The organism is Embleya sp. NPDC056575, assembly GCF_042793325.1.
Taxonomy (GTDB): Bacteria; Actinomycetota; Actinomycetes; order Streptomycetales; family Streptomycetaceae; genus Embleya.
In genome coordinates this window covers 57,672-99,245 of sequence record NZ_JBHTVA010000041.1, presented here as the reverse complement: position 1 = coordinate 99,245, position 41,574 = coordinate 57,672, and the positions used below count along the sequence as shown (strand labels likewise).

General features: G+C 68.6%; 32 protein-coding genes and 1 pseudogene (1 of these 33 cut by a window edge). 22 read left to right on the top strand and 11 right to left on the bottom strand.

Going from position 1 to position 41,574, the window contains the following annotated elements:
• Positions 1 to 327: 327 nt before the first annotated feature.
• Positions 328 to 535 (top strand): annotated as a pseudogene (locus ACFRCG_RS29560) (DUF1330 domain-containing protein); the annotation flags it as partial.
• Positions 536 to 596: 61 nt separating this feature from the next.
• Here ACFRCG_RS29560 and ACFRCG_RS29555 read toward each other — a convergent pair.
• Complete coding sequence (locus tag ACFRCG_RS29555; RefSeq protein WP_380037007.1) at positions 597 to 1,610, bottom strand: saccharopine dehydrogenase; 1,014 nt, start codon at positions 1,608 to 1,610, stop codon at positions 597 to 599.
• An 85-nt stretch (positions 1,611 to 1,695) separates the two neighbouring features.
• Between ACFRCG_RS29555 and ACFRCG_RS29550 the strand changes: the two genes are divergently transcribed.
• Entirely contained in the window at positions 1,696 to 2,280 is a 585-nt protein-coding gene (locus tag ACFRCG_RS29550) for a TetR/AcrR family transcriptional regulator (protein WP_380037005.1), read from the top strand.
• Positions 2,281 to 2,520: 240 nt separating this feature from the next.
• Here the strand turns inward: ACFRCG_RS29550 and ACFRCG_RS29545 are convergent, their stop codons facing one another.
• Entirely contained in the window at positions 2,521 to 3,084 is a 564-nt protein-coding gene (locus tag ACFRCG_RS29545) for a hypothetical protein (protein ID WP_380037003.1), read from the bottom strand.
• Between the two features lie 449 nt (positions 3,085 to 3,533).
• On the opposite strand from ACFRCG_RS29545, the gene ACFRCG_RS29540 reads away from it, so the two are divergent.
• From ACFRCG_RS29540 to ACFRCG_RS29530, 3 genes are all read left to right on the top strand, one after another.
• Positions 3,534 to 4,430, top strand: a complete 897-nt coding sequence (locus ACFRCG_RS29540) for a hypothetical protein (protein WP_380037001.1) — start codon at positions 3,534 to 3,536, stop codon at positions 4,428 to 4,430.
• A 302-nt stretch (positions 4,431 to 4,732) separates the two neighbouring features.
• Positions 4,733 to 5,374 carry a hypothetical protein gene (locus ACFRCG_RS29535; RefSeq protein ID WP_380036999.1) on the top strand — a complete coding sequence of 214 codons (642 nt, stop codon included), beginning with the start codon at positions 4,733 to 4,735 and terminating at the stop codon, positions 5,372 to 5,374.
• Positions 5,375 to 5,501: 127 nt separating this feature from the next.
• A complete protein-coding gene (locus tag ACFRCG_RS29530) occupies positions 5,502 to 6,584 on the top strand; it encodes a protein kinase family protein (RefSeq protein ID WP_380036997.1) in 1,083 nt (360 codons plus the stop codon).
• A 911-nt stretch (positions 6,585 to 7,495) separates the two neighbouring features.
• Here the strand turns inward: ACFRCG_RS29530 and ACFRCG_RS29525 are convergent.
• From ACFRCG_RS29525 to ACFRCG_RS29515, 3 genes are all read right to left on the bottom strand, one after another.
• Positions 7,496 to 8,014: a hypothetical protein gene (locus ACFRCG_RS29525; protein WP_380036995.1), complete on the bottom strand. Its 519-nt coding sequence runs from the start codon at positions 8,012 to 8,014 to the stop codon at positions 7,496 to 7,498.
• 2,071 nt (positions 8,015 to 10,085) lie between these two features.
• Positions 10,086 to 10,229: a hypothetical protein gene (locus ACFRCG_RS29520; protein ID WP_380036993.1), complete on the bottom strand. Its 144-nt coding sequence runs from the start codon at positions 10,227 to 10,229 to the stop codon at positions 10,086 to 10,088.
• A gap of 223 nt (positions 10,230 to 10,452) precedes the next feature.
• Complete coding sequence (locus tag ACFRCG_RS29515) at positions 10,453 to 12,552, bottom strand: PQQ-binding-like beta-propeller repeat protein (protein WP_380036991.1); 2,100 nt, start codon at positions 12,550 to 12,552, stop codon at positions 10,453 to 10,455.
• 1,326 nt (positions 12,553 to 13,878) lie between these two features.
• On the opposite strand from ACFRCG_RS29515, the gene ACFRCG_RS29510 reads away from it, so the two are divergent.
• The 4 genes from ACFRCG_RS29510 to ACFRCG_RS29495 all read left to right on the top strand — a co-directional run bounded on the left by ACFRCG_RS29510 (position 13,879) and on the right by ACFRCG_RS29495 (position 19,907).
• Positions 13,879 to 15,276 carry an aspartate aminotransferase family protein gene (locus tag ACFRCG_RS29510; RefSeq protein WP_380036989.1) on the top strand — a complete coding sequence of 466 codons (1,398 nt, stop codon included), beginning with the start codon at positions 13,879 to 13,881 and terminating at the stop codon, positions 15,274 to 15,276.
• Positions 15,277 to 15,429: 153 nt separating this feature from the next.
• The gene (locus ACFRCG_RS29505; RefSeq protein WP_380036987.1) at positions 15,430 to 16,656 is read left to right on the top strand and encodes a M24 family metallopeptidase; all 1,227 of its coding nucleotides are present in this window, start codon (positions 15,430 to 15,432) and stop codon (positions 16,654 to 16,656) included.
• Between the two features lie 546 nt (positions 16,657 to 17,202).
• Positions 17,203 to 18,414, top strand: coding sequence for a M24 family metallopeptidase (locus ACFRCG_RS29500; protein WP_380036985.1), 1,212 nt, complete (start codon positions 17,203 to 17,205; stop codon positions 18,412 to 18,414).
• A gap of 26 nt (positions 18,415 to 18,440) precedes the next feature.
• A complete protein-coding gene (locus tag ACFRCG_RS29495) occupies positions 18,441 to 19,907 on the top strand; it encodes an APC family permease (RefSeq protein WP_380036983.1) in 1,467 nt (488 codons plus the stop codon).
• A 60-nt stretch (positions 19,908 to 19,967) separates the two neighbouring features.
• Here ACFRCG_RS29495 and ACFRCG_RS29490 read toward each other — a convergent pair whose 3' ends face one another.
• Positions 19,968 to 21,557, bottom strand: a complete 1,590-nt coding sequence (locus ACFRCG_RS29490; protein ID WP_380036981.1) for an ABC transporter substrate-binding protein — start codon at positions 21,555 to 21,557, stop codon at positions 19,968 to 19,970.
• 316 nt (positions 21,558 to 21,873) lie between these two features.
• Between ACFRCG_RS29490 and ACFRCG_RS29485 the strand changes: the two genes are divergently transcribed.
• From ACFRCG_RS29485 to ACFRCG_RS29445, 9 genes are all read left to right on the top strand, one after another.
• Complete coding sequence (locus tag ACFRCG_RS29485; protein ID WP_380036979.1) at positions 21,874 to 22,578, top strand: SDR family NAD(P)-dependent oxidoreductase; 705 nt, start codon at positions 21,874 to 21,876, stop codon at positions 22,576 to 22,578.
• Positions 22,579 to 22,591: 13 nt separating this feature from the next.
• Positions 22,592 to 23,644 (top strand): Gfo/Idh/MocA family protein, encoded by a 1,053-nt coding sequence (locus tag ACFRCG_RS29480; protein ID WP_380036977.1) that lies wholly within the window; start codon positions 22,592 to 22,594, stop codon positions 23,642 to 23,644.
• On the top strand, positions 23,641 to 25,713 hold the full coding sequence (locus ACFRCG_RS29475) for a hydantoinase/oxoprolinase family protein (RefSeq protein ID WP_380036975.1): 2,073 nt from the start codon (positions 23,641 to 23,643) through the stop codon (positions 25,711 to 25,713). The genes ACFRCG_RS29480 and ACFRCG_RS29475 overlap by 4 nt, the downstream gene beginning before the upstream one ends.
• Complete coding sequence (locus ACFRCG_RS29470; RefSeq protein ID WP_380036973.1) at positions 25,700 to 27,433, top strand: hydantoinase B/oxoprolinase family protein; 1,734 nt, start codon at positions 25,700 to 25,702, stop codon at positions 27,431 to 27,433. The genes ACFRCG_RS29475 and ACFRCG_RS29470 overlap by 14 nt, the downstream gene beginning before the upstream one ends.
• Entirely contained in the window at positions 27,426 to 28,412 is a 987-nt protein-coding gene (locus ACFRCG_RS29465) for a C-terminal binding protein (RefSeq protein ID WP_380036971.1), read from the top strand. The genes ACFRCG_RS29470 and ACFRCG_RS29465 overlap by 8 nt, the downstream gene beginning before the upstream one ends.
• Positions 28,405 to 29,343, top strand: coding sequence for a hypothetical protein (locus ACFRCG_RS29460; protein WP_380036969.1), 939 nt, complete (start codon positions 28,405 to 28,407; stop codon positions 29,341 to 29,343). The genes ACFRCG_RS29465 and ACFRCG_RS29460 overlap by 8 nt, the downstream gene beginning before the upstream one ends.
• A gap of 70 nt (positions 29,344 to 29,413) precedes the next feature.
• Entirely contained in the window at positions 29,414 to 30,949 is a 1,536-nt protein-coding gene (locus ACFRCG_RS29455) for a PucR family transcriptional regulator (protein ID WP_380036967.1), read from the top strand.
• A gap of 41 nt (positions 30,950 to 30,990) precedes the next feature.
• Entirely contained in the window at positions 30,991 to 32,484 is a 1,494-nt protein-coding gene (locus tag ACFRCG_RS29450) for an aldehyde dehydrogenase (RefSeq protein ID WP_380036965.1), read from the top strand.
• The gene (locus ACFRCG_RS29445; RefSeq protein ID WP_380036963.1) at positions 32,477 to 33,967 is read left to right on the top strand and encodes an aldehyde dehydrogenase (NADP(+)); all 1,491 of its coding nucleotides are present in this window, start codon (positions 32,477 to 32,479) and stop codon (positions 33,965 to 33,967) included. The genes ACFRCG_RS29450 and ACFRCG_RS29445 overlap by 8 nt, the downstream gene beginning before the upstream one ends.
• Before the next feature lie 625 nt (positions 33,968 to 34,592).
• On the opposite strand, the gene ACFRCG_RS29440 is transcribed toward ACFRCG_RS29445, so the two are convergent.
• Together ACFRCG_RS29440 and ACFRCG_RS29435 are read right to left on the bottom strand one after the other, a co-directional pair.
• Positions 34,593 to 34,799: a hypothetical protein gene (locus tag ACFRCG_RS29440; RefSeq protein WP_380036961.1), complete on the bottom strand. Its 207-nt coding sequence runs from the start codon at positions 34,797 to 34,799 to the stop codon at positions 34,593 to 34,595.
• A 61-nt stretch (positions 34,800 to 34,860) separates the two neighbouring features.
• Positions 34,861 to 35,595 carry a hypothetical protein gene (locus ACFRCG_RS29435; protein WP_380036959.1) on the bottom strand — a complete coding sequence of 245 codons (735 nt, stop codon included), beginning with the start codon at positions 35,593 to 35,595 and terminating at the stop codon, positions 34,861 to 34,863.
• A gap of 508 nt (positions 35,596 to 36,103) precedes the next feature.
• On the opposite strand from ACFRCG_RS29435, the gene ACFRCG_RS29430 reads away from it, so the two are divergent.
• Complete coding sequence (locus ACFRCG_RS29430) at positions 36,104 to 36,871, top strand: TylF/MycF family methyltransferase (RefSeq protein ID WP_380036957.1); 768 nt, start codon at positions 36,104 to 36,106, stop codon at positions 36,869 to 36,871.
• 543 nt (positions 36,872 to 37,414) lie between these two features.
• Positions 37,415 to 38,008, top strand: a complete 594-nt coding sequence (locus tag ACFRCG_RS29425) for a DNA-binding response regulator (protein ID WP_380036955.1) — start codon at positions 37,415 to 37,417, stop codon at positions 38,006 to 38,008.
• A 121-nt stretch (positions 38,009 to 38,129) separates the two neighbouring features.
• Here ACFRCG_RS29425 and ACFRCG_RS29420 read toward each other — a convergent pair whose 3' ends face one another.
• From ACFRCG_RS29420 to ACFRCG_RS29410, 3 genes are all read right to left on the bottom strand, one after another.
• Positions 38,130 to 38,978, bottom strand: a complete 849-nt coding sequence (locus ACFRCG_RS29420) for a BTAD domain-containing putative transcriptional regulator (protein WP_380036953.1) — start codon at positions 38,976 to 38,978, stop codon at positions 38,130 to 38,132.
• Between the two features lie 189 nt (positions 38,979 to 39,167).
• A complete protein-coding gene (locus ACFRCG_RS29415) occupies positions 39,168 to 39,728 on the bottom strand; it encodes a hypothetical protein (protein WP_380036951.1) in 561 nt (186 codons plus the stop codon).
• 160 nt (positions 39,729 to 39,888) lie between these two features.
• A complete protein-coding gene (locus ACFRCG_RS29410; RefSeq protein ID WP_380036949.1) occupies positions 39,889 to 40,668 on the bottom strand; it encodes a cyclase family protein in 780 nt (259 codons plus the stop codon).
• 172 nt (positions 40,669 to 40,840) lie between these two features.
• On the opposite strand from ACFRCG_RS29410, the gene ACFRCG_RS29405 reads away from it, so the two are divergent.
• Positions 40,841 to 41,278, top strand: a complete 438-nt coding sequence (locus ACFRCG_RS29405; protein ID WP_380036947.1) for a nuclear transport factor 2 family protein — start codon at positions 40,841 to 40,843, stop codon at positions 41,276 to 41,278.
• A 77-nt stretch (positions 41,279 to 41,355) separates the two neighbouring features.
• A protein-coding gene (locus ACFRCG_RS29400; RefSeq protein ID WP_380036945.1) for an SDR family NAD(P)-dependent oxidoreductase crosses the window boundary here: on the top strand, positions 41,356 to 41,574 show its start. 513 nt of this gene lie beyond the right edge of the window; the window shows 219 of its 732 coding nt (coding positions 1-219); the start codon lies at positions 41,356 to 41,358; the stop codon falls past the right edge of the window.

The window sequence follows — 41,574 nt, the reverse complement described above, 5'->3', positions numbered from 1 at the left end:
GCCGGGCCCCGGCCGCCGCCGCGTTCGACGGTTTTCGATCGGCGTATCGACAAGGCCGGCCACATTGCCGCGCTGGGCCTCGACGCTGCGTGCTCGCGGTGCCGCAGCGCGGGCACAGGCGGTGGGGGCCGGTGGCGGACATGTGCGACAGGTCGTCGAAGCGGTGGACGGAGCGTGGGTCATGTGTGGCCCTGTCGGATGTGCGGGGTGCGTGCGATGCTTGGCCACCACTCCTCGCGTTCCCGCCTCCATTGCCATGCCTGGGCTCGTCGTTCGACCCTGAGCCTGGCTCTATAACGTGCGTCGATTCGAGGTCGGACGAGTCCGGCCGTCCGGGCCGGGGGCGGGCGCACCCTGTCCGTCGGCGCTCGGGTGGTCGCCCACGAGGCCGGGAATCACGCAACGCGCCGTTCCGATCGAGTTCGACAGCCGTGAACAGGCCGTCGCGGCATACGAGAGCGAGACATACCGGGTGGCACCGCCGGCCCTCCCCGACGGCTACGAGCGCGACTTCCGCATCATCGAAGGCATCGAAGGCATCGACTGTCCGGCGAGACCGGCCATCGCCGAGCATCCGTCACCGCGGTGGCAGGCGTTCATTCGTCGCCGGGCGCGTCGACGAACTCGGCGCCGATTTCTTCCAGACGCTCGGCCGCGTAGGACGCGTCGACCAGCGCCTCGGGGGTGTGGACGCCCGGCGGTACGGCTTCGCCGCGCAGCCCGAGCAGTCGCTCGACACCGAGGGCGATGCCCAGTGCGGTCAGCGGTCGTTGCCCTTCCGGATGGACGAGGTAGCGGTGCAGGCCGCGCGGTTGCCCTCCCGGGCCGGTTCCCTCGACGTCGATCCGGATCTCGACGGAGGCGGGGCCGCCGCGTCGCCGACGCGCGGACTCGCCGATGGCGAGGTCGAAGCGGACGTTCGGCGCTCCCGTCGCCAGGGCGAGACTCGGCACGTCGAGGATGGCAATGCTCCGGCCGGGCACGAGGATCCCGTCGGTACCCGGTACATCCGTCCGTGCATCGGGTTCGGCGACCCACGTGAACACGCCGTCACGGCGTACCAGTCCGGCCGAGGTGGCGATGGACCAACGCTCCAGATCCGCCAGCCCCGCGGGGCCGCCGCTGTCCGACTCGTCCAGGACGGCACCGATCCGGATCGTGTCGATCCGTTCGAACTCCCTGGTGGCGTACAGCGTCGCCAGAACACCGATTCCCGCGCAGAAGTGACTCGCTACCAAAACCGGTGCATCGCCCGGCCGTTGGGCGCTCGCGACGATCTCCGGTGCGATGTCCACCAGGCCGCTGGAGATGCTCAGGTAGGGCAACCCGCGCTCCTGCGCGAACCGCAGCCCCTGCAATCGGTTGTCCCACAGCGCGGCGACGACCGCCAGACATCCTCCGTCGGTCGGCAGGCCCAGATCCCCGCGCCGCAGGTCGACGGTCACGGCCGTGGCCGCGCCGAGTTCGTCGGCGACCCGCCGCGCGCGGCCGAGGTCGCGGCCCGCGATCGACAGGGGCAGTTCCGGGTGCCATCGGCGCAGCACGGCGGCGGCGCCCGCGCCCGCCTGCCCCGAACCGCCCAGGATCAGAACCGAGTCGGACCGTCCCATGGTGAGTCTCCTTCGCAGCAGCTAACCTACATTTTGTAACCTACGTTTTGTAGCATAGCCTGGAAGGAGACGGCAAGGGAGGACCATGGCGACCACACCGACCCGCCTGTCCAAGCAGGCCAGGCGGGAACAGTTGCTCGACACCGCTGCGGCGATCGTGCGCACCCGGGGCGCCGACGGGCTCACGCTGGTCACCCTCGCCGAGGCCGCGGGCGTCAGCAGGCCGATCGTGTACGACCACTTCGGCACCCGCCCCGGCCTGCTGCTCGCGCTCCACCGGCGCCTCGACGAACGCCACCGGGCCTCGGTCACCCGGGCACTGCGGGACGCAGCGCCCGTCGCCGAGGAGGTCGCCCGCGTCATCGGCGCCGCGTACTTCGCCTGCGCCACCGACATGCCGGAACTCAACGCCGTCTCCGCGGCGTTGAAGGCCTATCCGGACATGGAGACGGGCGGACAGGACACGGCCGACAACTACACGGACCTGATGGCCGCCGCGCTGCGGCCGTACACACACCTCGAGCCCGACGCCCTCCGGCTGTGCTGTGCCGGCGTATTGGGCGCGGCCGAGGCGCTCGCCACCGAACTGAACCGCGGACGGGCCTCGGCGGAAGAAGTGGTAGACACGCTGACCGGCCTGATCATGGGCGGACTCGAGGCCGGGTCGTGAGTTGTGACTTCGTAGTGGTGGTTGGTGTGTGACCCGGGGTGTTGCGGGTTGGTTGGGAATGCTTCGTGGCCGTCCGTGTGGGCTCGGTGGGGTCTGGCCTGGGGGTTTCGCAGGTTGGTTTGAGCATGCCCGGGTGTGCGGCAACGAAAGTGCCGCTCCGGTCCTTGGCTGGGGTGGGGATGGTTCGGTGGCCGAGGAATCCGAGTGCCGGCCGTACCCAGAGCAGGGCGCTGTCGCGCGCTATGTGTTCCGGTCTCGCGTGGTGGGTTGTGGGGCGAAGGTCCACGCGCGGTGGTGTGTGCGCAGGAGGGGGAGGTGGCCGTTCCAGGCGGTGTCGGGCAGCGGCGTGGGCCCGTGGATCGTGATGTTCCCGGTGGTGTCGATGTCGAAGCCCCAGGCGAAGCCGACGAGCGGGACGACGTGGCGTTGGATGGTCTCGGCGATCGGGGTCCAGGCCAGGAAGGTGTGGGCGAGCCAGGACATCGGCGCGCGGTCGAGTCTGGCGGGGGAGTCGAACAGGGTCGGGGCCGGGCCGAAGTAGCAGTAGGGCGACCGGGAATCGGGGAAGAGTACGAACGGGTCCATTCCGAACACCGCGCCGCCCGACGCGTCGTCGCTGGAGCACACGAGCTGGACCCAGCCGAACATGGCACCGTAGCCGCGACCGGGGTGGGTGACGCGGGCGGTCAGACAGGGGAAGCCCAGGGCCTCGGCGGTCTGTCCGACCGCGGCGGGATCCTCGACCCGCTCGACGGTCGCCTCCACCGAACCGGCACGCCCCTCGCGCACGAACGACAGGATCACGCCCCCAACCTGCCAGGACCCGCCGGGCGCCCACAAGGCCGGACGGGTGTGGACGAGCCGCGGCCGGTCCCGGGCGACGCCGACCGCAGAGCCTTCCGCAGAGGGCCCCGCGGAAGGGAACCGCTCGGAGTCGACCGGGTTCAGCGGGCGTCCTTGTCGGTTGTCGGTGTCCGGCGTGCGGAGGAGGCGATCGAGCGGCCGGGCGTCGTCGTGGGTCCCGCTGTGGGGAGTCGAGTTGGTGATCCCGATGTAGACCGGCCCGCGGGTGCGTGTCTCCTCCGGTCCGTCCTGGGCGAATTGCCGGCGCAGGCGTTTGCGGGCCCGGCCCGAGGTTCACATCCGTCTCACCCCGCCGACGAACGCCACGCCCTCGCCGCCGCCCTGCGCTGGGCCTGGACCGGAACCACCCCCGCCACCACCCGCGACGTCGGGCCCGATGAACGACCGGCATGGATGAGGGCGTGCCGACGACAGCTCGCCTGCGCGACGTACTGAGCCGTGCTGGGCGCGTCGTGATCGCCGAGGGGTCGCCTGACGAGGTGGACTCCGTCAGTGTGGCGCGGACCGTGGTGACCGGTGCCGAGATCGCGGACTTGGCCCGGCTGCCGGCCATTGTGGACGGCGGCACCGGCGACCGGTGCCGTGGCCGGCCGACGGTCATGGTTCACGACGGCGAGGGCGAGCCGATCGCCTGCTGGACGCCGCACCACCAGTCCGGTCTTCGAGGGCTCGGTGACTGCGATGCCGATCTGCGGGATGGCCCGGCGCTCACCGAGTGGCTCGCGGAGCGAGGTCTGACCGGATCTCGTAAGGTCCAGGCGATGCTTGCCGCGCAACGGGCTGCGGAAGCGCAGCGGCGGCAGCGCCGGCTCCAGGCCGCGCCCGCCGGGCTGCGCGACGCTGCCAGGGACGTCTCCGAGCCGCCGGGGCGAGACTCGGCGGCCTGGTCAGGTCGCCTTCGGGACGCCGAGGCCCGCCTCGGCGCGCTCGTCCGAGTCGCCTATCCCGACAGGATCGAGCGGATCCTCGTGCTGCCGGCATGGGCGGGGGTGCCTGCCAGGGAGTCCGCCGGCGGCCTGACGTGGTACGACAGGGTGGTCGAGCAGCTGCTGCCGGCCGAGGACCCCGACCTCATCCTGGCCGCGCTCACCGCCCGCTCGCCGAGTCCGGCCCAACTCGACGGCACGGCCGAACTCTTCGCGTCTCACGAATGGACCGAAGCCCACGGCACGCGCCTGCCCGAGCCACTGCGGTCGATGCTGCTCGGACACATTCGAGCGGACGGCACCGACGCTATGAGGTTCCGGATGTGCCACGGCTACTACGGTGCCGAGCCATCTGCCTGACGGGACGCAACGAGCGCAACGCGCCTGGAGGCACGGTGTTCGACGACGCAGAGCTACTTGTCGCTTGGTGACAGCTTCGGGAGTTCAGGTCCTCGACGTCACCCCGGCCCGCCGTCGGCAGCGATCCCACCCGACCGGCAACGCGCCTTCGGCATCTCGCCGTTGCGGCGCCTGGAAACCGCCACCGCGCGCATCCGCCGCTCGGAGGCGGAGAACCGGGAACTCCGCATGGCGCCGGCTCCGGGCGAACGCGGGGCCGCCGAAGTGCCCGGACAGCCGCTGCCTCCTGGCATCATGCCCTCATGAACGTCTGGGCTCACGACGGCCTCCTCTATGAGGTGGATTCGGGCTACAGCCTGCCGGACGACGCCTGGCGGTACGAGTTGGCAGGCATCTCCGGCGCGCCCGGGACAGGACCGTACCTCGTCGTGATCATTCCCGACGCCACGCCGGACGACGGTCCCTTCACCCCGAAGCAGGCCGAGCACGTCCGGACGGTGATCCACGATGGACGGACCCCATGGCCGGTCCTCCTCCGCTTCGTGGATCTGATCGAGGGCTCCGGCGACGTTACCCACGGGCACGAGGCAACCTCGGACATCGGCACCCTGACCTCGTCCACCAACGAATGGCAGTTCGCCGACCGGCGATTCGAGGTGAACTCGTTCCACATCGGGGACCGGGACTCCTGGTGTTGCGAGCTGTATGAGGTCGCCCCCGAGACGTCAGAGAACAACTGCATCAAGGTACAAATTCCCGGTGCTCGGCCGGCGGAGAGTCCGTTCGTTGCCACGGCGGCCGATCAGGCGACGTTCACGGCCCACGGTGCATGGACGCTGCCATGGCCGGTCTTCCGACACTTCCTCGACGTCATCGAGACATCGGGCGACATTGTCGCAAACACAACGGCAACCGGCCATCCCAAGCCTCCGCCGACGCCGTGATCGAAAAAGGTCGGGACGCGTCGTCGTCGACACGCCGAAGCGGAGCTCTGAGCACACCGCACGGTGACCCCTTGAAAGTGCCGGGCCGTCGAGCACGCCCTTGGTTCGGGGCACCGAGGAGCCGTTGATGCGCCACCCCGACGCCACGTACGCAGCTCGGCTTGCCGCCTACGGGACCGTGAGCACTCAGCTCTCGTTGCTGAGCGACCACCGGCTCGGGGAGGCCGTGGCAGCCGCCACCCCGCTCGGGTCGGGCATCGGCGGCAGGTCGGCGGAGCTGGACATCAATGGAACGCGCGTCTTCGTCAAGCGGATCCCTTTGACGGACATCGAATTGCGCCCGGAGAACGCGCGATCGACCGCGAACGTCTTCGACCTGCCGATGTTCTACCAGTACGGGGTGGGCTCGGCCGGGTTCGGTGCCTGGCGGGAGCTTGCCGTGCACACCATGACCACGAACTGGGTTCTGGGCGACGAGTACGCGGGATTCCCCCTGATGTACCACTGGCGGGTTCTGCCCGACTCGCCTCCCGAAGGATTCACCGACGACTTCGGGGGCCTGGAGGGGGCCGTCGCCCACTGGGAGGGATCACCCGCCGTTCGTCACCGGCTGGAGGCCATCGGCCGGTCCTCGTGCAGCCTGGTGGTCTTCTTGGAGCACGTGCCGCACACACTCGCCGAATGGCTGGCCGACCACCGCAAAGCCGCCGTGTCGGAAGGCGGGGACGGCTTGCCCGTCCAGTGGGTGGAGAAAGCTCTTATGGACGGAGCTGCCTTCATGAGTTCTCGCGGACTTGTCCACTTCGATGCTCACTTCGACAACATCCTGACCGACGGCCGCCGGCTCTACTTCGCCGACTTCGGACTTGCCCTGAGCTCCCGCTTCGACCTTTCGTCGGGCGAGTCCAGCTTCCTCTCGGACCACCTCGCGTACGACCGCTGCTACACCGCGAGCCACCTGCTCCAGTACCACTTGCTCGACGGCGTGCGCGGTGACACGGAACGGAAAGCCTTCCTGCACGACTGGATCTCGGGCCGGCGCCCTGGCGACGTCCCACCCGCGATCACGGCCATCATCGACCGGCACGCACGCCCTACCGTCATCGTGGACTCCTTCTTCCACCGTCTTTTCACCGAGAGCAAGCAGACGCCGTTCCCGACCGCGGAGATCGAGCGGCAACTGGGCGCCGGCATCACAACCCCGAGCTGAAACACGCCCGACACCGTCCCCGGCGAGTCGGCCCCGCCTCACCCGCTCCAGGTGCTCGCCCTCCGCCTGATCGCAGCCCTCCGCATTGCCGAACCCCAGCCGAAACTGGCGCGCAAGCACTGCCGGCCAAGCCCATGACCGTTCTCACCGATACTGACTCTTCCACTGGTCCCCATGGCCGACCCCCTTCAAGGGGTCACGCCGGGGCTCCGGCCGCCTCCCCCTGCGGTGCGCGTCGGGCATCGTCGCCCGGATGGACAGGTCCAGATCGAGGCGGCTGTTCATGCCCAGCTCGAACGCCGGTGGCCATGTTCCTGAGAGACCTTCAGGCGATCGGTCGACCCGCGACGACCCAGAGGTCGTACGGCATGGATCTGCTGCGCTGGTTCCGCTTCCTGTGGGCGGTCGGCATGCGCTGGGACTTCCCCTGGCCAGACGAGGTTCACGCGCTCACGCCCATCACAATCCCATGGATCTCTATCGCAACGAACGCTCGGGGTTGTATCGGCCGCGGCCAGTTCAACGGGTGCCGCGCTGCATCCCGGACGAGAAGTTCAACGACCTGTTCGCCCGCCTGCGCTCGCACCGCGATCGGGCCCTGGTCGCCTTCTGGGTGTCGTCCGGCGCGCGGGCGTCGGAACTGCCCGGGGCCGGATACGGCGACGCCGACGCGGGTCGACAACTGGTCACCGTGGTGCGAAAGGGCACCCGGGCGATCCACCAACTCCCGGTCTCTCCCGACGCATTCGTCTGGTTGAGCCGCCGCCTATCGGATGGCCCGCGATCCGCAGATGTCGCTCACCGACGTGCAATGGGTGCTCGGGCACGCGCACCTCAGCACCACCGAGATCTACCTGACGCCGATCACCGCGGACGTGATCGCCGGAGTGTTCGCCCACTCGGAAGGGTTCTCAGCAGCTCAGGTACTCGATCATCGCGTCGGCGGTATCCGCCGCCGCGCGATGGAAGTCCGTGAGGTTCACCAGGTCGTGGACGACCTTCCGCTGCCAGTCGTCGTGCCAGGGCGTGGAGAACTCGAGTTCCTCCACCAACGCGGTCATGCGCCGCGGGTTCGCGGAGAGCCAGGCCTGGTACGGCGCGCTGCTCAGAGTCCCGGCCGCCGCGGTGACCTCTTCGGGGGTGAGGGTCGTGACGACGGTGTATTCCTGCACCTCGCCCTCGGGGCTGGTCCACAGGTCCGTGCGCGGCTCACCGCCATGGACGACGAGTTCGGTCGAAACCTGCCCGGGGCAATACTCCACGAGCACCCGGTCCAGCACCGAGCAGTGGAACTCCACCCCGGTGACCAGGCCCGCCCTCCAGAGTTCGGGTTGTTGATCCCAGTACGGGACGAGTGCCGGCAACTCCCGCGGAGCCGAAGACGAGACCGCCTCGGCCGAGGCACGTCGCCAGAAGAAGGACACGCTCACGTTCTCACTCCGATGATTCACCGACCGCGGTCCGCAATCGCGACGAACGCGGCCTGGAAGCGTCGGCCGACAACCCCGATACGCGGCCGGACCCACTGCCGATCACCCGGCACGGATCGGAAGCGGCTTCCGGCCGGCGACGGTCCTTGGCCGAGCCCAATCAGCCGGATGGGACGGTGCGTTCCGCCCGGGCGTGTCACCGGCGTGGAGGGTCACCGGTTCGAACGATCCGTACGGCTCGCGGGTCTCGGCGGCCCGCGGAGGAGGCGGCCGCGTCGACCCCGCCGCCCGACAGGGCAACGCGGCAACTCCGCAAGGCCCGACCTCGACCCGGGCCCGGCCGACCGGGCCGCCGATGGCCCCCACGCGGCACAGCCCGCACGACAACGCCACCAGGCGCACCGCGGATGTCCCCCCACGGCCGACCTCCCGCAGGCAGCGGCGGACGATGGTCCGGCACCGGCACCGGCACCGGCACCGGCTCCGCTCGACGGTGACGGCCTCGGCGTCCGTCAAGGGCTCCAACCGCACGCGGCGGTAGGTGTGGGAGTGCAGGTTCGGGGCCCGTTTCGGCAGCGTCATGCCCCAGGCGGGGGAGCCGACGACGATCAGGGCGGGGTCGACGTCCGGGTTCTCGGCCAGGGCCGCGAAATACTCCAGCGCGTCCTTCGGCAGGACGTCGGCGTGGTCGACGATCAGGGTGCGCGGGGTGTGTTCGAACGCGCGGGGTGACGCCGTGTTCGAAGTCGATCTGCGACCGCGGGACCACCCGCCCGGGCCACAATCGCCCCCCACAGCGCCTCCCGCACGCCCGCCATCGTGGGGCGGGAGCGGAACGTCAACCACGCCGCGTCCCGGCCCCGTTCACGTTGCGGTGCGCGCAGCGCGGCGGCGACGGCGGTCTTGCCGACTCCCGGTACCCCCGGTGACGCACAGCACGGCCGGTGTCGCGGCCGCCTCCCGCACGGCATCCCCGACCTCCAACAGTCCGGCGGGGGTTGCCGTGCCCCATCCGGGCACCACATCGACACCGTCCTCGGCTTCCGTCCCCACGCGACGCGCCCTCTCGATCGACACCCCCGAACCCGACCCGGTCTGACGCACACCCCGGCCCACGACCCGAGAACCGGGGAAGCACCGGCTCCGGAACACGCCCCGACGCCCCGCGTCGCCCCCGCACGGGCGACGACCGGGCGCGCCGATCCTCGAGGAACCCGGTCCGCGGCCGGGAACGGCGCGCCGTGTCGGGTGAATTCGCTCCCGTGCCCGGCCCGCCTCGGCGGGTGCCCGCGTGGGAGCTCTGCGTGCGCTCAGGAGAAGCTGCGCCATTCCTCGTCGGGGATGCGGCTCTCGGATGCGTCCGAGCATCGGGGTGCCCATTCCCGGGCGACGAATACCGACCGGGTCAAAACGCCGTCCCCGGCGCGTTGGACACGCATCACGACACCGATGTCAGGCGCGCCGGGGCTGCTTCTCGACCTGTCGGGCATCGGCGCGGAGTACATCGCGGGGTGGCGCAAGCGGTTCGGTGTGTTCGAGAACGCGATCGAGGTGCCCTTGCCCGGACCCGACCAGGAGGACCCCTGGGTGACCCGGCGTCGACGCGAGGCGGAACGCGCCGCCGAGGTGAAGGCGGCGGCGGAGGCGGGACGAGGGCTCACCGGCACCCTGACCGCGACCTTCCGCGACCGAGGCGACGAATCGCCCTCACGGCAGCCGCCGCCCGCTGCCCTCCGGATCGGGTGCGTGAGGGCAACGACGACCCGGTTGACCCGTTCCGGAGCCGACCCGAATCCCGGCAGGCCCCGACGAACCTGCCCCGGACCCAACGTGTGGTCGAGGCAGGCCGCTCGGGAGTCGACGAGCGTCACGTCCAGGGACGTGCGTTCTCCGCGTAGGTGGTGAACAGGTGTGTCGCGGTGAGTCTGTGGTGGGTCAACTCCTCCTGCACGGCGGGCCCCACCGACCGATGCCGTCGCTCCGCGCGACGGCGTATGGGGTCGTCGCCTTCTTGAGCGCGTCGAGTCTGTCGGGAGTGACCACCCACATGCTCTTCATCGGGATCGCCTTCTCATGGGCTCGGCGGCTCGGGTGAACGATCACCGGCAATTGCTTCACGTCGGGTGGTACCCCGGTTCCACCGCACGCTGCCGCCGAGCGGATTCAGGTCTTTCTCGGTGATGATGTCCGTCTCGCAGCCGGTCTTGAGTTCCACGAACGGCGTGCAATGTGTTGCTCAGAACCCACAGGTTGTCCGGACCGGTGCAGTACACCATCTCGGGACGCACACTCTGGAACCCGAGGTGACGGCCCAGGCGTTCCCATGCAGCGTCGGCGTCGTTCGGAGGGCATCGATCCGCCGTCGGCCGCGACGCGTTTGTCGAGCACGGGAACCCGCCGGTATTCGTCGCCCCGAGAGTGGGCGCCGAACGCGGATATCAGTCGGGGCCTTCCCCGGTGGCCGCGTCGAGGGCATACACGCTGCGGTCGCTGCTGCCGACGTACACCACACCGCCCACCACCGTCGGTGAAAGAAAACCCGAACCGTGAGGGTGGGACCACCTCCCCGCCCCGGTGGCGGCGTCGAGGGCGAACATGCCGCGACGGTTGCCGACATACACGACACCGTCGACCACCGTCAGCGACGTTTCGACCGGGGCATCGGTGGTCACGGACCACCTCTGGGCCCCGGAAATCGTGTCCAGGGCGTACACGTTGTTGTCGGCGCTGCCGACATACACCAGCCCACCCGCCACCGCCGGTGCCGTGCACTGGCCGCGGCCGGCCGCGACCGACCACTTCTTCGATCCGGCCGCCGCGTCGAAGGCGTGCACCATGCCGTCGTCTCCGGCGACGTACACCACGCCGTTCGCCACCAGTGGCGACGACAGCGGCCTGTCGACGCGAGAGGACCACTGCCTGGTCCCACTCCCCGCGTCCAAGGCGACCACGTAGCCGTCGAAACCGGTGCTGACGTACACCAGGTCGCCTGCCGCCGCCGGATGCATGGCGACGCCGGAGATCACGAGAGTGGACCACTTCGTGCTCCCCGTAGCCGCACGGAAGGCGTACACACGTCCCAGATCGCCGACGTACACCACATCGTCCGCCGCCACCACCGCCGAGGTGAGCGACCCGTCCGTCGAGGCGGTCCACCTCTGCGCCCCGCCGACCGCGTCCAGGGCGTACACGGTCGTGCCGTCGTCACAGACATACACCACGCCGTCGATCACCGTCGGGGACCGGTCGACGGGGCGTGTGGTGGCGTGGGACCACTTCTTCGCCCCGGTCGCCGCGTCCAGGGCGTACACGTTGTCGTCTCCGGCGACGTACACCACGCCGTTCGCCACCGCCGCCCCGGCGAAGACGATATGGCCGGTTCGAAACCGCCACGTCTGGGGGTTGCGAGCCCTCTTCGCGGTCGGGTCGTCGTTGCCGCGGAGGAGCGCTCCGGTGATCCCGACCCCGGACACCGCCGCGGCGCCCGCTGCGGCAAGCCACAAAAATCTGCGCCGATTCGCGTGGTCGTGAGGTGAGAGATCCGCGTCCGTGCCGGTGGGAGTGTCCCGCTCTGATCCGGGGGTATCGGTCCCGGGCGCCGCTCGGGCGGCTCGGGCGTTGGGGGCTGTCAGAGTCTGTGCGGAGGCCCGGAGGGCAGGCGTCTCGCGGAAACCGCCCTGTGTGTCCCGGCCTTCGGCATCGGATCCGCCGGACATGGGTGCCGGGCTCGCGACGATCCGGGCCAGCCGGTCGCCGACTTCGGCGGCGGAGGCGGGGCGATGAGCGGGATCCTTTGCAAGCAGGGCCAGGACGAGGTCGTCGAGTTCGGCGGGGACGCCATCGCGCAAGGACCCGGGCGATTGCGGGGTACGGCGCAGGTGGGCGTTCATCATGGCCACCGGGCCGGTGGCGTCGAACGGTATGTGTCCGGTGAGCAGTTCGTGCAGGACGCACCCGAGGGAGTACAGGTCCGAGCGGGCGTCGCCGGGTTGTTCGTCGAACCGCTCGGGCGGCATGTAGGCCAAAGTCCCCATGACGGTGCTGGAGCGGTGGGTGCTCTCGACGTGGCGGGCGATGCCGAAGTCGAGCACCTTGACGTCGCCGCCCTCGGTGAGCATGAGGTTGGCGGGCTTGAGGTCGCGGTGCACCACGCCCGCGTCGTGCGCCGCCGCCAACGCGGCGGCCGCACGCATGGCCCAGCCCACGGTGGTCGCGACGGACGGCAGTCCGTCCTCGACGAGGACCTTCGCCAGGTCACGTCCGGTGAGGAACTCCATGACCAGGAACAGTGTGCCCGCGTCCGGATCCTGGCCCGCGTCGTACACGGTGACCACACCGGGATGGTTCAGGCCGCCGGCCGTCCGAGCCTCCCGGAGGAACTGCGCTGACCCCGAGGTATCTCGGACGTCGTGCACCAGCATCTTGACCGCGACCCGCCGATCGATCACCCGGTCCCTGCCCTCCCACACCTCCCCCATGCCGCCGCGCCCGACAAGCCGGACCAGGTCGTACCGACCGGCCAGAATCCGCGTCACCATCCGCCCCCGAACATGTCTGCGGTGCCCCGCTGTTCGATCGCCCGGTCGATGCCTGCCCCCGAACGATCCACGCGCGGTGCGGGGTCGCGAACCGGGGCACGCGCTCGGCGCGGGGCGCCGGACGCCTTGGACGATACCCAACTTCGCGCGGCACATGGCGTAATCGGCTGGTGGGCCCTCGGGCGTGGGCCTCCCGCACTGCCTTGGCGGGGCGCCGCCGCCGCCCGTGACCGACACCCCGATCGTCGAATCACCGACGGTGACGCCGCTCTCTCGAGGAAGGCCCGAACGCCTCCGGCATCCGGGCCGGTACGCCCCGGCACCCGGACGCGATCGCCCTGCGGGCGCTCGACGCCGTCGTGACGCGAGATCCGACCCCCGACACGTGGGGTATGGCCGTCCTCTCTGAACGCCCCCGGCCCCGCTGGACCCAGGTCTTGACCGCCGCGCGCTGCAGCTTCGCGACCACCGCGGGATGGGTCATCGAGGGCTTCCTGGAGGCCGACGCCGACGCCCGGCACCACCACCCCACCCCGGGCCGCCCCGGCGCGGCGCAGGCCCGCAACCTGCAGGCGGCCGGCCGCCCCCTCGCGACCACCGTCACCGACGCCGTTCCCGCCGTGGCCGACGACCCCGGCCGGCTCCCTGCCGTCCGAACACCCCGCAGGCGACGAGGCCACCTGCGGCCTCCGGTAGCCCCCGGGTCGGCACGGGCCCTGTCACGGGACGAGGGAGTGCGGCAGCGCGGCGGCTATCGCGACGGTCACGCCGATCCCGCGGCCCTCCGCAGCGCCCACGTACAGTCCCAAGACCCCGGCGACGGCGCCGATCACGACCCACCGCAGCGGCAGGCCGGTGCCGTTCGGGCCGGGGGAGGTCAGGTGTCCCGTGTTCGATGTCCGCCGGTTCCACGACGATCCGATCGTCGATGCTCAGCACGGGTGTTTCGTGCCGCGTGTGATCCTCGGGCTCGTCGGTGTTCTCCAGGCGGTTCCGGAGACCTCCTCGACGTGGCGTATGACTGCCACACGCCGCTTGGCCTCATGGTCGAGTGGCGGGGCGATGGGGTTGGACTTCGGCATGTGGATCTCCGTAGTAGCGGGCGACCGGATGCCAACGATGATCGTCAGTTTCAGACGCGGACCTTGCCACGTCCGCCGACAGACGCGACCCGCGGCCACCATTCCTGCGGCTTCGATCGCCCGTTGCCGTACCGCCGGCTGTGGAACGTCTTCCTCGGACCTGCGGAAACGCCCACGTACAGCGGCTGCCGCGTCCGTCAAATGACGTATGCGCGGCCTCCGCGCGGCGTGATCTCATGCAGCCATGAGTCAGCTCGAAACCAGCAGCGGCGCGTCCTTCGACCACCGTGCGATGCAAGCAGCCGCGCGCAAGCACCTCTGGATGCACTTCACCAAGATGTCGGCGTACGACGCCAAAGACGTGCCGATCATGGTGCGCGGAGAAGGCGCTTATGTATGGGACTCCACGGGCAAGCGCTATCTCGACGCTCTCGCCGGGCTGTACGCGAACCAGGTGGGCCACGGCCGTATCGAGTTCGCCGAGGCAGCGGCGCGGCAGACCAAACAGCTTGGCTACATGCCGATCTGGTCGTTCGCGCACCCCAGCGCCATCGAGTTGGCCGAGCGCGTCGCCGGCTACGCGCCGGGCGACCTGAACCGGGTCTTCTTCACCACCGGTGGAGGCGAGGCGGTCGAGAGTGCTTGGAAGTTGGCCAAGCAGTACTACAAGCTGACCGGCCGCCCGACCAAGCACAAGATCATCTCGCGCTCGATCGCGTACCACGGCACCAGCCACGGCGCGCTGTCGATCACCGGACTGGCGGGCATCAAGGCGCCCTACGAGCCGCTGGTGCCGAGTACCTTCCGGGTACCGAACACGAACTTCTACCGCGCTCCGATCCACGACGACGACGTCAAGGCCTTCGGCCGCTGGGCCGCCGACCAGATAGCGGTGGCGATCGAGAACGAGGGCGCCGACACCGTGGCGGCCGTCATCCTGGAGCCGGTGCAGAACTCCGGCGGTTGCTTCCCGCCGCCACCGGGCTATTTCGAACGCGTGCGCGAAATCTGCGACGAGTACGACGTGCTGATGATCAGTGACGAGGTGATCTGCGCCTTTGGCCGTCTGGGCCACATGTTCGGCGCGGAGCGCTACGGCTATGAGCCCGACATGATCACCTGCGCCAAGGGAATCACCTCCGGCTACGCACCGCTCGGCGCCACGATCGTGAGCGAGAAGGTCTTTGAGCCCTTCGGCAAGGGCGACAACACGTTCCTGCACGGTTACACCTTCGGCGGGCACCCGGTCGCGACGGCGATGGCCCTGGCCAATCTCGACATCTTCGAGCGCGAGGGCGTCAACGAGCACGTGCGGGCCAACGAGAACGCCTTCCGCGGGACGTTGGAGAAGCTGATGGATCTATCGATCGTCGGCGACGTTCGCGGCGAGGGGTACTTCTACGGCATCGAACTGGTGCCGGACAAGGAGAACAAGGGCCGTTTCAAGGACAACGAGACCGAGCTGGAGATGCTCGATTTCGTGTCTCGCCGGCTGCTGGAGGCGGGCCTGTACTGCCGCGCCGATGGCCGCGGCGACCCGGTCGTCCAGGTCGCGCCGCCGCTGATCTGTGGCCAGGAGCAGTTCGACGAGATGGAGCAGATCCTCCGCTCGGTGCTGAGCGAGGCCTATGCACGCCTCTGAGACCCATCGAGGACTCAGAGGCCGCGGACCTTCAACGTCTTGCAGGAGCAGGGACCCGATGTGCATGGTCACAGGCCACCGCCGGGCGGCTCAGGGTCTCTTCGCCGGCCGGCGTGTGCTGCATCAACTGATCGAGACGAGGAAGGCGTTCACATGCCGCATGAGTACGAGTCGTATGTCTACAGCATGCTGCGCGAGCAGGGCGTGGAGAAGGAACTGGCCTTTCCGCGTGAGGAGTTCGAGGGGCGGATCGCCCGCGCCATCGAGACCGCCGGCGATCTCGGCCTGGATGCTCTGCTGCTGACCACGACGCCCACGATCGGCTACCTCACCGGTGCCGACACCTGCATGCCACCGACCTACCTCGCGGCGCTGATCACTGTCGACGGTGACCTGGTCGTACAGTGTGCCGACCCAGAGGTCGGCACCATCTTGCGTCACAGCATCGTCGAGGACCTCGTGGTCTTCCCCTGGACGGATGTCGGCAGCGCGGGCGGCGCTCTCACCCGGCTCCTGAAGTCGCGCGGGCTGGCTTCGGCCCGGATCGGCATGGAGCTCTCCAGTCCCGACAACTTCGGCCCCAGCGGCGTGGACGTGGCGACCTATCAGGAACTGCGCGAGTCGCTGCCCATGCTGTCGATCGTCGACGTCGCCGAGCAGGTGTTGGAACTGAGGCTGATCAAGTCGGACGCGGAGCTCGCGAAGATGCGCGCGGCCGGTCGGATCAGCACCGAGGCAGCCCTGGCCGCGCTGCGGGTCGCCGGCCTCGGAGTGAGTGAGAACGCGGTGGCGGCGGAGGCCTATGCCTTCGCGACGAAAGCAGGCAGCAATGCGATGTCGATCGACCCGATCGTCGCGAGCGGGGCGCGCACCGGCCTGATGCCGCATCTGCCCTACCGCGACAACATCCTGAAGGCCGGCGACCCGGTTTTCCTGGAGATGACCGGCACCGTCTGGCGCTACAGCGCGCCAATCATGCGTACGGCGGTGGTCGGCAAGCCCTCGGCGCGCGTGCAGGCGCTGACCGACGCGACGCTGGAGGTGCTCGACATCCTGTTCGCGGAGATCAAACCCGGTCGCAGCGGCGACGACATCGCCCGGCTCGCGGCCCCCGTCTGGAAGAAGGTTCCCGACGCCTTCTTCCACGGCGGCTACGGCTATTCGATCGGCATGGGCTTCCAACCGTCGTGGACCGAGAACGCGGTCTACATCGAGATCGGTGGTGAGCGGGTGCTCGAACCCGGGATGACTTTCCACCTCGCGATCAACCCGTGGGTGCCTGGCGGCGAGGGGGTCGGCTTCAGCGAGAGCATTGTCGTGACCGACAGTGGTTGTGACCTGCTTACCCTCGGCACCGGCAGGGAACTGCTGCTGCGCTGAGCCCCCGCCCTGATGTGGGACGCCGTGGCGGGACACACGTGCCCGCTATCCGTGGGGGACGGGTTACCGGAGCGAATACGTACCTGAGAACCCGGTGCTGCGTCATGCAACGCGGCGAACCCACACTCGATCCAGTCCGAACCAGGCGCGCTGCCGATGACGGTTGTCTTGGCTCGGCCCGACCGGTATCCGGAGGTTCGGCCGATCTTCCTCGGCTGCATTCCTGCGGCGTAGGGGCGTCACCAGAGAACAGCAGGGCCATGGGCCCAGGCATAGGCAGCTCGCCGCGCCTGGGCCCTCGCCTTTTCCGGAAGGCGATCGTCGCGTCATGGCGTGCCTGGATTTTTCCATCCGTTGGTACAGCGCCCCGAATCGATGTTCTTGCGTTTGTCTGATGGCCGAGGTCACACGCCGTACCTAGCATCTGTGGAACCTCCGACGTCGAGCCATCTCGTGGCCCGGGCGGTCTGCTGCCGGAGAACTGCGAGATACCGGCCGACCAGCAGCCGTCGTCTCGACCCCATGACATTCGAAAGGACCTGCAGAATGAAATTCGAAGAGCGGTTGCGGCAAGCCGGACTCAAGCCGGAGCTGCCTTTCCCGGTAGCCGAGTACGAGCGTCGGATCGCAGCGGTGCGCGAGCGGATGCGCGCTCGCGACATCGACCTCTTGATCGTCTCCAACACCTCGAACTGGACCTACCTGACAGGCTACGACAGCACCATGCCGTCGTGTTACGGCGTCGGTCTGCTTCCTCTGGAGGGGAAGCCGGCCACGCACACGGCGGAGCTGGAGGTGCCGTGCGTGATGCATAACTCGATCGTCGAGGACATCTGTGTCTATGACACGCAGAACGACACCACGACGGCCGACCAGCTCGCCGATGTGCTGCTCGATCGCGGTTACGACCGCAAGACCATCGGCGTGGAGATGGGCTACCCCGACACTTTTGCGATCGGCGCCTACGACACCAGGAGCTATCTGACGCTCAAGGGGCGGCTGCCGAAGGCGACCTTCGTTGACACCACCGAGTTGGTGCTCGACGAGCGGGTCGTCAAGACCCCGGCGGAGCTGGACTACATGCGAAGCGCGGGAAAGCTGACCTGGTTGGGAATCGAGGCCTCCTTCGAGGCGACGCGCGTCGGCGCCACCGACAACGAGATCGTGGCCGCCGGCTATCACGCGATGATCGCGGGAGGCAGTGAACTGCTGTCGATCGACGGCATGTGCATGGCGGGCCATCGTGCCGGGCTCGGCCCGCACATGCCCTTCAAGCGCACGACACTGCAGGACGGCGACACGGTCTTCCTCGAGTACACGGGCACGTACAACCGCTACAACGCACCGACCCAGCGGGCCGCGGTCATCGGCACGCCGTCGCCGCTGGTGCGCCGCCTGGCCGACGCGAGCCTGGAGACGCTGAACCTGCTGATCGAGAACATCGGCCCGGGGCGCACCGGCGACGATATCGCCCAGGTCGCCCGGAAGGGCCTGCGGCCGGTGTGGGACGAGGTCTGGTGGCACGAGGTCTACGGCTACTCTGTCGGACTCGGTATGCAGCCGACGTGGACAGAGTCGCCGACCTACATCGCCCTGGAAGCCGAGCGCGAGTTGCGGCCGGGCATGACCTTCCACCTGCCGATCTGCATCTTCACCGGGGGCCGGCACGGCGTCGGCTTCAGCGAGACCGTCACCGTGACCGAGAACGGGTGCGAGGTGCTCACTCCGGGAGCGCTGCGCGAGCTGGTCATCCGATAACCGATCGCTCGATGAGGAGGAGTGTTATGAGCATCGACTCGACCAGTATGGCGCAGGACTTGCCCGAGGTGACCGAGGAGGCGGCCGACGGGCGCCTTCGCGGAAGCCTTGGCGTTCCGCACCTGCTATTCACGCTGCTGGCCTACAACGGGCCGCTCATCGGTGCCGTGGCGTACCAGCCGATCGTCATCGGCTACGGGAACGGAGTCGGCGCCCCGATGGCCTTCATCCTCGGTGGCGCGGTTCTCATGCTCTTTGCGCTCGGATTCGTGGCGATGTCCAGCGGCGTCAAACAACCCGGCGGCTTCTATTCATTCGTGGCGGCCGGCCTCGGCCGGCGCGCGGGGATGGGAGCGGCATTCGTCGCCATTGCCGGATACTTCGTGATCTCGGTATCCAACTTCTCGTTCTTCGGCCTATCGGTCAACGGCCTTTCCGATCGTTTCGGTTGGTCCCAGGAACCGTGGTGGTGGTACGCCATACCGCTCCTGCTGTTCTGTGGCGTGCTCGGGTACTTCCGGATCGACGTGTCGGCGAAGGTCCTTGCGATCCTGTTGGCAGCCGAGCTCGTGATCGTCGGCGTCTACGACACCATGGTGGTTGTGAAGGGTGGCGCTCACGGGCTCAGTGCCAACTTCCTTCATCCCGACGTTGCCTTTTCCGGGTCCTTGGGCGTCGCGCTGCTGTTTGCCGCCATGATGTACGGCGGCTTCGAAGCAACCGTGGTATTCCGGCACGAGGTCAAGGATCCGGACCGTAGTATTCCGCGAGCCACCTACCTGTTCATTGTGGGCGTCGGAATCTTCTACGCGTTGACCACCTGGGTGACGGTCGAAGGTCTGGGGGAGAGCGGGGCCAAGGCCGCAGCGGCGGCGGACCCGAGCGGCTCGGTCCAGGACACCATGCGCAGATTCGCCGGCCTCGCGACCGTCGACGCGACCTCGGTCCTACTCAATACGAGCGTCGTAGCCGCATCCCTTGCCCTGTACAACGTGCTGTCCCGGTACGTGTTCCGACTGGCCGCGGAAGGAGTACTGCCCAAATCACTCGGAACGCCGCATCCGGTTCATCACTCGCCGCACCGCGCCTCCATCGCGACCGGTACGGCACTCATGGTGGGGGTGGTCGTCGCGGCACTGGTCGGTGTCGACGCGAACCAGTTCTACGCGCAACTCGCCGGAATCTTCTCCTACGCTCTGTTCTTCCTCTTCGTGCTCACGAACATCGCCGTGCTGGTCTACCTGAACCGTCCTCCGATGGTTCAGAGGTTCAGCGTCTGGCGACGGCTGATCGCTCCGGTCCTCGCCTTGGTCGGGCTGAGCGTCGTCCTCTATCTGGGGCTGACGAATATCACCGTTCTCCTCCCGGTCGGCCAGGCCGTCGGAAATGCTCTGATCGCCGGGCTGTACGCGTTGTTCGTCGCCGGATTCCTTTTTGCTCACGTGATCAAGAAGCGGCGTCCCGAGGTGTACGCACAACTCGGGGGAAGCTGACGGGTGAAGAAACCGTCGTACCGCGGCGCAGGGGAGCCCCGGCGCCGCGGCACGAATTCGTCATCCGAGCCCGGCGCTCCGGTGACCCGCGGCCCAGGCGGGGTCGAAGGATCGAGCGCTCGCGTTGGTGGTGAGCGCCGGCGCGCCCAGGAGGCAGGCGCCGCCCAGGCCACTATGGACCGTGTGCCGCAGGAACCGGGCGACGCGCAGCGGGTCACGGGTTCCCGTTGCCGCCCACGCACTTGCGACCAGGTGCACCTGGTCGTAGGCAGTGGTGGCGATGGGCCACACGGGCTCCTCGCCGAAGCGGCGCCGGTAGCGCTTGTGGAAGTCCCGGGCGAGCGGGTCGTCGGAGCATGCGGGATCGGTCGACCAGAGCACCGTTTCGGCGATGTCGTCGAGGCCGGGGCGGCTCGGCACCGACGCCGCGTGCAGATAGTAGACGTGGGGGTGCGAGTCACCGGCCCGCAGGACGCGCCGCAGCTCGACGCTGGTGCGGGTCACCAGATGCGTGATCACGACCGCGCTCGGGTCCATCGCGTCGACGCGGGCGACGACCTCGCGCCAGTCCGGCGCGTGGGGCGGCACCTGGATCAGCTCGCCGAGTTCCCATCCCGCGTTGGCCGCGGATTCGAGGAAGGCCGTGGCCGTCGTGTGTGCCCGCAGCGCCTCGGTTTCGATGAGGACGATCCGGCCACTTCCGGGCGCCGGGTCCGAGCGCATCGCCAGGTTCGCGAAGAGGCTCGTCAAGCCGCGGCCGTGGTGGTTCTCGGTCGGGTGGGCGCGAAGGACATTCCACAAGTGCGCCGGGCCGGTGCCGACCTTGCGGTCCTCGGGAACACAGGGCGCCAGGTGCACGAACGGGCGCCCGTACGCGGCGACTTGGTCCAAGTCGAAAGGGTTGTCCGCGCTCAGGTTCGTCGCCATGAGGGCATCGACGCGCTGGTCGATCAGCGCTGCCATGCCAGTGTGCACCGACGCGGGGTCGAGGATGTCGACGTCGACGACCACATGCTGCACCGTGCGGCCCCCGATCCCGCCACGGGCGTTGATCTCCTCGACCGCGATTGCCGAGCCGCGGGCCGCCTCGACTCCGTCAGTGGTGAGGGAGCCGTACGACGCGGCGATGGTGCCCATCCGGAAGGGGCGCCTGCCGGGGAAGGCCACGATCACCGACCTATCGGGCCCGCGATCCTGATGCGCTGAGCGGCTGGACCGCTGCTCGACCTCGACCGGACCGATCGAGGTCAGGTCGGTGGCGCCGCCCGGGACGGGCAGCCGCAACAGGCCCGCGTCCACGGCGAGAGCAGCCAGTCCGCCGCGCCGGCTCTGCCCCACCTTGAACAGGAGCCGCTCCACCTGGGTGGACACGGTGCGCGTGCTGGTGCCGAGGCGCTCTGCGATCTGGCCATTGGTGAGGCCGATCGCCAGCAGCGTCAGGATGTCGATCTCGCGCGCGGTCACGCCGCCGGGCAGCTCAGTGGGGGCCCAGGAGAGCACCGCCTCGTCGGGCTGCGGCTCCGGTCGCGCACGGCGCTCGATCCGCACGGCGAGCCACGAGTCACCGATACGCCAGAGGAAGCGCACGTCGTCGCGGGCAGTCCGCAGGAAGCCACGCGCGTAGCCGACGAGTTCGTCGGGTCCGCTCATGCGGGCGCCCGCAGGGCCCTCGTCGGCCGCCGAGACCACGAGTTCGCCCTCGACGACGGGCAGGCTCCCTGCTCCGATCGGCGGCACCGTGGCGACGGTCGGAACCTGCTTGCGTGCGATCTCCATGTTGCGCCTCGGGCCAGAGAGTTCGCGGTGTGGCCGCGTGCCGAATCTGTCGCATCAACACGCTAGGCAGCGGGCGAGAACAGGTCTTCAGACAAAGACCAGAAGCTTTGCGCGCCTGGTTTCTTGCCTTTGGCTGAAGATTCCCCGCACCTCGTCGCCCTACGTTGGAGGCCGTTGAGAGGGGGAGGACGTGGACCGTCTTGTGGTGATTACCGGAGCGGCCGGCGGCATCGGATTGGCCACCGCTCACGCATTCGCCGGCCATGGATATCGCGTCGTCGGATGGGATCTGAAAGACCCGGGCGACGACGTTTTTACCAGTTTCCACGAGGTCGATGTCACCGACCAGGCGGCACTACGCGAGGCCGCTGCGCAGGTCCGCGAGAGCTTCGGCTCGGTGAGCACCCTGGTCGCGAATGCCGGAATCAATGTCGCCGGCGGGCTGCTCGACACATCGGAGGAGGACTACGACCGGCTCTTCGCCGTGAATGTCGATGGCATCACCAAGACCTGCCGCGTATTCCTTCCGACGATGATCGAGGACGGCGGCGGCACCGTCGTGGTCACCGCATCCGTCGGGGCATTCATCGGCTTCGGCTCGAATGTGGTCTACACGATGACCAAGTCGGCGCTGATGGGCCTCGTGCGCGGCATCGCGATCGACTACGGCCACAAGGGCATTCGGATCAACGCCGTGTGTCCCGGCCTGACCGCGACCGCCATGGGTCTGGAGACCCTCGACGCCAAGCCGGAACTGCGCACCACATACGGCCTGCTGGGCCGTACCGGTCAACCGGCCGAGATCGCCGAGGCGATCCACTTCCTGGGCAGCGACGCATCCTCCTATGTCCATGGCACCTCGCTCGTGGTGGACGGAGGGCACAGTGCCCGCTGACGCAACCATCCGCGTGGCCGTTCTCGGCACCGGTTTCGGCCTCAGCCACCACGCACGGGCGTGGGGTGACGCCACAGGCGCCCGGGTCGTCGCCATCTGCTCGGCACGACCCGGTCGCGGCCAGGAGGTCGCCCGTTCCCTGCCCGGCGTTGCGGGATTCGACGACTGGCAGCGGATGCTGAACGAGGTACGTCCCGACGTGCTGGTCATCGCCTCACAGCCGGATGCGCACGCCGATCCGGCGATCGCCGCCCTGGGCATGGGCATCCACGTGCTGTGTGAGAAGCCGCTGACCGGCCACCTCGAAGACGCGATCCGTGTCGAGAAGGCTGCACACGACGGCACCACGCTGTTCGCGATGGACTTCGAATTCCGCTTCTCCGAGATCAGGCAGGCCGTGCGTGACTCGATCGTCGGGGACAGCCTCGGCGCCCTGCGGAGCCTGGTCTGGACGGTGCGTTATCCGTCGTACGAGCGGCTTGCAACTCAGCCCCACGGGTGGCTCTGGGAGGAGTCGCACGGAGGGGGGATCGCCCGCGCCATCGGCTCGCACCTGCTCGACAGCGTCTTTTGGTTCGCACCCTTCGCGTGGGCGACCGAGGGAGTGCGCTGGTCAAGCATCGCCGAGCGGGCCGGCACGCCCAGCGCCGCCGACGATGCCTTCTCGATCAACGGCCGCGAGCCGGGCGGAGCAGGTTTCGTGGTCTCGCTGACGCCCACTCACGGTGCCTTCGCCAGCGAGCTCACGATCGTGGGAACCCAGGCCACCCTGGTGATGGACGAGGCTCGCGGCATCGCACGAATCCACCGGGGACCCGACGACGCCGAGATCGTCTACGAGGGCCCTCCGAGCGGGCCGGGAACACCCGGCGACGACCTCCAACCGCGCCTCGCGCGGTTGGTCGACCGATTCTTGGGCGCGGTCCGGGGCCGGTCGTTCGAAGACCTTCCCGGAATCGAGCACGGAATGAAGGTGCAAGAGGCGCTGGAGACCGTCACCTACACCCACGACAGAGACACTTCACCCCTGCCGGATGGCGCTGCAATGAAGTCGGAGATCAAGTGAGTACGGCGAAAATCGGTATCGACGTCGGCGGAACCTTCACGGACGTCGTGTTCCTCGACGAGGACGGAAACCTCAAGATCACGAAGGTCCCTTCGACGCCGAGCAATCCCTCGATCGGATTGTTGAACGGTATCGACCGCATCCTGGAACTGGCGGGCGCGTCGCTGAGCCAGGTCGAGTCCATCGTCCACGGGACCACGGTCGTGACGAACCTGCTGCTGGAGCGCAACGGCGCGCCCACGGCTCTCATCACGACACAGGGCTTTCGCGACGTCCTGGAGATCGGCCGCCAGAAGCGGCAGAAGCTGTACGACCTGTTCCAGGACAAGCCCCAAGTACTGGTGCCGGGCCGCTGGCGTTGGGAGGTGGCAGAGCGGATCTCGGCAGGCGGCGAGATCGTCACGTGCCTCGACGAGGAGGCGGTGTTGGCCCACGCCCGGCGTGCCGTAGAGGAGGGCATCGAGTCGATCGCGGTCGTTTTCCTGCACTCCTACGTGAACCCGGAACACGAGCGTCGCGCGGCCGAGCTGATCCGCTCGGTGAGCCCGGATCTGCACGTCTCCCTCTCGTGCGACGTGAACCCGGAGTTCCGTGAGTTCGAGCGGTCCAGCACGACCGTGGCGAACGCCTACGCGATGCCGCGGGTTGCTCGCTACATGACGGACGTGCGGGTCGGCCTCGCGGCGCGTGAGGACAACCCCGGCTTCATGGTGATGCAGTCCAACGGTGGCGTCACGCACCCCGAGATGGTCGCTGAGCGCCCGGTCAACAGCGCGCTGTCCGGCCCCAGCGGCGGCGTGATCGGCAGTGCCTTCGCGGCCGGTCTCGCGGGTATCTCGAATGTGATCACCATGGACATGGGCGGGACCTCCTGCGATGTCGCGGTGATTCTCGACGGCCGGCCGCGCATGACCACCGAAGGCGAGATCGACGGGCGCCCCCTGCGTACGCAGATGGTCGACATGCACACCGTTGGTGCCGGTGGCGGCTCGATCGGCTGGGTCGATTCCGGCGGCGCGCTGCGCGTCGGTCCGGCCAGCGCGGGCGCCGACCCGGGCCCGGCCTGCTATGGCCGCGGCGGCACCCACGCCACGGTCACCGACGCCAACCTGGTGCTCGGCCGGATCGACCCGGCCACCTTCCTCGGCGGGCGCATGCGGCTCGACCTCGCCGCCGCCGGGGAGGCGATGGCCGCGCTGGCGTCCGAAGCCGGCCTGAGTGTGGAGGAGACCGCGGCCGGCATCGTCCGGATCGCCGAGTCGAACATGATGAACGCCGTGCGGCTGGTCTCGCTTCAGCGTGGCTACGACCCGCGCGACTTCGTCCTGACGGCTTTCGGTGGCGCAGGCCCGCTGCACGCGGCCGCGATGGCGCGCGAGCTGCGCGTCCCACGTGTCCTGGTGCCGCTGGGCTCCTCCGCACTCTCCGCACTCGGCTGCCTGGTCGCCGACATCCGGCACGACTACACCAGCACCCGGCGGATCTCGGTCGCGGCCGCCGACCCGGTCGACATCATGCACGCCTTCAGCGATCTCGAATCCACCGGTCACGAGGACCTCGACCGCGAGGGCGTGCAGCGCGAGGAGCGCGACATGGTCCGCCGCGCGGACATGCGCTACGAGGGCCAGGCCTACGAACTCACGGTGCCCTTCCCGGCCGGCGCGGTCGACGCCTCGTCGATCCAGGCCGCGGTCGCCGCGTTCCACGAGGAGCACGAGCGCACCTACGGTCACAGCGCCCAGGGCGAACCCGTGGAGTTCGTGAACCTGCGGGTCACGGCCGTCGCCCCCGGCACGAGCCTGCGGCTCAACGAGGTGGCCGGCGGCAGCGAGCCGGACAGCCGGGCCTACCTCGGCTCTCGTCCGGTCGTCTTCCCCGACGGCACCAGCAAGGTCGACGTGTGGAAGCGCGAGTGCCTGCGCGGCGGCAATGCCATCAAGGGCCCCGCGCTCGTGGAGGCCGAGGACACCTCGATCCTGCTCCTTCCCGGAGACCGCCTGGTGGCCGACGGCTACGGAAATCTGATCATCGACATCAATGCGGAAGGAACCACCAGTGGCGACGCCTGACCTTGTGACGACCGAGGTCGTCCATGCCTCGCTCGTGTCCATCGCCGAGGAGATGATGGCGACGCTCCAGCGTTCGGCCTACTCCGTGGTGATCCGTGAAGCGGCCGACTGCTCGGCGGCGCTCTACGACGCCACCGGCCAACTGATCGCACAGTCCGAATCGATCCCGGCCCACCTGGGGTTCGCGGGCGGTGCCCTGCGCGAGACCCTGCGCACCAAGTACCCGGTCGAGAGGCTGCAGCCCGGCGACGCGATCATCTTCAACGACCCGTACACCGGCGGCAGCCACTTGCCCGACATCGCGCTCTTCAGCCCGGTCTTCGTCGACGGCGTGGTGATCGCCTTCTCGGTGACCGTCGCCCACCACCTCGATGTCGGTGGCCGTGCGCCGGGTTCGATCGGCAACGACGTCACGGACATCTTCCAGGAAGGCGTGCGGCTCTCGCCGACGCTGTTCTACCGCGACGGTGAGATCAACGAGACCCTCGAAGACCTCCTGCGCACGAACACGCGTCAGCCCGAACGGCTGCTGGGTGACCTGCGTGCCCAGCTCGCGGCCAACAAGACCGGCGTTCGCCGCCTCGAGGAGCTGTGCGCCCGTCACGGTGCCGACTCCGTTCTCCAGGTGGCGCAGGACCGACTCGACTACACGGAGCGCCGGCTGCGTAGCTGTATCGAGGAGATCCCGGACGGCCGCTACTTCGCCGAGGGCTTCCTCGACGAGGACGGCGTCGACCGAGACCGGAAGGTCTGGATCCGCTGCACCGTGATCGTCGAGGGCAGCGACATGGTCTACGACTTCGAGGGTTCGTCGCCGCAGACGCGTGGGCCGTTCAACGCGGTTCCGGCGGCGATCGGCGCGGCGGCCTACCTGATCACCAAGTGCGTCACCGACCCCGACATCCCGCAGAACGAAGGGGCCTTCCGGCCGGTCAAGATCAAGACCCCGAAGGGTTCGGTGGTGAACCCGGAGTTCCCGGCTCCTTGCGGTGCGCGCCACTACACGGTGATGCGTACGGCCGACGTGCTGCTCTCGGCGATGGCGAAGGCGCTGCCGGGCCGCATCCCGGCACAGTCCAACGCGCACACCACGGCCGTGTCGATCTCGGGCGTCAACCCGCACACGTGCCACTACGGCGTGTACTTCGACCTGCTGGGCGGCCCCATGGGCGCGCGCCCGAACAAGGATGGCCTGGACGCTGTCGACGACTACGTCGGCAACGTGATGAACGTGCCGGTCGAGGCTGCGGAGCTGGAGTACCCGCTGGAGTTCGGTGAGTACGCGCTGCTGCCCGACTCCGGTGGCGCCGGTCGCTTCCGAGGCGGTCTCGCCTTTCGCCGTTCCTACCGCGTCACGGCACCCGACCAGACTCTGACCCTCCGCTCCGACGGAGAGGAGCACCGCCCGCAGGGCCTCTTCGGCGGCGGCAGTGGCACCCCGGGCCGCAAGGCGCTCACCCGCGGCGGCGAGCAGGCGCCGCTCTATCAGAAGATCACCGGCCTCCTCTTGGAGGAGGGGGACGTGATCACGATCGACACCCCCGGCTCCGGCGGTTACGGCGACCCGTTGTTGCGACCCGCCGAGATGGTGCTGATGGACGTCGCCGACGGCCGGGTCACCATCCAAAGCGCCTGGGAGCTCTACGGTGTGCGTCTCGACCCCGAGGGCAAGCACATCGTCGAGTATTCCGAGCAGCGCCGGTCGGCCCGGCATGACTGAGTTCCGCGTGCTGTTCACCGACCGCAAGCATCCCGATCTCGACATCGAGCGCGAGGTGCTGAAGCGGATCGACGCGACCGTCATCGACGCGACCGACGAGGGCCCCGACTTCCTGGAGCGCGAGCTCCGGATGGCCGACGCCGTCTGCAACCAGTACACAGTGCTGGACCGGGCGCGCGTCGAGCAGATGGAACAGGCCCGCGTCATCTCCCACTACGGCATCGGCGTGAACCGGATCGACGTCGACGCGGCCACCGAGCGGAACATCTGGGTGGCGAACGCCCCCGACTACTGCACCGAGGAAGTGGCGATGCACTCGCTCGCGCTGATCCTCAACCTCGAGCGCGGCATCGTCGAGTACGACCGGCTCTACCGCGGCGGCACGTGGACCTACGACCTCGGCCGTCCGCTCCACCGGATCAGCGGTCGGACCCTCGGCCTGCTCGGCCTGGGCCGGATCGCCCGCCGCCTGGCGCAGTACGCGGCCGCGCTCGGCTACCGGGTGTGTGCCTACGACCCGATCCTGTCCGACGAGGACTTTGCCGCGACGGGCGTGGAGCGGTCCGCAAGCGTGATCGACCTGGTCGCCTCGGCCGACGTCATCTCGGTGCACACGCCGCTCACCGACGCGACTCGCAACATGATCAACGCCGAGGTGCTGGCCCACGCCAAGCCGGGGCTGCGCGTGGTGAACGCCGGCCGCGGTGCGGTCATCGACGAGGTCGCCCTGCGTGAGGCACTCGAGCAGGGCCGTGCCGTCGCGGGGCTCGACGTGATCGCGTCGGAGCCGCCGTCGATGGCGGATCCGATCTTCGCCGCGCCGGGAACGACCCTGACCCCTCATGCCGCCTTCTACTCCGAGGAGGCATACGAGGAGCTTCGCCGCACCGTGGCGGAGAACATCGTGAGCGTCTTCGAGACCGGGCGACCGCTCCACTTCGTGAATACCGTCTCTGCAGCGCGAGGAATCCATGTATAACGCCCGAATCCTGCTCTCCGACCTCGGCTATGCCAAGAGCGATGCCTATGACCTGCCGAGCAGCGAGAAGCGCTTCCCGGATGGCGCGCAGTACCGCTTCGAACTGGCCAGCGTCGAGGGCCCCGCGGCCGTCGAGGTCGCGCTGGAGGAGTCATCGCGTCGCGGGCTCGACGTCCACCGCCTGAGCCAGGGCTCGGGTATCCAGATGGCCACCGACGAGGAGTTCGAGCGGATGCTCGGCGCGGCCCGCGGCGCGGGCGTCGAGCTCTCGGCCTTCCCGGGCCCGCGTGGAACCTGGGGTGCGACGCCGACCCCGAACACCGTCGCCGGCTACAACCTCGCCCACCAGTCCGAGGGCATGGACCGGCTGCGACACCTGCTCGACGACGTCGCGCGCGGCCTCAGCCTCGGCGTGCGCGGCCTGACGATCGCCGACCGCGGCGCCATCCGAATCCTCCACGAGGCCCGCATCCGCGGTATCGTCCCGGACACTCTGGTGATCAAGGCGTCGGCGCTGGCGGGTCTCGGGGCCAACCCGGTATCGGCCCAGGAGGCCGTGGACCTCGGCGTGGACTCGCTGAACGTGCCCTCGGCACTGACCCTGCCCCAGCTCGCCGCCATCCGGAAGCGGGTCGACATCCCGATCGACATCTACGTCGAGGCCCCGGACTCCTTCGGCGGCTTCGTGCGGACCTACGATGTCCCGGAGATCATCCGCGTCGCCGCCCCGGTGTACATCAAGATCGGCATCCGAAACAGCCCGGAGCTCTACCCGGCCGGCCGCCACCTGGAGCAGGAGACCATCCTGTTGGCCGAGGAGAAGGTGCACCGCATGCAGACCATCCACGCGGTCATCGAACGGTTCTACCCCGAGGCGGTCGCTTCGGCGAGAGGCGCGAAGGGCCTCGGCATACCTGTGGCAGCGGTCTGAGTGAAGATCGACGGTGCACGATCGAGGGTTCCGCGAGCGGAGCCCTCGATCACCGGACGGAAGAGCACTGATGCGGCTAGGTGACCTGCTTTCCCACCGTGAGCTGGGGCTGGAGCAGCTCACCGGCGGAACCGAGTCTCGGCAACTGCCGATCCGGTGGGTGCATTACGGCGACTACCCGACCGCCGCGGAGTGGATCTCCGACGGCGAGGTGCTGCTGACGTCCGGCTATGCGGTCGGCGAACTCGACGCCGCCGCCGCCGAGTCGACCGTCGTGACCCTGGTCGCGGCCGGCTGCACCGCGCTGGGATACGCCGTCGGGCCGGAGCACGCGAAGGTGCCGCAGGGGTTGCTGCACGCGGCGGAGACGCACGATCTGGCCATCTTCGTGGTGCCCTTCGAGGTGCCGCTGATCGCGCTGACCCGGTTCGTCTTCGACACTCTCTACCGGGAGAAGTACGCCTCGCTGCACCAGGCGATCACCATGAGCCGGCGGCTGCTCCCGGTCGTGACGAACGAGCGCGACCCCCGCGCGATCGTCTCGATCGTGGGCGCGGCGCTGGGTCGGGCGCGGATCGCCGCGTTCGACTACTACGGTACCCTGATCGGCTTCGCCGGCCTGCAGGAGGTCGACGCGCGCGACATGTGGAGCCATGCGCGCTCCGCGGGCATTCCGCGCGTGTCGATCACCTTCGAGTCGGAAGGCGCCACGATCACGGTCGTCCCGATTCCGGGGACGCGGGAGGTGGTCGCCTATCTCATTGTCGCCACCGGCGAGCCGATGGACGAGCGGCAGACGCTGCTCGTCGAGCAGATGGTCACCGCGCTGAGCCTGACGGTCTCCAGCCTGGAGAGCGTGCGGGTGCGCCGCCGTGCCGACGCCGAGCAGCTCTTCCAGGAGGCGGCGGCCGGGCCGGTCGACATCGAGCTGATCAGGGACCGTTTCGAGGGCACCGCTCCCGCGGAGATCGACGCCTATGTCGTGCTTGCCTGCCGGGCGGAGTCGCCGAGCGACGAGATCCGCGAGTCGCTGCTTGCGCGGGTCGAGGACAGCGTGGCTCGCGCCGGCGAGGCCTTTCTCGCCACCTGGTACGAGGGCCAGGTGCTGGTGCTGGCGCTCAACCCGCAGGGCAACGTCGGCGAGCGCGTGTGGGCGGACCTCAAGGCCATCGGGATCGCCACAGTGCTGGGCACCAGCCAGCTACGCACCGGGCTGGAGCATCTCCGCGAGGCCGTATACCAAGCGCGTTCCTCGGCGGCCACCGGACGCGTCGGGGTCAACGAGCCCGGCGGAGCCGCGCTCGACCTGCTACTGCAGTACCTGGTCGACGCCGAGAGCGTCGACAGCTATCTCGACCGCGTGCTCGGCAATCTCATGGACGCGGACAAGAACCACGCATTGCTTCAGACCCTCCAGGTCTATCTCGACAACGGCAGCCGCCCGGGTCCGACGGCCGGCGAGCTGCACATCCACCGTCAGACCCTGGCGTATCGACTCGACCGGATACAACAACTCACCGGTCGCAGCCTGAAAGACGGCACGGACCTGCTCGAGGTGCAGCTCGCGCTGCGCCTGCGGCAGTTTCGCCGCCGCGACGCATCATGACCGGGGATGACGTCCCCTCAAGACAGCCAAGGAGGACGACGATGACCACTGTCGTCGCGGATTTGGCGCGCCTCGGCGCGAACGCCGCCCCAGAGGGCGGCACCTTCATCGACGGGCGCTATCGACCGGCGCTTTCCGGAGAGGTTTTCACGCGGATCAGCCCGGTTGACGGAGCACCTCTGACCGCGGTCGCCGCCTGCGCCACCGAGGACGTCGACCTCGCGGTCGAGGCGGCCCGGCGAGCCTTCGAGGACGGCCGCTGGTCGCTGGCGGCGCCGCGTGAGCGCAAGGCGGTGATGATGCGCTTCGCGGCCCTGATTCGTGAGCAGCGCTCGGAGCTGGCACTGATCATGACCGCCGACTCCGGCAAGCCGATCTCCGCCGCGCTCGGCGAGGTCGACGACGCCGCCGGCGTGCTGGAGTTCTACGCGGAGGCGATCGACAAGCTTGCCGGCGAGGTGATGCCGACGCCGCAGAGCGAGCTCGCGCTCGTCACGCGGGAGCCGCTCGGTGTCGTCGGCGCGGTGGTGCCGTGGAACTTCCCGCTGGGTATGCCGATCTGGAAGATCGCGCCTGCGCTCGCAACGGGCAACTCCGTGATCGTGAAGCCCGCCGAGCAGGCGCCGCTCGTCGTGTGCGCACTCGCCCGTCTGGCCGGCGAGGCCGGGCTTCCCGACGGAGTGTTCAATGTGGTCACGGGATTCGGCGAGACCGCCGGTGCCGCGTTGGGCCTGCACATGGACGTGGACAAGATCTCGTTCACCGGCTCCACCGAGGTCGGCAAGAAGTTTCTCGGCTACTCCGCCCGCTCGAATATGAAGATGGTCTCGCTGGAGTGCGGCGGCAAGTCGGCCAATGTCGTGCTTGCCGACGCCCCCGACCTCGACCGGGCCGCGTCGGAGGCCGCACAGGGCGCGTTCTTCAACCAGGGCGAGGTCTGCAGCGCCGGCACGCGGCTCGTGGTCGAGGCGTCGATCGCCGAGGAGTTCACCGCCCGCGTGGTCGAGGCGGCGCAGGACTGGCAGCCCGGCGATCCCTTCGATCCGGCGACCCGGATGGGTGCGCTGATCGACGCCGGCCATCTCGACCGAGTGGCGAGCCATATCCGCATCGGCCGGGAGGAAGGCGCGCGGGTGGTCGTGGGCGGCGAGCGGGCACGGGTCGAGACCGGCGGTTCGTATCTCCAGCCCACCGTGCTGGCAGGTGTCAACAACGAGATGCGGGTCGCGCGCGAGGAAATCTTCGGGCCGGTGCTGTCGGTCCTCGCCGTCGATGACGTCGTCGAGGCGGTGCGGGTGGCGAACGACTCCATCTACGGCCTCGCGGCCGCCGTCTGGACGCGCGATGTCAGCCGGGCCCACCGGATCGCGCGCCGCCTGCGCGCCGGTACGGTCTGGGTGAACTGCTACAACCGCGGGGATGTGAACGTGCCCTTCGGCGGCTTCAAGCAGTCCGGCTTCGGGCGCGACAAGTCGCTGCACGCGATCGAGCAGTACACACAGCTCAAGACCTCATGGTTCAACCTCGATGGCTGAGCGGATGGCGCGGCCGACTGTGCGCGAGGCAGCCGCGGCCGCAGCCGAGGCCTTCTGGTCCTATCGGGACAGTTCGCCCACGGAGCGTTCGGCTTTCCTCGCCTCCGTCGCCGACGAGATCGAGCGCGATCGTGACTCGATCATCGCGGCGGCCGTCGAGGAGAGCCGGCTGCCCGAGGCGCGCATCACCGGCGAGCTTGGGCGCACGACCGGGCAACTCCGGATGTTTGCCGAGGTCGTCCGCCGCGGCGCCCACCTCGGCGTCCGTATCGACCCCGGCCGGCCCGACCGCGCGCCGCTGCCTCGCGCCGACATCCGCCTGCGGCAGACAGCGGTCGGCCCGGTCGCGGTCTTCGGCGCGAGCAACTTTCCGCTCGCCTTCTCCACGGCCGGGGGTGACACCGCCTCGGCGCTGGCCGCAGGTTGCCCGGTCGTGGTCAAGGGACATCCGGCGCATCCACGTACGGGCGAGCTGGTGGCCGCCGCAGTCTCCCGTGCGGTCGCGGCTCACGACCTGCACCAGGGTGTCTTCTCCTTCCTCGCTTCCTCCGACACTGCTGCCGGCATCGAACTCGGGCAGGAACTGGTGCGCGATCCGCGGATCAAGGCGGTCGGCTTCACCGGCTCGCGCAGCGGAGGAATCGCGTTGCTGGCGGCCGCTGCCGCCCGCCCGGAGCCGATCCCGGTGTACGCGGAGATGTCGTCGATCAACCCGGTGATCGTCCTGCCCGGCGCGCTTGCCGACGACCCGGCCGCGCTGGCCGGGGCGTACGTCGGGTCACTTACCCTCGGCTCCGGCCAGTTCTGCACGAATCCCGGCCTGCTTTTCCTTCCCGAAGGTGCTGCGGGTGACGCCTTCATGGCGGCTGCGGGTTCGGCCGTCGCCGCGGTCACCGGCCGGACCATGCTGACCTCGGGCATCGTCTCGTCGTATGTGTCCGGCACCTCGCGGCTGCGCCGGACGCCTGGCGTGCGGGTTGTCGCCGCCGGCTCCGCCGGTGCACCGGATGCTCCCGCCCCGCATCTGTTCGAAGCCTCCGGCGAGGTCTTCGACCGTCCGGGCTCGCCGCTGGGTGACGAGGTCTTCGGCGCTGCCGGCGTGATCGTCCGTTACCGCTCGATCGACGAGCTCCTGCCACGCCTGGAACGGCTTGACGGCCAGCTCACCGCGACCGTCCACGCGACCGACGCGGACCACGAGGCCGCCCGCCGCCTGCTGCCCCTGCTGGAGACCAAGGCCGGCCGGATCCTCTTCAACGGTTGGCCGACCGGCGTCGAAGTCGGCCACGCGATGGTGCACGGCGGACCTTTCCCCGCGACCGGCGACCCTCGCTCGACCTCGGTCGGCAGCCTCGCGATCGAGCGCTTCCAGCGCCCGGTTTGCTACCAGGACGTCCCCGACGCCCTGCTGCCTCAGCCGACCCGGCGGGCCAACCCGTGGTCGCTGCCGCGCTGCGTCGACGGTGTACCGACAGTGCCTTAGGAGGGCTGGCCAAGTTGCTCATGTAGCAGGTGGGTTGGGGTGTGCCGGTGGTGCGGGTGGTGTCTGGTGGGTACGGGCCGCGGTCGGCCGGACGCCGACATCGTCGTGTCACCGCTGCCGACGCGGTGATTCGTTACGAAATCTCCGAGTCCGTTTTGCGTGTCACCGTCGTTCGGCCACACCCAACCCCTTGTGACGATCCGCCTCCGTGCTCGGAATCGACGGAGGGTCGACCGGCTCGGGAGGCCTGACGGATGCCGGTGTTCGGCCGGTTTCCCGACTGCCCGGACGTCCGCGTGTCCCGGATCGGCGGGCGCTGTGCGGGATACGGTTCGCCCCGCACACCGGGATCCTGCGGGAACTCCTGCCGCAGGAGCCGGGATTCGGTTCGGTGATGACGTGTCGGCGTCGCCTCGGACCGGTCGAGCCAGGCCGGTGGCGATGCGGCGTCGGGACCGCGCACCACGAGTCCATCGGCCGCGGCGGAGCCCCCGGCGCGTCCGCGTACCGACCGCCGGCGCTTCGCGGTGATACCGGTGGGCACGTGCGTCGATGCCGATGGCGTCAACGATCCGGACGAATCCGCTCCGGTCGACGTCGCACGCCCTGTGCGGTCGCCGAGGCGTCACACGATCTCTGCGTGAAAACTTCGGCCTGGCTCCCGGCGCCGTAGGAACCGATCCCGGTTGCCGCGGACCGGGGCGGAGCCGCAGCCGTAGGGGTCGCGGCCGATGAAACCGTCGATCCCGGAGCGGACCTCGCACTGCCGCGCGGCGCTCAGTTTGGTCAACTCCGCCTCGGCCGTGCTCGCGTACTGCACGACATACGCCATCTCAGTCCCCCAGTTCGCGTGGCTTCCCTCGTGGTCGAAGGGCAGGAGGAGGGCGCCGCCGTCAGTGTCTGAATGCCGTGCGCAACGCGTCCGTGTCAGTCGGTCGTCTCGGATGTAGGGGTTGGTCGAGGCGTCGAGACCGAAGAGGGCGTAGATCCTGACCAGGGCCTCGAAGGCGTCGCGTTCGGGGTCGGTGACGGCCGTCCAGGACCGCTGCCAATGCGTGGCGCTCGCGTCGTTCGGCGTGGCGAACCCGGCAAGGCCCGGGTTGCCGCCGGCGGCGAGTTGACGAGGCTGTGCCGGTGAAGCGGTCCGCGACGATGTGGTGTTGCCAGGTCCCCGGGATGGTGGGCAGCACGAATCGGTCGACGAATCGGAAGCACTCCAGGGTGAGTTCGGACAGCGCCACGACGTCCATGCGCGTCGGGGAGCCGAAGTTGGTGCCCATGGACCAGCAGAGCATCTCCTCGGTGGCGACGGCGGCCGCGGTGACGGTTCCCTCGGCGTCGATGGACAACGCCCGTCGGGAATCGGCGAGGAGGAGTCCTCCCTCGTACGGCTTGGGATCGGAGAACACGAACGTGAAGTTGAAACCCGAGCCGCCGCGCAGCGAGTCCTGTTGCCTGAGGTGAGCGCGGAGGCCGTCGACGCGGTGCAACCCGGGCAGGAACCGGTCGCTCGGGCGTCCCGATGTGCTCTGCCAGTACAGGACCGGGTTTTCCTCCCAGCCCAACATGACCTCGAGTTCCCGGGGCGCCGCTTCCAGGTCCCGGCGGGGGACGGAACCGCCCTGCATCCCGACCCCGAACGTGGCAACGGATGCTGCGGCCTCGACGGGCAGGACGGTCCCAACCTCGTCTGCTCACGCTGCGGTACCGACGTCGCCACCAAGCAATCGGACTACTGGACCGACAATCTGATAGCGCTGATGACCGCCACAGTCGTCGACAGCCCCGAATCCTCGACCTGAGCCCGTCCACCTCTGGCGCGTCCTCACCAGGCCCGTGGGAAACGATCACCGCCACGACGGGAACTCGCCTGCGTGTTCGATACTTCCCCGCAGGTCGAACCCGACTCGTCGGGGCGTATTCGCGCAGGCCCGATGCCGATCGACGGGTGACCGCCCTCGGTGGCGCTCCAAGCGGGTTCGAGAGGAGTTCGAGGCCGGTCTGTGAGCTTGGGGCGATCCGGCGGATGGCTGCGGCGAGAAAGCATGGCGACGACTGGCCGTGTTTGCCGGCGGTGACCAACGGAAGCGGGCCGCCGTCGGCGGCCGGGCCGGTCGACACGAGGAAGGACATCCCATGAAGCCGGACGGGCAGCTGTCCGAGGGAGAGCTCTATCTCGACCTCTTGGAGAAGGTGGTCACCAATCTCGTCTACGGTGACGCCCCCATCCCGAACGAGTGGGTACCCGAGACGAGCTTCAACCCCGAGCATCGCGAGAACGGCCAGGACTGGCCGAGCATCGCCCACACGATGGTCGGGCTCAAACGCATCCGCAATGTGCGCCATGTGCTGGACCGGGTCGTCGAGGACGGCGTGCCCGGTGATTTCATCGAAACCGGTGTGTGGCGCGGTGGCGTCTGCATCTTCGCTCGCGGATTCCTGAAGGCGCACGGCATCACGGACCGGCGGGTCTGGGTCGCCGATTCCTTCGAGGGCATCCCCGACACCGGTGCGGACGGCCATCCCCTGGATCGGGCGATGGCGCTGCACCAGGCCAACGAAGTGCTCGGTGTCTCGCTGGAAACGGTACGGAGGAATTTCGAGCGCTACGGTCTCCTCGATGATCAAGTCCGCTTCCTGCCGGGCTGGTTCAAGGACACACTGCCGGACGCGCCGGTGCGGGCACTGGCCGTGATGCGGCTCGACGGCGACCTGTACGAGTCCACCATGGACGCGCTGGAGCACCTGTACCCCAAGCTGTCCCCCGGCGGGTTCGTGATCATCGACGACTACGTCGTGCCGGCCTGTCGAAAGGCCGTCGACGACTTCCGGGAGCGGAACGGTATCGAGGACGCGGTCCGAACCATCGACGAGCACAGCGTGTTCTGGCGCCGCGACGCCTGACAGCATGTGCGCCCACAGGGGCCGGCGGCCGATCCCGGCTGCCGGCCCCCGCTTGCGTGTTCCCCGCCGGCGCCCGGCCGGCGCGTGCTCACGGCGTCCGGAGAGAGATAACCCATCGCGTTGGAAACCGCGCAGACTGTGAACTTGTTGTGTCTGTGGACGTCTTCCCGCTGGTGACGGGGCCGATTACCGTCATGGGCATGACCAACGGGGTGTCTCGAATCGGGTCCAGCGTCGTCGACCACTTTGCCCATTGCGCTCTCGACAGTCCGAGATCGTGCCCCGGCCACAGGCCGGATGTGCGCGGTCGGTCGAGTCGGGCGTAGTCCGCAGGCTCCGCCATCGGTGTGCGTGACCGCCGAGGCACGAGCCGATGCGCGCTGCGGAATGGTCACAGGACGTCCATGGACGGACGGTCGCCGATGTTCCGATAAGCCGGTTCACGGGCACCTCGTCGGATGAGGCAGCTCACGATCTCTTGTCGGCAGCGGCGCGGTCCGATGACGCTCGACGAATTGTCGCGGCAGGTCGAAGGGGAAGAAATTGCCTAGAGTGCTGATCGCAGAAGAAAAGCACATGATCAGAGGTGCCCTGGCTGCACTTCTCCGGTTGGAACCGGACATGCAATTGGTCGCCGAGGTGGACCGCCAGGATTCGATTGTCCGGACCGCCATGGCCAGCCGTCCGGATGTGGCGATCCTGACTTCCGACGGGATGGCGGTCGCCGCTGACTTACATCGCAAATTACCAGAATGTCACACCCTGGTGCTGGCGTCGGAGGCCCGGCCCTGGCTCCTTCGACAGGCGCTCTCGGCGCATGTTTCGGGATTCATTCTCAATGATGAACCACCTGCCCAATTGGCGGAGACGATCCGAAAGGTGGTGGCCGGTGAACGGATATTCAACCCGGATCTCATGTTGAGGGCACTGGACACGGACGGGACACCGCTGACGGCCAGGGAGTTGGAGGTACTGCGACTGCTCGCCAGCGGAGCGGAGTCGATCGACATCGCCAGATCCCTGTCCCTTTCGGTGGGCACCATCCGCAATTATCTGACCAGCGTCGTCACCAAACTCGATGCGAGGAACCGGGTGGATGCCATCAGAATCGCCTCCCAGGCCGGGTGGTTACCGTGACGAGTGCCGACCACAACCCACGGTGCAACGATTTTTCGGGCGGGTGTGCGACGCCGGCGCCCGTCCCCGGTGCCCGGCCGCCTGCGTGCCGTTCCACCGGGGCCGGAGCTCCTCGACAGGGTTACAAGCAGGATTGCACCGGTACCGAGCAGGCGATCGCCTGCCGCTCGAAGTCGAGCCCGTCCGCCACCTCGGACGAATCCAGCAGAGGGTCGCCCACCAGCACCGCCCGGTGCAGGCGGCGCAACCGCGGCGAGGGTTCCAGGCCCAACTCCTCGATCATCGTGTCCCGCAGTTTGCGGTAGCTCTCCAGGGCGTTCCAGGATCGGCCCGAACGATGCAGGGCGATCATGAATTGGGCGCACAGGTTCTCGTGCATCGGATATTGCGCGGTCAGTGCGGTCAGCTCGCTGAGCAGCTCGGCGTGTCGCCCCATCCTGAGCCGGGCCGTCAGGCGTCCCTCCATCGCACCGATCCGGGCCTCGGTCAGTCGCATGACCTCCGGTTCGAGGATCCGTCCGACCTGCACGTCGACCAGCGGTGGCCCGTTCCACAGGCTCAGTGCCTGGGTGAACAGGTCCGAAGCGAGGCTGTCGTGACCGGAATCGACAGCCGCGCGGGCTTCGTTCGAGAGGCGTTCGAACCGGTGGACATCGACTTCTCCGGGCTCGATGAGGAGAAGGTAGCCGCCGTGCCGCGTGACGATGATGTCCTTGGCCGTCCGCCGACGCTCCCGAGCCAGCGCCGCGTCGAGCTTCCTCCGCAGTTGGAATATGTAGGTCTGGAGAGTCGTCGCGGAGCTACGGGGTGGATTGTCACCCCATATCTCCTCGATGAGGGTCGCGACGCTGATCACGCGATTTGCATTCAAGGCGAGCAGGGAGAGAACCTGCCTTGGCTTGCTTGCACTGGGGGTCAGGGAAACAGAGTTTTCCTGTGCGACGAGTGGTCCCAGGATCTTGATCCGCACGACAGGTAATTCCTTTTCGGTAGTCCCCTGTCCGCTCACGGGGTTGCCCCGGCAGGGTAAGGCGTGAAATCTCCGGTCACCCAACCCTGGCACGAGAGCGAGCACCGCCGACAGTGACGCCTTCATCTCGCGATGTGAAATTCGAACCTGATGATTCGTGAGATCGTCATGCTTTCCAAATGATGAGTATCACGTCCCTTCGCCGCATTGCGGGGTGCTCGCGGGGTGGGTCGCGGTGGCGGGTGAATGCGCGGAATCCGCCTGCGTCGTGCTCCTGCGCGTGGCCGAAACCTGGGCCGTCGTGGTGCCCGTCTGGGTCCCGTCGGCGGCGAAGAGCTGCGAGACACCCGAACCCGTGAACGTGTCCGCCTGCTGGAGGGCCTGCTGGTTCACACCGACCCAACCGACGACGGTGCCCGACGGGTCGTGCACGTCGTGCAGGATCTTGAACGAGAAGCGGTTCGTCCCGGTCCGCCACCATGTGCCCAGGCCGCTGCCGCCGAATTCGCCGGGCCCGCCGAAGCTCATGCAGGCCACCCCGCCGGCGGCGAAGGCAAACGTGGCCTGATGCCCGCTGTCCGGCAACGTCACGGTGGCGTCCCAGGTCCCGATCGGCGTCGAACCGGTGGACGAGGGCGGAGCCTCCGCCCCGTGGGCAGCCGCGGGAGTGGGAAGCGATACGCCCAGGGCGACGGCCAGGACGGCCGCCGAAACGGCGGTCGTGATCCTGCTTCGAACCGTGTGAGACATGGCGATCATCCTTGTTGTCGTTCGGGTGGAGAGTCGTGCGTAGTGCGTCGTGCGTAGTGCGTAGTGCGCAGGCGCTTGCGTCCTGCGTCGGGTTCGGGTCCGGGTGCGCGTCCCATCGGGGAGCCTCGGTGGCGCCGGGCGAGACTCGGGCGGCCCGCTGTCAGTCCTCCATGATCGCGACCGCCCTGGCCCAACCGGCGCCCGCGCCGGTGATCTTCACCGGAAAGCAGGACACCAGAAAGCCGTACGGCTCGGGCAACGCGCCGAGATTGGCCAGGCGTTCGATCTGGCAGTACTCGCGGTCGCGGCCGGCGACGTGGGCCGGCCACAACACCGACCGGTCACCGGTCTTGCGGTACCGCTCGATGATGTTCCCGAACGGAGCGTCCAGACTGAACGCGTCCGTGCCGATCACCCGTACCCCCAGATCGAGCAGCAGGTGTACGGCCGGACCGTCGAGGCCGGTGAAATCCGTGAAATATGCGGGGGTGCCCGCCCGTTGGTCGGCTCCGGTGTGCAGCAGCACGATGTCGTTCGGGGCAGGCGTGTAGTCGATTCGGGCGAACTCCTTTTCCAGATGCGCGACTCCGACCGCTCCGACCTCGGCGTCGGTCAGGTCGAGCACGACGCCGCGACCGTAGAACCACTCCACCGGCATCTCGTGGATGTGCCGCGGAACCCCGGTGCCGTAGCCGGCCACGGACCCGTAGTGCGAAGGGGCGTCGACATGGGTGCCGGTGTGGGTGGTGAGGGTGATCCGGTCCAGGGAGAGAAATTCGCCGTCGGGCAATTCGTCCGGGTCGAACTCGATCCCGAAATGTTCGCGCATCTCCGCGCTCATGTGCAGGGCACCCTCCCGAGGCGTGAGTACCTCGTGCACCACGGGATCCGCCTCATAACCCCCGGCATCCACGGGCGAGGAAAGATCGATGATTCGCACGGCCACCTCCGGGTGTCTCGACAGGACGCACCGTCGCCCGAAATGTTGCCGCCGGTCGCTAGAGGTGCGTTGGAGTATCGCTGTAACGCCGACTCGAGTGATGTTCGAACCGCCTGTGGCAGCGTGCGGACACGCAGGCCGTTCCCGTACCGCGACGGAAGGCAGGAGAACCGTGTCCGTAGGGATCGATGATCCGAATTTCGAAAAGATCTACGCCGAAGTGCAGCAGTTCTACGCCCGGCATATCCAGCTGATGGACGAGGGCCGGGCGGAAGAGGCGGCACTGACCTTTGCCGAGGAAGCCTTCATGCTGTCCCCGCCGAAGATCGCCGAGCCGATTCGCGGCCGTGCGGAACTCGGTGCCCGTTTGCGGGAAGCCGCGGACACGTTGCGCGCGGAAGGGGTGCGCTATCGGCGTTGTCACACGATGATGACGGTGGAACCGCGGCCGGACGGTCGATTGTTCGTCCGGGCCTATGTACAGGTGGTCCGGACCCGGGGCGGTGAGTCGGTCCTGCACGCCATGTGCGTATGCGAGGACGTGCTGGTGCGTGAGGACGGCGAACTCAGGGTGCGCGAACGCGTGGTGACCCGCGACGACTGCAGCTGAAATCGACTCCGGCTCTAGCGGCGGTATCTACCTTTCGTGACGTGATCGATTCCAAGAAGAGCACCTCTCCGCGCGGCGTGATCGTCACCGGCGGTGGCACCGGTATCGGTCGGGCCACCGCACGGGCATTCGCCGAACACCACGACCGGGTTCTCGTGGTGGGCCGCAGCGAGGACACGCTCGCAGAGACCGCCCGGGGATACCCGAATATCCATACCCTGTCCGTCGACATCACCGAGCCGGATGCTGCCGAGTCGGTCGTGAATACGGCGCTGAATACGTTCGAACGGATCGAC

Bases quoted from the DNA above. Each gene is read 5' to 3' on its own strand.
- ACFRCG_RS29415 (WP_380036951.1), bottom strand. From the start codon at position 39,728: ATGTCTCACACGGTTCGAAGCAGGATCACGACCGCCGTTTCGGCGGCC.
- ACFRCG_RS29530 (WP_380036997.1), top strand. From the start codon at position 5,502: ATGCGCCACCCCGACGCCACGTACGCAGCTCGGCTTGCCGCCTACGGG.
- ACFRCG_RS29510 (WP_380036989.1), top strand. From the start codon at position 13,879: ATGAGTCAGCTCGAAACCAGCAGCGGCGCGTCCTTCGACCACCGTGCG.
- ACFRCG_RS29435 (WP_380036959.1), bottom strand. From the start codon at position 35,595: ATGCAGGGCGGTTCCGTCCCCCGCCGGGACCTGGAAGCGGCGCCCCGG.
- ACFRCG_RS29440 (WP_380036961.1), bottom strand. From the start codon at position 34,799: ATGGCGTATGTCGTGCAGTACGCGAGCACGGCCGAGGCGGAGTTGACC.
- ACFRCG_RS29505 (WP_380036987.1), top strand. From the start codon at position 15,430: ATGCCGCATGAGTACGAGTCGTATGTCTACAGCATGCTGCGCGAGCAG.
- ACFRCG_RS29540 (WP_380037001.1), top strand. From the start codon at position 3,534: ATGGATGAGGGCGTGCCGACGACAGCTCGCCTGCGCGACGTACTGAGC.
- ACFRCG_RS29550 (WP_380037005.1), top strand. From the start codon at position 1,696: ATGGCGACCACACCGACCCGCCTGTCCAAGCAGGCCAGGCGGGAACAG.
- ACFRCG_RS29555 (WP_380037007.1), bottom strand. From the start codon at position 1,610: ATGGGACGGTCCGACTCGGTTCTGATCCTGGGCGGTTCGGGGCAGGCG.
- ACFRCG_RS29495 (WP_380036983.1), top strand. From the start codon at position 18,441: ATGAGCATCGACTCGACCAGTATGGCGCAGGACTTGCCCGAGGTGACC.
- ACFRCG_RS29450 (WP_380036965.1), top strand. From the start codon at position 30,991: ATGACCACTGTCGTCGCGGATTTGGCGCGCCTCGGCGCGAACGCCGCC.
- ACFRCG_RS29500 (WP_380036985.1), top strand. From the start codon at position 17,203: ATGAAATTCGAAGAGCGGTTGCGGCAAGCCGGACTCAAGCCGGAGCTG.
- ACFRCG_RS29465 (WP_380036971.1), top strand. From the start codon at position 27,426: ATGACTGAGTTCCGCGTGCTGTTCACCGACCGCAAGCATCCCGATCTC.
- ACFRCG_RS29490 (WP_380036981.1), bottom strand. From the start codon at position 21,557: ATGAGCGGACCCGACGAACTCGTCGGCTACGCGCGTGGCTTCCTGCGG.
- ACFRCG_RS29535 (WP_380036999.1), top strand. From the start codon at position 4,733: ATGAACGTCTGGGCTCACGACGGCCTCCTCTATGAGGTGGATTCGGGC.
- ACFRCG_RS29445 (WP_380036963.1), top strand. From the start codon at position 32,477: ATGGCTGAGCGGATGGCGCGGCCGACTGTGCGCGAGGCAGCCGCGGCC.
- ACFRCG_RS29455 (WP_380036967.1), top strand. From the start codon at position 29,414: ATGCGGCTAGGTGACCTGCTTTCCCACCGTGAGCTGGGGCTGGAGCAG.
- ACFRCG_RS29515 (WP_380036991.1), bottom strand. From the start codon at position 12,552: ATGGTGACGCGGATTCTGGCCGGTCGGTACGACCTGGTCCGGCTTGTC.
- ACFRCG_RS29430 (WP_380036957.1), top strand. From the start codon at position 36,104: ATGAAGCCGGACGGGCAGCTGTCCGAGGGAGAGCTCTATCTCGACCTC.
- ACFRCG_RS29460 (WP_380036969.1), top strand. From the start codon at position 28,405: ATGTATAACGCCCGAATCCTGCTCTCCGACCTCGGCTATGCCAAGAGC.